Here is a 55,314-nt window from a genome sequence, read left to right on the forward strand (position 1 = left end):
ACATAGGTTGCGGACGGGTGTGTCCCGCCCAGCCAGAAGGGGTCCCCGCAGACCGGGGTCGGGCTCCGGGACCGTGATCAGTCCTGGACGACCTGGTAGATGCCATAGATGACACCGGGTACGTGGCCGCAGAGCTGGAGCAGGAAGGCCCACAGCACCTTCATGCTCGGGCCGTCCTTGATGAGCACCGCCAGCCACGGCAGGACCAGGCACAGCAACACGAGCAGTACCTTCACCATGATCGCTCCTCGATCCTCGGGATTTCCGGTCGCCGGGATCAGTTCGGGCTGGTCCGGGCCACCGCCAAGCGATGCCAGCCGCTCTGCGGTGCTCGACATCCCTGCCTCGGCTGCCCGCCCGCACGCTGGGCAAACCCCTCGCTCCAACAAGACCCGGTTGAGGCCGATGGAGCGCCGGCGGCGGAGCAGGACGAAAGCAGTTACCGAGTGCGTCGGGTCGCGGAACGCGGGTACACGCTCGGGCGCGGCGCCCCTCGCTCGATCGCCGGGCACGTCCTGGGGCGCGGACACTGTCGAAAAGGAGCCTCCCATGCTCGCCCTTGTCCTGGTCCTACTGCTCGCACTGATCCTCGGCGGTCTCGGATTCGCCATCCACGTGCTGTGGTGGGTGGCGCTGGTGGTCTTGGCGCTGTGGCTGCTCGGGTTCGTCTTCCGCGGCGCTGCAGAGGGTGGACGCAGCCGCTGGTACCGCTGGTAGTAGCGGCAGGCCTCACCCGGGCCCGCCGTCGGAGCCGAAGGAGCCAACGGTCCGAGACGACGGAAGGAAGTGCCCGAGGTGAGCGTGTTCCTGGCGCTAACGGTGATCACCATTGTCCTCATCGTCCTGGGGCACTGGTGGGCGTTGTCGTCCACGGAATGCTGTACCTGCTGTTCATCGGCATCGTGGTGTTCGTGGCCGGCGTGACCGATCTCGCGCTCGCCGCCTCCTGGCGGTGCCCTATCCATTGACCGCCCGCCCGGCCCAGGTGGAGCAGTCCGGCAGGGCCGTCCGCCGCATCCGAGAGGCCTGCGAACGCGTCGCGCCCTACGTTCGGGGTACACGATCCGGCACCCCACAGAGGAGGAATCATGCCTGCGGGTTCGAGCAAGCCCACAGCGGTTTGCGCGAGCTTCGCGGTCGGGCCCGCAGCGGTACGCAGCGCGGCGAAGAGCCCGGCGCTGATCGGTCCACGCGGGCCGGGCAGAGCCGGCGCCGTACTCTCGGAGGCCCGCCCTGCGGCAGTACGGCTCGACGCAGTCATGTCCGCTCCTGGTGAGCGGAGTGCAGCTCCAGGACGCAGCACTTCGGCCCGCCGCCCGCTTTCAGCAGCTCGGGCAGACGCACCCCGATGGGGACGAAGCCGTCCGCGTGCAGCTGCGCCGCGAGGTCAGGGGCGGCGGCGGTCAGCAGGACATGGCGGCCGTCGCTGATCGCGTTGAGGCCGAGCACGGAGGCGTCCTCGTCGGTGGCCAGGATCGCCCGAGGGAAGAGCGCGTGCAGGGTGCGGTTGCTTTCGGGGGTGAAGGCCGCCGGGTAGTACATGATCTGGTCGTCGCTCAGGACGGCTAGTGCCGTGTCCAGGTGGTAGAAGCGCGGGTCGGTCAGAGCGAGGCTGATGACCGGTCGACCGAAGGCCGTCTCCGCCTCGCGGTGAGCGGCCTCGCTGGTCCGCAGACCCGAGCCAGCCAGGACCCGGCCGCCGACCGGCAGGAAGTCTCCCTGCCCCTCGTTCGACAGCCGAGCGACCGTGGGCCGGTACCCCGCCTGGCGGAACCACGTCCGGTGAGCTACCGCCTCCGGCGCCCGCTGGGGATGACGGAACCGGGCGATCAGGACCCGCCCGTCCACCATCGAGGCCCCGTTGGCGGCGAACACCATGTCGGGCAGCCGTGGCCGGGGCTCGATGGCCTCCACCCGGTGGCCCAGCTCGCGCAGCGTGTCGCGCAACGCGCGCCACTGCCGCAGGGCGGCGCCTGCATCCACCGGCCGGGTCGGGTCCATCCACGGGTTGATCGCGTAGTCGACTGCAAAGTAGGTCGGAGGGCACACCAGGTAGCGTCGAAACGCTGCTCTGCGGCGGGAAACGGCGGTACTCATCGAACCCTCCTCCGGGGTCAGGGGCGAGGCTGCCAGGTCGGTGACGAGCTGGGGGGACAGAATCGTGATCACGGCGTTGATCCAGCTCACCCTGGCTCACCGGCCGAAGCAGAGGCGGGTGCCTGCTCTGGAAGTGCCGCTGCGCGGCGGGCCTGTCCCGCAGGGCGTGTGCCCTGAGGCGAAAGCGGGAAACAGAGCTGCCCAACTTGCGGAGCGCACCGCTGCTTCGCTCCCCAAGGTGGCCGACACTGGTGTGGTGGGCACTGATTGCCACGGCGGAGTCACCATCGTGGATCTCCCGCCCTCGGCGTTCCCAATGCAGCCGACACCACGTCGGCTGCGGAGCCCGGGACTGAACCGTGCTCGGCGAACCCATGCGGAGGGTTCTCTGCATGCGCAATCCAGGAGGTGAGACACCGTCGAGGTATGGGTGTACTCGTGCTGTTGGAGGTTCTTGAGGGATTCGATCCTGATGAAGCGGATCCCGTCTTCGTCCCGTCGGTCCACGCCGCCGCAAGCGATCCTGAGATACCGGAGGCCCCGCTGCCGACGACGCTCTGCGGCATCCACGTGGTATGTGGTGGAACTTCATCGGGCGCTCGACCGAGGACATCGCCGAGGCCCGCGAGGAGTGGCAGCGCGGATCCGACCGCTTCGGCGCCGTCACCGGCTACCCCGGCGACCGCCTGCCCGCCCCCGAACTCCCCGCGATCCCCCTGAAGCCACGCGGACGCGTGCGCTGACCTGCTGTTTCGCCGGGCGGGGAAGGTCGGCGAGACCCCCCTCCCCGGTTCCTCCACCTGTGGGTGGACAAATGGCGGCCCCGTTCGTCCACCTGCGGGTGGTGGCGGGTGACTTCGCCGCCGGAGCAACCTTGCCCCATGGATTCCCTACGCTCGGTAACCACCTGGCTCACCGACACGTGCGTCGCGGTCTTCTTCGTCGCCTGGATCGCGGGCGTCCTCTACTTCGCCGTGGCGAGCGGTTCCGGCATCCGCGGCTGGCTGCACGGACTGCGCCGCTCGATGCTCCGCCGCGTCCTCCTGGCCGCCGCCGTCTACGCGCTGTTCGCCCTGCTCGACCGGACGCGGGGCTTCTGGCACCACCTCCGGTACTGGCAACCGGAACTCGCCGTCGTGGGCTCCCTGCTGGCCGTCGCCTCCACCGCGCTCCTCCTGTGGGCCCGTTGGGTCCTGGGCACGATGTGGGCCAGTGTTCCCGCCGTCCAGGAGCACCACGAGCTGCGCACCGACGGCCCCTACCGCATGGTCCGCCACCCCATCTACACCGGCCTGCTCGGCCTGCTCGCCGGAGGCAACCTGGCCATCGGCTTCGGCGTCTGGATCGCCTACCTCCTCGCCGCCGTCCCCTGGCTGCTGCTGAGAGTCCGTGCCGAAGACGGCATGATGGCCGAACAGTTCGGCACGGACCACGCGGCCTACCGCAGCCGCGTCCCGGCGCTGATCCCGCGCCGACGGCCACGCTCGGGTCCACCCGGCACCCGACTGCCTTGACACCCGGAGGCACTCGGCTCGGCCCACCCGGAACACGTGCGAGACGGGTTCGCGGACGGTAGGGACGGATGCAAGCGGGCGACCGGGCAAAGCGTCGCACGGCATGGTGACCCGTTGGTGATTCCTCTTCGTGATTTCCTCCTCATCCTCGATGATGGGCATGCCAATCCGCCTCGATGGATGGAGATTGACGATGCGTCAGGTATTGATCGTCCGGCGCGCCACCGCGTTCGCGGCCGCCCTGGCACTGGGCGTCGGGCTCGCCGCTCAGGCCGCGTTCGCCGGAGCGCTGCCCGCCCGCGATCCGGCGGCGGCCGAGCTCGGGGCGTACTGGACCGCCGCCCGGATGGCTGCCGCGCTGCCCGCCGACGCCGAAGGGGAGACACAGCTTTCGGCGGACGGGCCGCAACCCGGCGAGTACATTCCGCCGAGCCGGAGCTTCGACGGCATCACACAGGTGGGCGCGTTCTTCTGGACCGACGCCAACGGCACCGGCCGCACGTGCAGCGGCTCGGTGGTCCGCAGCCCCGGCCGCGATCTCGTGCTCGGGGCCGGACACTGCCTCAAGGGCTACTCCGGCACCTCACCGGCGCGCCGACTGGGGTTCGTGCCGCAGTACCACGACGGGCTGAAGCCGTTCGGAATCTTCCCGGTCGCGGAGGACGGCGTGTACGTCGCGCGGGAGTACTACGACCTCGGTGTCCACGCGGGCGCCGCGTACGACTTCGGCTTCGCGGTCACCGCGCCGAACCAGGACGGCGAGCGCCTGGAGGAGGTCACGGGCGGCGTCCAACTGCTGACCGACACCGGGTACTTCCACGCACCGGTACGGATGATCGGGTATCCGGCCGGCGCGGAGAAGCCGCTGGGGTGTTGGAGCTGGACCACCGAATGGGCCAGTGACGACCCGGCGGACCCCGGGACCTTCCCGCGCATCGCGTGCGACGGCTTCACGGGCGGGACCAGCGGCGGGCCCATGCTGGTGCCGTGGCCGGGCGGCTGGGCGGTGGTCGGGGTCATCGGCGGCTACCACACCGGTGGCAACACACCCCAGGTGTCCTACAGCGCCTACTTCGGCAGCGCCACCCTCGCCCTGTACCGCGCCGCGGTCACCGGCGCACCGCCCGCGGGCCCTGCCGCCTGACGTTTCGGCGGGCCGGTTGTCTCCCCGAGCCAGTGCGGCGGCGCGACGTTGGCGGTCGCGGCCATCGCCCGACCGTCCGGGTCGGATCACACTTGTCGCACTCCGGACGGCGACGAAGGGGAACGAGCCATGACTGCAAGGCGGTTGAGAGCACGCGCCGCGGGCGCCGCGATGGTGTTGCCGGCGCTGGCCTGCCCCGCAGCGGCACACGCCGCCGGCGGCCAGGGCCGGACGGCCTGCGGGACGTCGTCCTGGTCGGCAACAGCCAGTCCGGCACCGTGTCGTTCCGTCCACGCCGACCGGGCGTCCGGACCAGGAGGACCCCCATGACCGCCGGCTCATTTCTGGCACGGCTGCACGGCCGGACAGCGACGGGAGTGCCCCGTTGGGCGGTGCGGGTCGCCTACGCGATCTCGCTGACCGTGCTGCCCTCCGGACTCTGGCGGGTTCTGAGCGTTGACCTCCGGATCCCGCTGATGGATGCCCCGACCGACGGCCGCCCGCCGCCGGACTGGTTCGGCGGCGAGTGGTGGTACGTCATCGGGCTGAGCGCGGTCAGTGAGACCCTCGCGTAGAACAGGAAATCAGAGCCAACCACACCTGCGGACTACGGCAGGGTCCACCGCTTGGTTGTCCCCGCCGTTTGCAGTCCCACAGTTCTACGGGCGTGCCGTTCGCGGTGCCCTGGCCGGTGACGCGCGGTTGATCGCCCGGGCCACGGCGGCCAGGTGCCACAACCTGGGCACCGGGCCGCTGCCGGGCCGCCAGGCCACCTTGTGCGAGTCCAGGTTTCCAAGCCCCGGAAGATGGCCCGGCGGCCGGTCCGCCGGACTCGTGCTCGTTCCCTTCACGTTCCCGTCGGCGACCGGGCTCAGCCCAGGGGCTGGTCCGGCACCAGCAGGCGGGAGAGCTCCTCCGCGATGGTGGTGGTCAGGTTCTGCACCTGCTGGTCGGTGGTCGGCGAATACGTGGCGGAGACCGCGATCGACAGGTCCTCGGACGGCAGGTACGCCATGATCGCGGCGTAGCCGGACAGGGAGGGGTTCTGCACGACCCAGCCGTGCACGATGAGGGCGGACATCCCGAAGTGGATGTCCTGGGTCTGCGGCATGCAGACGTCCTTCGGGCAGGTCGGCGTCGCCTGGCCCAGCCCGACGGTGCCCGGGTCGAGCAGGGTCTGGTAGCCGTCGCGCGAGAGCGTCTGCCCCGAACCGATCCCTACGCCCGCCCGGGCGAGGTCACAGATGTTCATGTTGATGACCGCGCCCGGCGCCGTGGTCCAGGAGGGGTTCCAGAACGTCGACTCCTCGTACGTGCCGCGTTCGTGCGTGAAGGCGTGCAGCACGGGGGTGGGGAGGTCGGGGGTGTAGCTGTTCGATGTCGCGTGCAGGCCCAAGGGGCGGTAGATGCGCTGCTCCAGGAGGTGGTCCAGCCGGGTGTGGGTGATCCGCTCCAGCGCGAGGCCGAGCAGCTGGAAGTTGGCGTGCGAGTAGCTGAAGTTGGTTCCCGGCTTGTAGAGCTGGACGTCGAGGTCCGCGTAGTGGAAGACGTCCTGGGGCGTCCACTGCTTGAACGGATGGGCCTCCAGGTCCGTGAGGAAGCCCTGGTCGGTCACGTAGTCCCGGAAGCCGCTGGTGGTGTCGCCGAGCTCGCGCAGGGTGATCTCGTCCGCGTGGGGGATCTCGGGAAGCCAGCGTGAGATGGGATCGTCGAGGCTGACCTGCTTCTCGTCGACGAGCTGCAACAGGATCGTGCCCATGAACGCGATGCCGACCGAGCCCGCACGGAAGCGCATGTCCGGGCGGGCCGGTACCTCGGTCATCGACGGACCGACCGCGCCGGTCCACAGGTCGCGCCCGTGCTGGGTCACCCGGGCGATGACCGCCCGCAGGTTCAGATCGCGCCGCGCATTCTCGACGACGTCGCGGATGGCGCGGCCCTGGCCGTCGACCGACTCCGGGGAGGCCACGCACTCGGACCCCCGGTGCCTGGCGGAGTCGGCGGCGTCGGCGGCGTCGGCGGGTCCGGCCGCGCCCGCGATGAGAGGGACGGAGGACACCAGCAAGGCGGCGGCGCACAGCAGTGCGGTTCTCTTACGAGTCATGCTTCACCATGGCCGCGCCACTCACTGCAAACCGCACAGGACACCACGACAACCACTCCGATGGCGCATGAGGCGCTGGCCTTCACCAAGCTGTGAAGGCCGGCGCCGGGCCGCGCGCGCGGCCGCCGGAGCGTGCGCTACCTCGGTGCGGTGAAGCCGCCGATCCTCTCTTCCAGGAGCTCGGCCAGCTTCAGCGGGGTCCGGTCCTCGAACATCGGGCCGATGATCTGCACACCCACCGGGAGGCCCTCGGGGGAACGGCCCGCGGGTATGGCGGTGGCGGGGAGGCCGGGCATCGTGGCCATGCCGGCCCAGACCAGCTGGTCCATGTACGGGTGTGCGACGCCGTCGATGTCGAGGCTGCGCGCCCTCAGGTCGGGGGTGTGGTCGTGCGGGAACGCCGGGGTCGGGGTGATCGGGCACACCACGGCGTCGTACTCGGCGAAGAACTGACGCCAGGCGTGGCGGTGGAGCTCGCGGTGGTTGTTCGCCACGATCCAGTCGCGGTGGGTGAACACCATGGCGCGTAGCCGCACCGCGTCGAGGCTCTGGTCGTCGGGGCTCAACGCGGCGGCGAGGGACTGCAGTTCCTCGTACGCCTCGACGGGGAAGTGTGCGGTGGCGCCCGAGATCAGGAGCTGGGTGTAGAGCCTGGCGGCCTCCGCCGGATCGGGCAGCAGCGGGCTGTGCCGGTCGACGCGGGCGCCGCCTTCGAGGAGCGCGGCGGCCACCCGGTCGATTCCCGCCCGCACGGCGGCACCGGTCGCGATGTACGGGTGCTCGTCGAGGACCAGGACCCGGAAGTCGGCGAGCCGCTCGTGGCGCGCGGGCGGCAGCGCCAGGTCGTACGCCACACCGAAGGTCAGCGGATCCGGCCCGGCCATCACGTCAAGCAGGAGCGTCAGGTCGCGGGCCGTGCGCGCCATCGGGCCGACGACGGCGAGGTCCAGCTCGGCCGGCAGGACCGGCGCCGACGGCAGGGCCATGCCGCGGGCCGCCGCCAGCCCGAGCGTCGGCTTGTGGGCGTAGATGCCGCAGAAGTGCGCGGGGGTGCGCAGCGAGCCGGCGATGTCGGAGCCGATGGACAGCGCGCCGAACCCGGAGGCCAGGGCCGCCGCCGACCCGCCGGAGGAGCCGCCCGACGTACGGGTGTGGTCCCAGGGGTTGCCGGTGGTGCCGTAGATGCCGTTGAAGCTCTGGATGTCCTGCAGCCCGACGGGCACGTTGGTCTTGCCGAGCACGACCGCGCCCGCCGCCCGGAGCCGCGCGACCTGCACCGCGTCCTCGGCCGGCAGGTGGTCGCGGTGCTGCGGGAGGCCCCAGGTCGTGGGGAGTCCGGCGACGTCGTAGGACTCCTTGACCGTCACCGGGATGCCGAGCAGCGGCCGGTCCTCGCCCCGGGCGAGCGCCTCGTCGGCGCTGCGGGCGGCCGCGCGCGCCCGGTCGAAGTCCGGTACGCAGATCGCGTTGACCGCGCCGTCCTCGCGCTCGATGCGGGCGATCGCCGCGTCCGTCAGTTCCAGCGAGGTCACGTCGCCGGAGCGCAGGGCGGCCGCGAGGTTCTCGGCCGATTCGAAGTTCCAGTCCATGGATCGGACCGTACAGAGGGCCCGGAGGAGCCACGAAATCCCTTTTCGCGCAACGGGTTCGGGCAGCCGCACCATCGTCACCGGTCGCCGTACCCGGACCGGGGTGGCCTGGGCCGCCCCGATGCCCGGGAACGTGATCACACGCGGCTGCGTCGGAGGGAGCGACCCGTCCTCCGGGTCGGTCCCGCCGACCAGGACGGACACGTACACTTACCGCTCGTGGCGGACACCCAGTACGAAGACCTGTTGAAGCACGTGCTCACCACCGGGACGGCCAAGGCCGACCGGACGGGCACCGGCACCCGGAGCGTCTTCGGACACCAACTGCGCTACGACCTCTCGCAGGGGTTCCCGCTGATCACCACCAAGAAGGTGCACCTGAAGTCCGTGGTGTACGAGCTCCTGTGGTTCCTGCGCGGCGACTCCAACGTCGGCTGGCTCCGCGAGAACGGCGTCACCATCTGGGACGAATGGGCCGGCCCCGACGGCGACCTCGGCCCCGTCTACGGCGTCCAGTGGCGCAGCTGGCCCGGCCCCGACGGCCGGCACATCGACCAGATCGGCCAGGTCCTCGACACCCTGCGCACCGATCCCGACTCCCGCCGGATGATCGTCTCCGCGTGGAACGTCGCCGAACTGGACGCGATGGCGCTCGCCCCGTGCCACGCCCTGTTCCAGTTCCACGTCGCCGACGGCAGGCTCTCCTGCCAGCTCTACCAGCGCAGCGCCGACCTCTTCCTCGGCGTCCCGTTCAACATCGCCAGCTACGCCCTGCTGACCCACATGGTCGCGCAGCAGGTCGGCCTCGCGCCGGGCGACTTCATCTGGACCGGCGGTGACTGCCACATCTACGACAACCACGTGGAGCAGGTGACGGAACAGCTCGCGCGCACGCCGTTCGACTTCCCCGAGCTGCGCCTGCGGCAGGCCGACTCGCTCTTCGACTACGCCTACGCGGACGTGGAGGTGGTCGGCTACCAGCACCACCCGGCCATCAAGGCACCAGTCGCGGTATGAGCGGCGACACGAGCAGCGGTACGAGCAGCGGTACGAGCAGCGGCCTGAGGATCGGACTGATCTGGGCCCAGACCCCGGACGGTGTGATCGGCGCGGACGGCACGATGCCGTGGCACCTGCCCGAGGACCTGGGGCACTTCAAGGCGACCACCCTCGGACACCCCGTGGTGATGGGCCGCCGCACCTGGGAGTCGCTCCCGGCACGCTTCCGCCCGCTTCCGGGCCGCCGCAACATCGTGGTCACCCGCAACCCGCAGTGGGCCGCGGACGGCGCGGACCGCGCCGGCTCCCTCGACGAGGCCCTCCACCTCGCGGCCGCGAGACCCCGGGCCGACGCCGTCGCCGAGACCTGGGTGATCGGCGGTGGGCAGCTCTACCGCGCGGCCATCGACCGCGCCGACGCCCTGTCCGTGACCGAGATCGACCTGTCGGTCGACGGCGACACCCATGCCCCGGCCATCGGCCCCGCCTGGACCGTCGCCGAGGACCACGGCCCGCAGGTCTCGGTGTCCGGCCTGCGCTACCGCATCCGCACGTACACGCGCTGCGACACCCCGGCCTGACCCGCGCCCCTGAGCCGCTTCCCCGGTCGTTGAGGGCGCGCCCGTTCCGCGCGGGCGCATGGCCCTCGAACGCCCGGCCCTCAAACACCCGGCCCTCGAACGCCCGAAAACGTGGACGACCGCGAAATGTGGCGGGGCCGGGCAACCCGGCGCGTCGGGAGTGCGGTCTGGAGGGCTGAGGGGGTGCTGATGCACACAGAAGAAGAGGCCGACTTCCAGGCCTTCACCCGGACCAGGTGGGCACACCTGGTCCGAACCGCCTACCTGCTCACCGGCGACTGGCACCACGCCGAGGACCTGACGCAGACCGCGCTGGCCAAGGCCTACCGGTCCTGGCGGCGGGTCAGCCGGGCCGACAGCCCGGACGCCTACGTGCGCCGGATGCTGGTGTCCTGCAACAGCGACCGGTTCCGCAAGCGGCGGGTCGCCGAGCGGCTCACCGAGGCGCTGCCGGAGGTCGCCGCGCCGGGCGACACCGCGGGCCAGGTCGACCAGCGGCGGACCTTGCTGGACGCCCTGGCCACGCTGCCGACGCGGCAGCGTGCCGTCGTGGTGCTGCGCTACTGGGACGACCGGACCGAGGCGGAGGTCGCCCAGGCGATGGGCTGCTCGCTCGGCACGGTCAAGAGCCAGGCCGCCAAGGGACTGGCCAAACTGCGGGCTCACCCGGGGCTGGCCGTCGTACCCGCCGACCCGGGCCCCGGGGTGCCTCGCGGCCGTTCCGCACCAGGCCGGACGCCGTCCGGACTCGACGCTCGCATCACCACCACGGCTGGAGGACGACGATGACCCAACCGGATTTCGAGGCGGCGCTCCGCGAGCAGCTCGTCGCCACGGTCGCGGACCGGACGCCGGGCGAGGCGCCCTACGAGGCCATCCGGCGCCAGGGCCGCGCGGCCCTCCGACGCCGGACCGCCGCACTCTCGGCCGGGGTGGTCGTCCTGGCCGTGCTGTCGGGCGCGACGCTCCTCACGGCCCGCGGCCACTCGGACACCCGCCCGGCCACGGGGCTCGCCGCGACGGCGGACGGCGCGGCCGCCCCCTCCCCCGGCTCGACGCCCAGCGCCACGCCCACGGCCAGCGCCACGCCCACGCCGGCCGGGCCGCAGCCTCCGGCGACGGCCGCGCAGCTGGCCGACGGCATCACCTTCGAGCAGGCCGCCACCGCGCTCGGTCAGTGCCTGGACTACGACAAGGAGATGCAGGCCCGGTGGCAGAGCCCGCCGCCGTCGGCCGCGCAGGGCACGCAGGGCACGCAGGGCACGCAGGGCGCACACCCGAACCGGCCCGTCCACGACGACGGGACCCTCGCCGACTACCGCATCCTGCTCGCCGTGAAGAGCACCGGGGACGACAACTCCCCGGGCGACGGCATCTCGGTCGTCGGCGTCAGCCAGGGCGCACACCCGACCCGGCTCATCTGCCACCAGACCGACGGCAAGACCTCCGGTCTCCAGTCCGGCAGCGCCGACCCGCGCGCGGGCGGCCCGGAGGACCTGGTGAACCCGGACATCAACGGGGGCAAGCTGTACCGGCAGGCCATGCTCGACGGCCACGCCTGGAAGCTGCCGTACCGCTGGGGCAGCATCGGCACGTTCGCCCCCTCGGTCGCCCGGGTGAGCGTCTCGTACGGAGACGGACCGGCCGTGGACGCGGCGCTCGACCACGGCTGGTTCGCCGCCACCGGTCTCCTCACCGGCCCCGTGACCCGGACCCCGCACATCAAGGGCTACGACGGCACCGGGAAGCTGGTCTACGACTCCGACGACGACAAGGGCTACCAGAAGGACCTCTGACGGGTCGCCGCACAGCTCGGCCGACCCCGACCCCGCCCCGCGCCGCACTGCGCGGTCCTGTCCGATCGTCCAACACGTGGACGGCCGCGTGGTGTTGCACTCCAGTGGTCCGCACAGTGGAGTTCCGGTTGAATCGGATGCAGAAGGGCCGGGACGTTCCCACCTGGGACGGGCCGGCCCCCGCTTCCCGGCGCCGTCGTGCACGGTCCTGGGGCGCGGGACGTGTGCGGGCGCCCGGACCTCCTCAAGCGGGCCGTTCACCCACTCCCGCGTCTCCGGACGGTGCACGACGGCGCCGTTCGGGTTGCCGACAGGCACAGGGATGAGGGCCGGGAGCAGTCCCGGCCCTCACCCTTCTCCGTGCGTCAGCGGACGCCGCCCGTCCGCCTCCGGTGCTCGTCCAGCGCCTGCCACACCTTGTCCCGCAGGAACGGCGCCTCCGTGAACCGGATCCCCGTCGCGTCGCGCAGCGCGTTGGCGAAGGCGGGCGGCACCGGGTTGAACGGGCTCTCGGACATCGACTTGGCGCCGAGCGGCCCGATGGAGTCCGACGTGTCGGAGAAGTGCACCTCCGTGCGCGGCACGTCCGCGTACGCGGGCAGCCGGTAGCGCCGGAAGGCGGCCGTGGTGACCTCGCCCCGGTCGTCGACCAGGACCTGCTCGAACAGCGTCGCGCCGAGCGCCTGCGCCACGCCGCCCTCGACCTGGCCGCGGCACTGCAGGGGATTCATGACCTTGCCGGCGTCGGCGCCGTGGACGCTGCGCAGGATCCGCATCTCGCCGGTGTCCGGGTCGACGGCGATGCGGAACCACTGGGAGTTGAAGGCGATCGAGCGCGGCGAGCCGCCGAAGTGGCCGTCGGCGCTGAGCTCCACGCCCCGGCCGCGCGCCGCCTCGAACACCTCCTTGAGCGCGACCGCCCGCCCGTCGCACTCCACCGCGTCCGCGGTGAGCCGCAGCAGGCTGCGCGGCGTGCGGGCGTACTCGGCGGTGAAGCCGAGGATCCGTTCGGCGAGCGCGTTGGCCGCCTTCATCACCGCCTTGCCCGCGACGACGGTGCCGGCCGAGCCGAAGGCGCCGGTGTCGTGCTTGACGACGTCCGTGTCGGACTGCCGGATCGCGATCCGGTCCACGGTCGTGCCGAGCGCCCCGGCGGTGATCTGCTTGTGCACGGTGGTGGTGCCGTTGCCGAACTCCGCCGTGCCCACGGCGATGTCGTACGTGCCGTCCTCCAGGAGCTTGACCGTGGCGTCGGCGATGTGACCGCCGGGCGGGCCGCAGGCGATGGCCGCCATGGCGAAGCCCTGGCCCACCAGCCAGCCCTCGGGGGCGAGTTCGGCGCTGCTGTCGTTCGCGAGGGCGGTGCGGACGACGCCGAGGCACTGGTCGAGGCCGTAGCTGGCGATGTGGAGGTCCTCCTCCTCGCCGAGCGGGCCCCCCATGTGCTCGCCCGGGCCGATGATGTTGCGCTCCCGCAGCACCAGCGGGTCGATCTCCAGCCGCCGCGCGAGCTCGTCCATCGCCGACTCGACGGCGAAGGTGACCTGCCCGAGGCCGTAGCCGCGGAAGGCCCCGGCGGGCACGCCGTTCGTGTAGACCGAGTACGCGTCGACCTTCTTGTGCGGCGCGCGGTAGACGCCCATGGACTCGCCGACGCTGTGGAACATCACCGCCGGACCGTGGTTGCCGTACGCGCCGGTGTTGGACACCACGCGGAACCGGATGGCCGTCAGGGTCCCGTCCGCCTTCGCGCCGAGCTTGACGGTGATCGTGAACGGGTGCCGGGTGGTGGCGCCGTAGAACTGCTCGCCGCGCGTGAACTCCAGCTTCACGGGCCGGTGCAGCCGCATCGCCGCGAGCACCGCGATGTCCTCGGTGAGCATCTCCTGCTTGCCGCCGAACCCGCCGCCGACCCGGCCCGCGACCACCCGGACCTTCTCTATCGGCAGGTCGTACAGGTCGCACAGCGCCCGGCGGGTGAGGAACGGCACCTGGGTGGAGGACCGGACCACGATCCGCTCCTCCCCCGTCTCCCTGGTCTCCCCCGTCTCCCCCGTCTCCCCGGCCTCCTCGAAGTAGACGACGCAGCCGTGCGTCTCCAGGCTGGCGTGCTGTACCCGCTGGGTGCGGAAGGTCTCCTCGTAGACCACGTCCGCCGCGGCGAAGCCCTGCTCGACGTCGCCCATCTCGCCGTGGGCCTCGCCGCAGACGTTGTTCTCCGCGCGGGCGATCCGCGACTCCGGCCCCTTGGGGTGGATCACCGGCGCACCGGGTGCCATCGCCTCCTCCGGATCGAGGACGTACGGGAGCTGCTCGTACCCGACGACGATCCGCCGGCAGCCCTCCTCGGCCGCGCCCTCGCTCTCGGCGACCACGGCGGCGACCCGCTGACCGACGAAGCGGACCACGTCGTCGAGCACCCGGGTGTCGTCCGGGTCCTCGGTGGGGTGCTCGTGCCGGGCGGAGGAGTAGAGCTTGTCGGGGGCGTCCTCGTGGGTGAACACCGCGACGACCCCGGGCACCCGCAGGGCCGCCGAGGTGTCGATGGAGACGATCCGCGCGTGCGGGTGCGGGGAGCGCAGCAGCTTCATGTGCAGCAGGCCCTCGACGTCGAGGTCGAAGGTGTAGCGGGCGGTGCCGGTGACCACCTGCGGCCCGGCGGGCGCGCCGAGGCTGCGGCCGACGGCCTGGCCGGCGCACGGCGCCTCGGTGTGCTTGACGCCCCGGATGGAGTCCTCGATCGCCCGGTAGCCGGTGCAGCGGCACAGGTTGCCCTTGAGGGCGCGCGGCAGGTCGGCGCGCTTGTCGTCGTCGAAGCCCTCGGCGGAGGTGGTCATCAGCATGCCGGCCGTGCAGAAGCCGCACTGGAAGCCCTGGGCGTCCAGGAAGCGCTGCTGCATCGGGTGGAGTTCGCCGTCCTTGGCGAGCCCCTCCACGGTGGTGACGGAACGGCCCTCGGCGCGCAGCGCCGGGTAGAGGCAGCTGTGCACCGGGTCGCCGTCGACCTGCACGGTGCAGGCGCCGCAGTCCCCGGCGTCGCAGCCCTTCTTCACCCCGAACCAGCCGCGCTCGCGCAGGTAGGTGCGCAGGCACTGGCCCGCCCGGGGCTCGGCGTCGAAGTCCTCGCCGTTGACGCGGATGGTGTAACTCATCGCCCGGCCTCCTCGACCAGTTCGCGGCGGATCTCCTCGGCGAAGCGGTGGGTCATGTGCCGCCGCCAGGCCGGGAGCCCGTGGATGTCGTCGAAGTACTCGTCGGGCCGGACGCCGTAGCCGACCGCCTCCCGGACGGCCTCGGCGTTCGGCGGGACGGCGAAGCGCAGCTGGATCGGACGGACGGTCGAGGCCGTGATCGTCAGTGCGAGTTCGCCGTCGACCGGGTCGACGGTGCCGATCAGCAGGGCGCCGGAGCGGCCGAGCCCGTACAGCGAGGCCTGGCGGAACACCGTCCGGCTCGCCAGCGCGCGGGCGGGGACGGTGATCGAGCGCAGCAGCTCGCCGGGCCGCAGGACCTTGACGCCGGCGCCGGTCACGAAGTCCTTCACCGGCACCCGGCGCACCTCGCCCGTCTGGGACAGCAGGGTGCACACGCCGTCCAGGGCGGCGGTCAGCGAGATCATCGGCCCGGCCGGGAGCCCGTTGCACAGGTTGCCGCCGACGGTGGCCATGTTCCAGATCTTCCAGGAGGCGAGGAACGCGCGGCAGCACTGCTCGACGAGCGGCGCGGCCCGCCAGCGCGCCGCCCGGGCGAAGCGGGAGAGCTGGGCGATCGTGCAGGTCGCGGCGATCTCCAGGTCCCCCGAGGCGGTCATCCGGAGCGGCTCCCAGCCCATCCGGCCGAGGTCGATGAGCCGGCGGATGTGCGGCTGCGGCTCGGAGAACAGGTACGTGCCCCCGCCGAGCCAGGCGTCCCCCGGGCGCCAGGTATCGCGACGCCGCGCGTCACGCAGCTCCACCACTGTGTTCAGGTCCACGTCCAACCACCGTCCTCGACCGTTCAGTAGGGCGATTGAAGCAACGGCGGGAGCCGGGAACGAGTGGGCTGGGATACCAGGGCCGTGAGGCCGGATTGGATGATCAACCAAGCCGTGCACCTCGCAGTTGCGAGGTTGCTACGAGCAGTAGCCTCGCGAATGCGAGGAGCAGCGGCCCGGGAGGGTGTCCCGGGCCGCCGCTGTCGTGTCTGTCCGCGAGGGGTCAGTACCGCGTGGTGACGGTCACCCCGCTGAACGCCGTCCGGGCGTAGAGGCTGATGTAGCGGTAGCCGGCCGTCGTGTTGGTGACGGTGAGGCTCTGGGTGGAGCCGTCGTTGAACGAAGCGCTCGTGTAGGCGTTGAGCGTGGCCCACGAGGTGGGGTTGTAGAGCAGGTAGGCCGTGCCGGTGCCGCCCTTGGTGGTGGCGGTCAGCGTGGAGGTGCCGGCCGGCAGCCAGATGTAGAGGTAGTCGAGGTTGCCCGCGGACGCGGACTGGTCGGTGCGGTAGCAGTTGCGGTCCATCACCCGTGTGTCGGCCGCGGTGCACGCCGTCGTGCCGTCGGTGACGGTGAGCGACTTGCTCGCGGTGGCGGTGTGGCCGCTGTCGTCGGTGACGGTCAGGGTGACGGTGTAGGTGCCGGGCGCGGTGTACGTCTTCGCCGGGCTGGCCGTGGTGGCGGTGGTGCCGTCGCCGAAGTCCCAGGCCCAGGAGGCGATCCGGCCGCCGCCGGTCTCGGTGGAGCGGTCGGTGAGCCGCACGGTCAGGCCGTCGGCGGTGCTGTCGAACGCGGCGGTCGGGGTGCCGCCCGTGGTGGCGCACGCACCGGCGGCGCAGGCGGTCAGCCAGGCGTCGAAGTCGGCGTCGTACGAGGTGCCGAGGGAGTTGTAGACGGCGTAGCCGCCGGGGTAGTCGCCGGTCCGGAAGTGGCCGAGCATCGCCTGGACGACGTCCGGGTGCTTCTCGACCATGTAGCGCACGGCGAGGTAGCCCCACGGGTAGGTGCGGGTGGTGTCACTGTTGTCGTAGGTGTTCTGGAAGAGCGTGCTGAGCTTGTAGGTGTGCTTGGCGGCCTCGGACACCGCCTGGGTGTCGGTGACGCCACGGTAGGTGTAGGAGACGTACTCGGCCACGCCCTCGATCCACCACACGTCGGGCACGGCGATCTGCTGCGAGAAGTTGCCCTTCATGTCGTAGCGGGCGTCGAGGGCGTGCGTGTACTCGTGGTTGAGGTTCCAGACGCGGGCGGTGAAGCCGTTGTCGGTCGGGTGGCGGTAGGTGATCGAGAGCGGCTGGTTGGCGGGGCTGGTCGGATCGCCCGTCAGCGTCATGCCGCCGTTGTTGGTGTCGATGCCGTAGATCGGCCCGGCGTAGGTCTGGTAGTCCGCCGGGCTGGCGAAGTTGACCAGTTGGAGCGTGGACTCGTACTGGCCGGGTATCGGGCCGTTGTCCTTGACGAGGTTGTGGACGAACGGGTCCTGGTTCTGCAGGCTCGCGCAGACGGCGTCGAGGTCGGCCGCGGTGAGGTCCTGCGCGCGGACGGTGTGCGTGGCGTCGCAGGTGCGGCTGACCGGCAGGGCGGCGGCGGTCAGCCGCTGGGGCAGGTCGCAGACGCCGTAGTACGAGCACTGGGCCTGGTCGTAGGCGGCGGCCAGCCCGGCGACGCCGACCCACAGCGGGGCGGTCGGGCCGGTGATGGACGAGGCGTCGAGCAGGCCCTTCATCAGCGGGCGCACCTTGGCCTGGAGGGCGGGGTGCTCGATGAAGCGGGCGGTCTCGATGCCGGCGTTGGAGTCGAGGAAGGAGTTGGTGCCGCCGAGCAGGCCGCGGTGGTCGAGCGCGAAGGCGTCGAGGGTGTCGATGAGGCTCGGGTCGGCGGTGACGGCGTCGACGTAGTCCTGGTTCTGGTGCCCGCGGAAGATCGGGGTGAAGACGTCGTTGACGAAGTTGACCATGTACCAGGAGGAGTCGTACGCGGCGGTGTAGCCGTTCAGCACCCGCTTGTACGTGCCGAGGTAGCGGGCCTGCAGGTTCGCGCTGTCGGTGAGGATGACGGCCTCGCCCGCGATCTGCCCGTTCGCGTCGCTGACGTCCGTGAAGTGCGGGCTCGCGGTGAACGCGTCGAGGCCGCCCGCCACCGCGGTGGTGAGGGCGGAGTCGTAGGAGCCGACGTCCGCGGGGTGGTTGAACTGCACGTAGTACCCGGCGCGCAGGTAGAGCACCAGTGGCAGGATCCCCGTCGAGTTGTCCCCGGGGTAGGCGGAGGCGACGCCCTGGAGGGCGTTGGCGATCGTCATCATCTGGCTCTCGCGGAACACCCCGGACGCGTCGGAGCCGGCGATCCCGAAGAGCGTGTTGACGCAGTCGGGCGTCGAGGCCTCGACGAAGGAGACCAGCGCGGACCCGGTGCGGCCGCCGAAGTCGGCCGGGGTGCAGGACGCCGCGGCGAGCCGCGTGGCCGCGGGGGCGTGCGGGGCGGTCGCGGGCGCGGTCAGGGGGCTGCGCGGCGGGAGTTGGGCGGCGGTGAGGGGGTGGTCCTGGACGGCCTCACGGCTCGCGGCGTCCCTGGCGGAGCTCCCGGTCGGCGGCAGGATGCGGGGGCCGTGCCCGGCGGACGCCGTGTGGCGTGCGGACGCGGGCGGGGCGCTGTCCGGGGCCGCGAAGCCCGGCACGGCACCCAGGCCGACGACGGCGGTACTCGCCACGGCGAGGACCGCCATAGCCCTTGGCAGCTTGAAGAACTGACTCATCAACACTCCTGTGTGGGGGTGGGTCGAGCTGCCTCCGTGCGCTGTCCGTTGGGGGGGTGCTCACCGAGGCATGTGAAATAACACATGTCACCGGTCACATGGGTCAAGACCCGGGCGTCAAGGTTCGCATCCGGACCGTTCCGAATCGCGACATTGAACGTTCAAATGCCCGTCACCGCGCCAACAGCAAGGCAGGCCAGGGCGGTTGGCGGCCCGTCACGCGACCGTCCGGGGCAACCGCGCCGACCGCCGGGGGCATTGACACCGGCACTGTCGGCCCCGGCCCCTACCCTCGGGGGCATGACGATTCAGCGCATGGACAACGTCGGCATCGTCGTCGACGACCTCGACGCCGCCATCGCGTTCTTCACCGCACTCGGCATGGAGCTGGAAGGCAGGATGCCGACGGACGGAGAGTGGGCGGGCAAGGTCGTCGGGCTCGACGACATGCGGTGCGAGATCGCGATGATGCGGATCCCGGGCGCCCCGGGCCGGCTCGAACTGGCGACTTACCACACCCCCGTGGCGATCACCCCCGCGCCGGAGGTCCCCCCGGCGAACACGCTCGGCCTGCACCGCGTCATGTTCGCCGTCGACGACATCGAGGACACCCTCGCCCGCCTCCGGCCCCACGGCGCCGTCCTCGTCGGCGAAGTGGCGCGCTACGAGGACAGCTACCTGCTCTGCTACCTCCGCGGGCCGGGCGGGATCATCCTCGGGCTGGCCCAGCAGCTGGGCTGAGCCGAACGGCACGCCCCGGGCCCGGCAGGCCGCGTCCGGGCCGAGGCGTCGTCCACGCGTTCACCTGCCCGGGTCAGGAGCCGGCCGCGGCCAGCGCGACGCTCTCCCAGGCGAACCCGTCCGGGTCCGTGAAGGACGCGGCGCCGGTGCTGCCGAGGACGATCCGGTGCGAACCGGTGCCCTCGACGGCCACGCCGACCTCCTTCGCCAGCGCGCGGCGCTTGTACAGCGCCAGCTTGACGGCGCCGGGCCCGCCAGCGGTGAACTCGGTGTACTTGCCGCCGAAGCTCCTGGCCACGGTCAGGCCCCGGCCGACGTAGAACTCCCTGGTGGCCTTGACGCCCTCGACGCCGAGCAGCAGGACGACGTCGTCGATCTCGCGGGTGGCCGGGCCGGTGTCCTTCTTCGCCGAGGTCGCGATCTTCCAGGCCGTCCCGTCCGGCGCCTGGACGACGCCGCCGTAGCCCCACAGCGACTTCGCCGCGGGCTTGAGCACCGTGGCCCCGGCGGCCACGGCGTCGGCGATGAAGCCGTCGACGGTGCCCGGCCCGGCCACCGTGAGCGCCATGGCGAAGCCCCGGAAACCGGTGGTCGGCGCCGCGGACTCCCGCAGGCGGACGTGCTGCTCCACGCCGAACGCGGCGTAGAAGCGGTGGGCTGCCCCGGCGTCGGCCACCTCAAGGGTGACGGAGGCGAGGGACACGGTGGACGCGGTGTTCTCGTTGTTTCCCATGCCCATGACGCTACGGGCGGCCCTGCGGCGGAGGCTTCTCGAATCCTGACCGGTCCCGTGGGTTTCCGGCACCTCCTACGAACCGGCCGCGGCCACCGATCGCGCGAGCTCCAGCATCGCGTCGTTGCCGGCCCTGACCGCGGTCAGCTCCGCTTGGTGCTGCCGGATGAGCTCGTCCTCGTAGGCCGTCTCGACGGTGAACCAGACCCCGACGACGTTCGCCCGGGCCTTGCAGTCGACGTCGGCGGTGGCCGTGGCGATCTCCTCCGCGGACGGCGTGGCGGCGGCCGCCCAGCGGGAGTCCTTGAGGGCGTCCCCGGGCGTGGCGTAGGAGTAGCCGCGGTCCCCCATGCAGCGCGACCAGTCCTGGAAGACGGTCCTGACCCTGGGGTCCGTCATCGAGCGTTCGAAGCCCTCGTAGTTGATCCCCACCGCGACGTCGGCGTCCCGCCCGGTGCCGCCGCGCGAGGTCAGCTCCTTCTGCGCGGCCCCGACGCACCCGCCCGGCGGCAGCCCCTTGCCCCGGAACTCGGTGGCCGATCCCGGGGCGGGCTTCCCGCCCGGTCCGAGGCCCGTACCGAGCACGGTGGTGAGCTCGGCGCCCATCGACGCTCCCCCGCTCGGCTTCCTCGCGCCGCCCGGGTCGGGCGCGTGGTAGCCGTGCACGGAGACGTCGGCGAGTTCGACCGGGTCGTACCGGTGGGCGGTCTGGCTCTGGGACGGCGCCGCCCCGGACCCGGGCGGCCGGGAGTACACCAGGCCGAACCCCCGTACGCAACGGGCGACCAGCACGGTCTGCGCCGCGTCGTACTGCCGGAACTGCTCCCCGCTGAGCAGGTAGGCCTCGATGGGCAGGGTCCGGTCGCCCGCCTCGGTCAACCGGGGGACGTCGCCGATCGGTGGCGGGTCCATCGGCGTCAGGGACGCGGACGGCCTGGCGGCGGGCGCGGCGGGGGCCGCGGGTCCGGAGGCGCAGCCGGCGGTGAGGACCAGGGGGACGAGCAGGAGGGCGGCCAGTGAACGGCCGCGGTGGGGGGACGTCATGGCGGGGCTCCTCGGGCGGCTCGGGCGGTACGGGCGGCTCGGGCGGTACGGGCGGTACGGGCGGTACGGGCGGCTCGGGCGGTGGAACGCCGACCGGGTGCCGGGTCCCCGACGAGCGGGGGCCCGGCACCCGGTCGGAGCCGGATCAGAGTTCCCAGGCCTGCGAGTGGTTGTTGTTGCGCATGTTGATGGAGCCGCCGTTCCACGGCACCGCGCCCAGGTTGGCCCACGAGTTGTGCGGGATGTACTGGTTCGGGCCGGTGTTGCGGATGCTGTACTCGCGGTAGTAGACGCGGACGTTCCAGTTCTGGTCCATGTTCCACACGGAGGCGGCGTTGTTCATGACGGCCTGGCCGTTGCCGGCCCCGCCGCCGCCGAAGTAGCCGTCGTAGTTGCCGTCCTCGCCCTTGCCGAAGAAGGCACCCTGCAGGTCGGGGCTGTAGTAGACGCACGCGTCGCCGCTGATGCAGCCGCCGGAGCTCGCGAGGGCCGGCGTGGCGGTGCCGAGGAGCACCGTACCGAGGGTGACCGCGGCCAGGGCGGCGGCCGCCATCTTCTTGTTCATCTCACTGCCTTCCGATCGGTGGAGTGGGATCCCCCGCACCCTCGTCCCGGGGCGGGTCGCATCCCTGATCGTGATCAGGCCGTGGTGCCCGGCCTGACAGGAACGACTCTGCGGCAGGAGCGGAGTCGACTTCGAGAGCGGACGGACTGTTTGGAACGTCCAACCCGTTCCCACAGCGCTGAGCTGGGGATTGGGAACGGCACGATCGGACTCCGGATCCCGTGGAACGGCCCTCCGGCAGCAGGCTTCGGTCAGACGCCGGGTGGGACGGGAATGGGAAGTCGGCCCGGCCGACTTCCCGTGCGCTCCGAGGTCCTGATCAACTTCCCTCACCGGGCAGGGCGGCTTGCCCTGTGTTCGGCCCTGCGGGCCGTTCCGGCGGGGCGTGCCCCGTGGGAGCCTGGGTGGTCAGGCTCTGCACGCGATCTCGGGCGAACGGATCTGTCATGCGGCACACCACCGAGTCCCAGCGGAAGGCCGCTCCGGACCGCGACCAGGTCAAGCCCCGCGACGCCGGACGGGCCGGCGGCTCGCCCGGTGCCCTCCAGCGGTCGATCGGGAACGCCGCCGTCGGGCGGATGATCGCGCGCGAGGCGGTACAGCGCGAGGCAGTACAGCGCGACGCGGACGGCGGCGCCGCGGTGCGGGACGCCGCCGCCGTCGCCGGGCGGGCGCACCGGCGGCTTCCGGGCGACGTGCAGCGGTCCATGGAGAGCGCCTTCGGCACCAGCCTGGACCACGTCCGGGTCTCGGTCGACGAGCGGGCCGCCGCGGGCATCGACGCCCGGGCGTACACCGTCGGCAGCAACATCGTCGTGCAGAACGCGGGCGTCCTGCGCGACGTCGAGACGATGGCCCACGAGATCCACCACACCACCCAGCACGACGCCCCGGCCGGCCTCAGCGACCCGGACGGCAGGTGGGAGCGCGAGGCCGCCGACGTCGGTGCCCGCGTCGCCCGCGGCGCGACCGTCCAGCGCCCGGTCCAGCGCCCGGTCCAGCGCCGAGCGGCCGACGGCCACGAAGGACACGTCCACGGCGCCGCGCTCCAGCGCCGGGTCGGCTTCGAGTTCGAGTCGCAGTGGCGGGTGCGCGACCACAACGACCTCACCGCGCAGGACGAGCAGGCCTACCAGGACGAGGTCACCCGGCGCGACGGCATCATCGGCCTGAAGATCCTCCGGAACATGGCCGCGAAGGTCGCCGTCGATCTCCTGGACGAGAACGAGCAGGCCAGGACGCCCAACGAGCTCACGACGGCGTGGATCGCCGAGCTGCCCCGGCAGGGCCCGGCCGACCCGCCGCGGTTCGAGGCGACCGACGCGGGCCGGGCCCGGCTGCAGCGGGCCCGGCAGGAGAGGCCCGACGAGTACGCACGGCACGCGGAGGGCGCCGCCTATCCGCTGATGGCAAACGGCGAGATCCGGGAGACCCCCATCCGCGGCCGGGACGTCCCGAAGATGGGCGTCGTCGGCCGGGGCACGGACTACAAGCTCACCTCGGACGTCAGCCCGACGGGCGGGTCGGCCCTGGAGTGGGTCACCGAGCCGCTCACCACGAAGGACGAACTCCTCGCCGTGATGGGCGAGATCACCCGGGTCTCGGCGGCCCTGGACGCCCGGAAGGACGAGGAGTCCTTCCCGCTCACGGACGTGCAGCTCGGGGGCTTCACGGCGGACGCCGGGATCATGGTCTTCCCGCTGGGCGGCGAGTTGGTCTACGCGCCGCAGATGACCGGCGGCTTCAAGCTGGACGAGCTGCCCCGGCTGGTGAAGTACCTCAACGTGCCGAACAAGAAGCCGTTCACCACCTCCGCTTCCGCCTTCGAGCAGCGGAAGGAGGCCAAGGACGACCTGCACACGGGCTCCCTCGGCGAGGTCGACCAGATCCGCAAGCAGGCGGAGGACCAGGCCAAGCGGCTCGGCAAGGACGTCACCGGCGGCGAGTCCACGGCCGCGCTGGTCGGCCTGGCCACCCTGGTCGGCAGCTACCTGGTGAACGGCGACAAGCTGCCGCCCAAGTCGAACTCGAAGTCGATCGCGGGCGGCCTGATGTCCCGCACGTCCTTCGCCCACAACTTCACCCTGCTGCCCCGCCCGTTCCGCGTCCACTTCCGCGAACACCCCGACCAGTTCGCCGCGTTCGTCCTCCGGGCGGCGGGCTTCGACCCGAGCGACACGCAGGCGCCGGTGTACTCCGACACCGTCGAACACGGCGACGCCGGCGACCGCCGGGAGCGGGCGATCCCCCTGACCCGTCACCAGTGGCTGATGGGCATGCCCACGGGCAAGGACCTCCTGCGGAAGTACACGAACCTGAACACGGCGGAGAAGGCGGACGTGACCCAGGACGACTGGGTGCACATCCACGGTTCCCTCGGCGCGCTCGGCAGCGTCGACGACCGGGTCGGCCCGCTCGGCAAGGAGGAGGTGGCCCTGGTCACCGAGCTGCGCCGGATGAAGGACGGCCTGCGGACCCCGAACCTCACGCCGCTCACGGTCGCCGCGTTCGACCTGGTCCAGCTGCTGAACGCGGGCATCTCACTCAAGTACAAGAAATAACAACACAGTTGAGCTGTGCGGGGACCCGCTCGATCGAGCGGGTCCCCGCACACGTGCCGCCGTCTACGGCACGGGCTGCTGCTGGGTGACGCAGTGGATGCCGCCGCCCTGGTTCCCGAGGTTGTCGATGTTGAGCTGGACGACGGTGCGGCCGGGGAAGAGGCCCTGGAGGACCCTCTTGGCGTTGGCGTCGGCGGTCGTGTCGCCGAACTGGGCCGAGATGACGGCACCGTTGCAGACGTAGTAGTTGGCGTAGGAGTCGACGAAGCTGCTGCTGACCGCGCGGATCAGGTTGTAGTCCGGCGACCGCAGCGCGGTGACCGCGATCGGCGTCCCCTGGGCGTCGGTGGACGAGGACAGGATCTGGTACTGCTGCTGCTCGTCGTTGGACCAGATGTCCGGCGGGTCGGCCGGGTTGGGGGTCTGGACGAGTCCGACGCCGGGGCCGAGGAAGCGCGAGGTGGCATCGACGTGGTCGTCGGTGATGTCCTGGCCGCTGATGCCGTCGAACCAGATGACCTTGCTCGCGCCGTAGGCGGCGCACATGGCCTGTTCGATCTGCGCCTGGGACAGGTTCGGGTTGCGGTCGGGGTTGATGATGCTGCTCCTCGTCGCCATCAGCGTCCCGGCGCCGTCGGTCTCGATGGCGCCGCCTTCACTGACCAGGCCGGCGGCAGTGAAGGGGAGGCCGAGGTAGGCGGCGACGCGCTGGGCGACGAGGGCGTCGTTGGCGTGCTGCTGGTGGTTGCCCCAGCCGTTGAAGTTGAGGCCGACGGCGTCCAGGCCGCCCGCGCCGTCGGTGCGGAAGACGGCGCCGGTGTCGCGCATCCAGCAGTCGTCGACCGGGATGGAGCCGATGACGGTGACGTTCGGGTTGGTGCAGGCGCGCCTGGCGGCGGCGACGCCGGCCGCGTTGGCGAGGAGGTGGACGGGCTCGTACTTCGCGACGGTGTTGGCGATGAGGGCGATGTTGGCCTGCACGCCGGAGAGCTTGCGCCCGTAGATGGTCGTGCTGTCGGGCCAGGCCATCCAGGTGCGGGTGTGCGGGACGCCGTCGGCCGGAACCGAGAACGCGCCCGCGAGAGCCGGGGCGGCCGGCGCACCGCCGCGCGGGGTCGTCGACCGTCCGGCGGCGCGGGCCCGGGGGCCGGTGGCCGCCGTGACGGCGGCGCCGGCGGCGGTCATGGCGGCCGCTGTCAGGAACCGCCGTCTGCTCGGGGTCCATTGGTCGGGGGTCTGATCGCTCATGGGGATCTCCCGTCAACTCGCCGTGGGGGTGGCGAGGTTGACCGGAAAGCTATAACTGGCCAAGCGCTCGGTCAATTCTTCGCGCAGAAGTCGGGACCGGTGGGGCGCCTGAGTCCGGACGGCCGGATCCGCCGATGTCCCGATGGCCGCTCCCCGGCGGTCGTTACAGTTGCGCCCATGGCGACGCGCGCGAACGACCAGACCCCCTCGGCCGCCGGGGACGCCGGGCGTCGACGTCCCTCGGCCAAGGGCGAGCAGACCAGGGCCCGCCTGATCGCGGCCGCCCGCACCCTCCTGGCCGGCGAGGCCGCCGGGCGCTTCACCACCCGCAACGTGGCCGCCCTGTGCGGGATTTCGCACGGGATGTGCCACTACCACTTCCAGGACAGGACCGACCTGATCGTGGCCGTGATCGAGGACATCCGGCCGGAGTGGATCACCCCGCTGGAGGAGGCGGTCGACCTCCCCGGGAGCTTCACCGAACGCGCCGAGCGCGTGATCGCCCTGCTGACCCGGCCCGAGAGCCCGGACCTCGCACACCTGCACTCGGCCCTGCACTGGCTCGCCCTCAACGACGACCGCATCAGGGAGCGCCTCGACGAGGACTACCGGCGCTGGCGCGCCTGCTTCGTGCGCCTGTTCCAGCTCCTGGCCGACGAACGACGGACCGGCCTCGACGCCAGGCTCCTGGGCGAGACCTTCGCGGCGGCCGTGGACGGCCTGGCCGCCGCCCAGTCGCTCGACGCCGGCACGGAGACGGGGACGGTGCTGCGCACCCTGATGACCGCGCTCACCGCCGCCTGACCCGGCTCGCCCGACCGGGCGCGGAGCCGTTCGGTTCCTTCCTCCGCCCTCCGGGTCAAAGACACCAGTCTCGGCGATCGGGCCTCCCCCGTCAGTCCGGATCGTTCCGGATTCCGCGCCGTGCGGCGGGTGACTACCGTCCCAACCGCTCGACCACCGGGCGGTCCGGACGGGCCGCCGTCACGCGCGTTCCCAGGAGGCCACGTTGACCGCCCAGCACCCCACCCGCAGGAGCATCCTCAGGACCGGCGGCGGGCTCGGCGCCGCGCTGGCGCTGGGCGCCGCCGGCTCGCTCGCCTCGGCGAGTCCCGCGGCAGCGGCCGGCGACGGCTTCGGCCTGAGCATCGTGGACCGCAACGAGAGCGACCCGCGGATGTGGTACTACCGCTTCCGCACCTCGGCGATCGGCTGGAACCCCGCCGTGAACGTGCTGCTGCCGGACGACTACCAGTGGAGCGGGCGCACCTACCCGGTGCTGTACCTGTTCCACGGCGGCGGCAACGACCAGGACTTCATCACCTTCGACCGGGCGGGCGTCCGCGACTGGACCGCCGGCAAGCCGATCATCGTGGTGATGCCGGACGGCGGGCACGCCGGCTGGTACTCCAACCCGGTCAGCTCCAACGCGGGCCCGCGCAACTGGGAGGAGTTCCACATCAACCAGCTGCTGCCCTGGGTCGAGGCCAACTTCCGCACCTACGCCGAGTACGACGGCCGCGCGGTGGCCGGCTTCTCGATGGGCGGCTTCGGCGCGCTGAAGTACGCCGCCAAGTACTACGGGCACTTCGCCTCGGTCAGCGCCCACTCCGGCCCGGCCAGCCTGCGCCGGGACGGCGGCCTGGTGGCGCACTGGGCGAACGCCTCCTCCGCCGCGCTGGACCTGAACGGCGGCACGGTCTACGGCGTGCCGCTCTGGGACCAGGCGCGGGTGAGCGCCGACAACCCGGTGGAGCGGATCGAGAGCTACCGCAACAAGCGGGTCTTCCTGGTGGCCGGCACCAGCCCCAACCCGGTCGACTGGTTCAGCACCGTCAACGAGACCCAGGTCCTGGCCGGGCAGCGCGAGTTCCGCTCCCTGCTCGACGGGGCGGGCATCCCGTACGACGCGCGTGAGGTGCCCGGCGGCCACGAGATCCGGCCGGACATGTTCCGGCAGGACCTGGACGGCATCATCGACCGCCTGCGCAAGGCGTGAGGGCCGCCCCGGTGTTCCCCTCCCTCCTCCGGCGCGCTTCGCGACCCGCACCGGCCCCGGCACCGGCCCCGGCACCGGCCCCGGCCACCCCGCTGCATCGGGTCCTGGTCTCCGCGCTCGCGCTGCTCGGTATGACGGCGGGCCTGACGGTCGGCGTCGGCGCCACGCCGGCGCCGGCCGCCACCGGCATCGACCTCTGCGCCGAGGTCGGCTACACCGCAGGCTTCCGGGGCGACGCCCTGGTGACCGCGATCGCCGTCGGCATGGCCGAGTCCAGCTGCAACCCGCTCGCGTCCAACGTCCAGAACAACACGCCGCCGTCCACCGACCGGGGCCTGTGGGAGATCAACAGCTACTGGCACCCCGAGGTCAGCGACGCCTGCGCCTACGACGCCCAGTGCAACGCCAACGCGGCCTACCGCATCTCCAACAAGGGCACCGACTGGGCGCAGTGGTCGACCTACAAGGAGGGCGCGCACCTGCGGTACCTGGACGCGGCCCGGGCCGCCGCCGACCGGCTCGGCCACCACGACCCCGGGCCGGCCCCGGTCGTCTACCCGACGCAACCCGGCCGGGTCGTCTCGGCGCGCTCGGCGGACGGCCGCCTGGAGGTGTTCGCAGCCGGGGCGAACGGCGTCTCGCACGCCTGGCAGAACAAGGTGAACGGCGACTGGTCCGAGTGGGAGTCCCTCGACGGCCCCGGCGGCGCCCGGCTGACGATCGGCGCGGACGCGGACGGCCGCCTGGAGCTGTTCGCCCTCAACGGCAGCACGCTCCAGCACCGCTACCAGCTCCAGCCCTCCGGCGCCTGGTCGGGCTGGGACACGTTCGGCACCGGCGGCCACAACCTCGCGGTCGGCGCCAACCAGGACGGCCGCCTGGAGGTCTTCGCCTCCGGCCCGGTCGGCGTCTTCCACCGCTACCAGACCGCGCCCAACAGCGGCTGGTCCGGCTGGGAGCCGGCCGGCGGCGGCCCCGCCGACAGCGAGATCGGACTCGGCAAGTCCCCCGACGGGCGCCTGGAGGTCTTCGCCCTCAACGGCTCCACCTTCCAGCACATGTGGCAGACCGCCGCCAGCGGCGCCTGGTCGGGCTGGGAGACCTTCGGTGACGGCGGCCACGACCTCACCGTCGACCACAACCAGGACGGCCGCCTCGAAGTCTTCGCGTCCGGCTCCGCCGGCGTCTACCACCGCTACCAGACCAACCCCACCACCTGGTCCGGCTGGGAACCCACGGGCGGGCCGGCCGACTCCCAGCTGACCAGCGAGCACGCGCCGGACGGCCGGGTGGAGGTCTTCGCCATCAACGGCACCACCGCCCAGCACCTGTGGCAGACCGGCGTGAACGCCCCGTACGACAAGTGGGTCGCCTTCGGCGGCCCCGGCACCGAGATCACCGCGGCGGCCAACGCCGACGGCCGCATCGAGGTCTTCGGCTCCAGCGGCGCCGGTGTCCACCACCGCTGGCAGACCGGCTTCTCCACCTGGTCCGAGTGGTCCTGGCTCAACACCACCTCCGGCCCCGCCGTCGGCTGAGGCCGACCTGCGTGTGGTCGCCCGGTCCCCGGCCGTTCCGGGGACCGGGCGTCTCGCGTCGCGGCGTCGGCCTCAGGCGTTAGACGTCAGGCGTCAGGCCTCAGGCCTCAGGCCTCAGGCCTCAGGCCTCAGGCCTCAGGCCTCAGGCGTGGCACCGCAGCATCGTCAGCGGCGGATTGGCGGCGAAATCGGCCCAGAAGTCCTCGCCGTACTCGCGCACGCCGGCCTCGGAGATCTCCAGGGGCACCCAGGTGATGTCCTTGAATCCGGCCGCGTGCAGCGACCGTTCGTAGGTCTCGCGGCTGGGCGGGTTCGCGACGAAGGAGATCGGCGGGTCGAGGAGCGCGGTGATCCTCACCCGCGGCCCGATCTCGGTCACCTCGCCGAGCGATTCGCACAGGAAGCCGTACTTGGCCAGGGACGGCCCGTCGAAACGGTAGTCCGGGTGCTGCACGAAGGCGAAGAACTCGGCCCCGCCCGCGAGGCTGCGGTGGATGTTGCGACACATCCGCTCGATGGTGGCGACGTCGTCGGCGTAGTTGAAGCACTGGACCGCGACCGCGAGGTCGAACCGCTCCTCGTAGACGGGCAGTTCGGCGACGTCGCCGACCTCGTACTCCACGCCCAGCGGCTCCTCGCCCTCCATGGCCCGGGCCGCGCCGACCATCTCGGAGGAGATGTCGACACCGAGGACGCGGGATGCGCCCCGGCGCTTGAACTCCCGGCTGTAGAAGCCGGTCCCGGAGGCCAGGTCCAGGACGGACCTGCCGGTCACGTCGCCCACCAGGGCGAGGAAGCCGGGCACCTCCCCGTAGCGCGTCAGCGGAAGGGTCTTGAAGCCCTCGAACGCCTCGCCGATCTCGTCGTACAGCTGACCGGTCATCATGCTCCCCGTTCGTCCACGGCATCGGCCCTCGTCCGGGCCGAAGCTCCTGCCGGGAAGTCTCGCTTCCGGCCACCGGAGCGCCGTACTGGCGGAAACCACAAATGTGCCGCAGCTACAGCCGCCGTTCTCGTCGCGTTCGCGCCGCGCGGCTGGTCGCCGCTACGGGCCCCGCTCCCGCCCGGCTCGCACTCCGGTCGACCGGCTCGGACTGCGGCGGAAGGTCGCGGCGGCGGCGGACCGGGGAGAGGTGGACCGGCAGGAAGGCCGTCGCGATCAGAGCGCCGCCCGCCCACAGCGCGAGGTGGACTCCGGCCAGTTGGCCGATCGCGCCGGCGACCGCGGCGCCGATGGCGAGGGCTCCCGTCAGCAGGAAGCGGAAGGTGGCGTTCATCCGGCCGAGGAGGGCGTCGGGGGTCATCCGCTGGCGCAGGCTCACGCCGAGCACGTTGTCCGTGCCGATCTTGAGCATGGCCAGGAACCAGCCGCACCCGGCGAGCCACAGCCAGGCTCCGTGGCCGACCAGGGGCACCAGGAGGCCGGTCGGCGACAGGCAGAGGCCGGCCACTGCGAGGGCGCGGCCGTGACCGAGCCGGGCGGCGAGCGGGCGGGCGCAGCGGGCGCCCAGCAGGAGGCCGGCCCCGCCCGTGGCCCAGAACAGGCCCAGGGTGCCCGCGGACAGGCCGAGTTCGCGGATGAAGAGGATCGGGAGCGTGGTGTTGACGATCTGCGAGCCCAGGTTTGCGAGGGTCGCGGTGAGCGCGAGCGCCCGGAGCTCCGGATTGCCGAAGACGTGGCGCAGGCCCTCCGTGATCTGCGCCCGCAGCCGGGCGGGCCGCCCGGGAGCCGGGGAGGCCGGGAACCGGCGCAGCGCGGTGAGTTGCACGGCGGAGGCGAGGTAGCAGACGGCCGTGGCCGCGACCGCCACCGGGGCCGTCAGCACCTGCACCAGTCCGCCGCCCGCGCCGCGCCCGGCGACGTTGCCGAGGGCGATGAGGCTCACCACGGCGGCGTTGGCCCGTACGAGTGCTTCCCGGCCGACGAGTTGGGGCAGCACGCTCTGCGCGCCGATGTCGAAGAAGACGGTGGCGGCGCCGTTCAGGAGCACGAGCGTGTACAACTGCCCGAGCGTGAGGGCGTGTTGCCACCATGCGAGCGGTACGGAGGCGAAGAGCAGGGCGCGGGCCAGATCTGCGGCGATCAGCACCCTGCGGTGCCGCAGGCGGTCGACCCAGGCTCCGGCGGGCAGTCCGATGAGGAGGAAGGCGGCGGTGCCCAGGGCCCCGAGCAGGCCGGCCTGGGCCGGGGTCGCGTCGAGGGCGGAGACGGCGATGAGCGGGACGGCGACGTAGCTCACGTTGGTAGCGAGCTGGCTGAGCGTGGTCGCGGCGAACAGGGTGCGGAAGTCCGGTACGGACCAGGGGGATCGGGATCGCGTGGTCACCTCGCCACCGCCGGTGCGGGTGTCCGGCGCAGCCGGGTCATCGCCACTCCGGCGAGGACGACGGCCATGCCCGTGAGGGTCCTCGGGCCGACGGGTTCGTCGAGGACGAGCGCGCCCAGCAGGATCGAGACGACGGGCAGCAGGTAGCCCACGGTGGCGGCGTCGGTGGCGCCTTCACTGGCGATGATGCGGTAGGTGAGGTGGAACGTCACCCCGGTGGAGAGGACCCCGAGCACGGCCGCCGCCATCAGCGACGTCGCGCCGAGGTGGGTCGGCAGCGCGCCGCCCGCGGGTAGCGTCAGCGCGGTCAGTCCGGTCGCCGCGAGCAGTTGGGCGGCGGAGAGCGAGAGGGTGGGCGTGCCCCGGCCGACCAGGTGGCGCCGCATGTAGGCGAAGGCGACGGCGTAGCTCAGCGAGGCACCGAGGATGGCGAGCGCGCCCCAGCCCACCGCATCGCCGTGCTGCCAGGGCGCGAAGATCAACAGTGTGCCGCCGAACCCGAGCAGGAGTCCGCCCAGCCGGAGCGCGCCCGGCCGGCGGTCGGTGCCGAGGGCGAGGCCGATCAGCAGCGACCACAGCGGAGTCGTCGCGTTCAGCACGCCCGCCAGGCCGGAGTCGACGGTCTGCTGACCGAAGCTGAACAGGGTGAACGGCAGGGCGTTGCAGAAGAACGCGGCCACCACGACGTGCCGCCACGTCGCGGCCGAGCGCGGCAGCCGCAGGCGCCGGGCGAGGCACATCACCACCAGGACGAGGGCCCCCAGGGCGCAGCGGACGACCGTCACCTGAGCCGGACGCAGGCCGTCCAGGGCCAGTCGGATCCACAGGAACGTGGATCCCCAGAGCAGCGCGAGGACTCCCACGCGTGACCAGTACAGACTTGCGGTTCTCATGGGAGGAACGCTGCCCGGACCGATTCGACAGCACAAGCGAAAAGATCTTCATCTCCTTTAAGCTGTGCTACATGCTCGATGTGAGGCGTATGCAGGTGCTCCGGGCCGTCGTGAGCAGCGGATCGGTCACCGCCGCCGCGGCCAACCTGGGGTACACCCCCTCGGCCGTGAGCCAGCAGATCGCGGCCCTGGAGCGGGAGGCCGGGACCGCCCTGCTGGAACGGGCCGGCCGGGGCGTGCGGCCGACGGAGGCCGGACGCCTGCTGACCGAACACGCCGCCACCATCAGCCGCAACGTCGCCGAGGCGGAGACGGCCCTGGCCGAACTGCGGGCCGGACGCACCGGACGGCTCGCCATCCGCTACTTCGCGACGGTCGGGGCCCGGCTGGTGGCGCCCGCCGTCGCCCGGGTGCGCCGGGAACACCCCGGCGTGCGGATCGACCTGCGGCTGAACGACCCCGAGGACCCGCTCGGCGAGGTGGCCGACGGCCGGGCCGACCTCGCCCTGGTGATCGGCGGCCCCGAGGCCTCCGTGCCGGGCGTCCGGCTGGTGCACCTGCTCGACGACGCCTACGTGGCGGTCCTTCCCGCGGACCACCCGCTGGCCGCCAAACGCGTCCTCGACCTCGCCGACCTCGCCGAGGAGCCGTGGATCGGCAGCGAGCCGCCCGGCCCCTGCCTGGAACCCGTGCTCCGGGCCTGCGCCGCCGCCGGCTTCAGCCCCGACGTCGTGGTGGACGGCCAGGACCACGCCACCGCCCGGGGTTTCGTCGCCGCCGGCCTCGGCGTGGCCGTGATGCCGAGGCTGGGGCTCACCGGCCGCCACCCCGACGTCGTGGTCCGCCGGGTGCGCCGCCCCGAACCGGTCCGCACCGTCCACGCCGCCGTCCGCGAGACCGCCCTGTCCCACCCGGCGGTGCAGGGCCTGCTCGACGCCCTCCGGGAGGCGGCCGCCCAGCGATGACGGCCCGGCACCCGACCGCCCCGCGTCCTCGCCGCCGCCCTCGCCACCACCACCGCCACCGCCACCGCCACCGCCCTTGACCAGCCGGAACACCCGCTGCGCCGACCGAAATCGGATGCCGTCGGCCGGCTGCTGCCCCTAGGATCCGCACCATGGCAACACGACTCGTGCAGATCAACATGAAGGCCCACGACGACGACGCGCTCGGCCGCTTCTGGGCGGAGGCGCTCGGCTGGGGTGTCCACCACGAGGCGCCCGGCGTGACCAACCTCGAACCCGTGGGCTTCGCCTACCCCGACCCCGCGGCCGTCTGCATCGACATCATCGCCCGCCCGGAGCCCAAGACGGCGAAGAACCGGGTCCACGTCGACCTGGCCACCACCTCGGCCGCCCACCAGGCCGAGCTGGTCGCGCGCCTGAAGGACCTCGGCGCGACGCTCGCCGACGTGGGCCAGGGCGAGGTCCCCTGGACCGTCATGGCCGACCCCGAGGGCAACGAGTTCTGCGTCCTGGAGCCCCGCGAGGTCTACCGGGACACCGGGCCGATCGCCGCGGTGGTGGTCGACTGCACCGACCCGCGCGAGATGGCGCGGTTCTGGGGCGGGGCGACGGACTGGACGCTGCACGAGGTCGCCGACGACCACGCGACCATGCGCTCCTCCCAGGGCATCGGCCCCTACCTGGAGTTCATCCGCACCCCCGACACCAAGAGCGGGTGGAACCGCGTCCACCTCGACGTCAGCCCCTACCGCGGTGACGACGTGGCGGCGGAGGAAGCCCGGCTGCGCGCCCTGGGCGCCACCGACCCCGGCATCGACCAGTCCGTCATCTCCTGGAGGATCCTGACCGACCCGGAAGGCAACGAATTCTGCCTCCTCAGCCCCCGCTGAGCTCGGCGAACTGCACTACGTCGCCAAGATCGTCCACGACGGTCAGGTCTACGGCACCCTGGAGGCGAACGGACACGACGCCGGGGTCGACGCCAACGACATGTTCGTCGTGCTCTCGATGGACGGCACGGTGCACGCCTGGATGGGCGGCTCCCACAAGGGCCCGGGCACCTTCAAGCTCGCGGGCGGCTGGACGGCCAAGGTCACCAAGCTCGGCGAGCTCCACTACCGCGCGGACATCCTCGGCCTGGACGGCGTGGTGAACGGCACGTTCGAGGCCGACCAGCACGACGCCGGGGTCGACGCCAACGGCGTGTACATCGTGCTCGGCATCGGCGGGGAGATCAGCGCCCACGAGTGAGCGGGGCAACCGCCGCCTCCACCGGCCCGCCCTCGCCGCTCCCGCCCTGAGACGGATGCGGACGGCAAGAGGCCGCCCCGTCTCACCGGCGGGGCGGCCTCTCCCTACATCGCCATCGGTCCCTCGGCGGGACGTGTCACCAGCTGAAGTAGCCGTGCGACATCCAGCCGGTGACGCCGCTGTCGACGTCGTAGACCAGGTCCCACTGGCCGTCACCGGACACGTCGCGGTGCGCCAGCCGCTGGCCGGTGTAGCAGAGGCCGAGGATCGCGCCCGAGGTGCTCGGGTCGGAGCGGAGGCGGACACCGTCCCCGGTGCAGTGGCCGTAGACGTCGTCGGCGTAGGCAGGCGTGGCCAGCGTGGCGCCGCCGATGGCGACCGCGACGGCGAGGCCGACCGCTGCCATGGTGCGCTTCCCCCGTGCTGCGAAAGACACAGTTTCTCCTCGATGAACCATGTGACGCCAAGTCAGATGATCTTGGCGCCAGAGAACATAACATGTTCATGATCTTCAAATGGCGCTGAGAAGGCTTTGATTGACGGATCATCACACTCCTTCACACCCCCTCCCCACCAAGGCGGTAGACGGTGATGCCGCCGCCGCGGACCGGGGCGCACCCGGCGGAGGCGAGCGCGCGAAGGGCGTCGGCCTCCTGCCGCGCGGGGAACGAAGTGCCCCAGTACGCGGGGTTGGTGGACCAGAACCGCCAGCCCAGCGTCGGCACCGCGAGCAGCAGGAGCGGGGACCGCAGCGCCAGGAAGGCCGTGGGAGCGAGCAGCACGGCCAGGGTGACCCACTTCTGGCCCGGCATCAGGAGTCTGGCGACCGGATCGCCGGACGGCCCGTCCACGCTGGACAGGTACGGGTACACGCCGTCGGGGTTGAGCCCGGGGACGACGACGAGCACCACCAGGGCGAGGGTGAGGGCCGCGAGTGCGGCGAGGAAGGCGCCGAGTGCGCGGCGGCCGTGGAGGAACAGGCAGCAGCCGACGGCCGCGAGCGTGGCCGCCACCCGCCTCGACGAGGCCCGCTCCGGCGGCGCCGGCCTCGGCCACACCCCGACCGCCCTGCGCCGTCTGCTGGCACTGGCGCAGGCGAGCCGGGTCGGGTGACGGCGCGGCAACCGGCCGGCCGCGCGGCCGGAGCGTGCGATCACCGCCCATACTCGGCCGAGGGGACGCCTCGGGAGAGCGGGAAGCCCATCCGGTTCACCACCGGCGTCATCGGCCCGCGCACCACCTGCGCGTAGCAGGTCGCCGACCGGGCCGGTTCGCCCCCGCTCCACGGCGCGTTGGGGGCCGGCGGCGGCGCGCGTTCGGTGCGGCGCGCCCCGGGCGGGCGGTGGCGGGGCGTCGGCGCGGCCCCGGCCGTCACCGCCCCGCCACGCGCGTGCGGCACCCCGCGCACGCGTGGACGCCGCGGGCGCCGTAGCGGTGGATCGGCGACCCGCACCCGGCACACGGACCGACCTGCCACGCCTCGCAGCCGTGCGCGACGGCGGCGGCTTCGCGCTGGGGCTCGGTCACGACGAGCCTGCGTTCCTGGCGGGGCACTCTGAATAGTCTCTCGGGGACCTCGTCGAGCGTGTGCAGGCCGGCGCCCGCGGAGTTCCCGCGCCGGGGGCGGGGGTCGTCGAACGTGAAGGTCTCCTCGCCGTAGCGGCAGGTCGGGTCGAGCTCCTGGCGGGTGTAGGTGATCCCGGCGTCGGGGGCCGGCTGATCGAGGGCGCCTTCCTCCTCGTCGTCCGGACCGAAGGCCGCGTGCCACCGGTCCCGGTCGGCCGCGGGCACCCACATCCGTGAGACGGAGCGCGGGTCGCTCTGGCTCGGCACCCGCATCGGCACGAACTCGCCGTCGGCGCTGGCCACGACAAGCTCGTCGACCTCGGTGGGCGGCTTGGCCGGCAGGCACAGCGCCGGCAGGTACCACCCGGTGTGGAAGCGGTTGCAGAAGCTCCCGTTGACCGGGCAGGGCCGCTCGCTGCTCGGCAGGCACTTCCACTGCTGCAGGTGCCGCACCCCCGCGCGGACCACCATCGCGAGCGAGGAGGCGATCTCCCGCCAGCCGAAATTGTCGACCCGGGCCCACGGCGCCCGCTCGACGGCGGCGGACCGATCGGTGTCGGTCACCCACAGCGGGACGATCCCGTGCTCCGTGGCCCTGCGGGAGCGCCGGCGCACCGTCTCGGCGCTGATGGGCGCGTACTGGGCCTCCCAGCCGATCCGCAGGCCCGACTCGCCGGTGACGAGGACGTCGGTGCGGATCCGGCCGTCGGCCGCCCGCGCCTCGACCTCCGCGCGCAGGCCGTGGCGCTCCGCCGCGCGCGCGATGCGTTCCTTCATCGCGTCCTGCTTCGCGCTCTCCTCGGCGGTGGGAATGTGACGCACCGGAAGGTGGGCGGCCACCCACACGGTGCGGCCGCCGACGGTTCTCCGGCGGATCGTCATCCAGGGAGCACGATCGTCCTCCTCGGCCTGGCAATAGCCGTCGCGGTGGTGCTCAAGGCACTCCAGCAACTCGCGCTCGCGCCGGTCGACCGGAGCGGTGATCTCCGCCAGCAGGCCGGGCCGGTCGGGATGTCCGAGGTCGGGCAGGGTCAGGTTGATCTCGATGCCGTACGCGGTGTGGAAAACGCCGTTCGCCATATCCGGAGAGTAGAAAGGGCGACCGGAAATTTGAATACCGCCGCGAATGTTTAAATCGGCGGAACAATCCCGCAAAATGCGCCGGGGCCGGCCGCGGTCACTCGTCGAGTGCTGCGGCCGGTGGCACGGCCGAGCTGGAGATCCGCGACCTTGTTCGGACGGTCCCCGGCGTCCACGCCGCGTACAGATCCCCCTCCTTCACCCACGCCGTACCGTCATTGAAGACCACCCCGATCCAGTTCCCCGACAAACGCAGCCGCTTCGCACCATTCGTCTCATCCATCCAACTCCCCGCCAGACCACCGTCCTTCACCACCGCATGCCCATCCGTGGACAGGACGCCGATCCAACTCGAAGTGATGACAACTCCGCAGACCTTCCGACGCGTGGTCCCGGACACTGCCAGGATCGGCGCACCGACCATGACAGCTCCTGCCCCGCACCACAGCCCACCGGCCCGAAGGAGTCCCGCCTTGACCCTGCCCGCCGACGCCGCCGACGCCCCCGGCACCGCCGACGCCCCCGTCCGCCTGCACGCCTGGTCGATCCCGGAGCGGGAGTACGCGCGCCAGGAGGAGCGCCGCGGCCGCCGGCACGCCTACACCCGGCTCGATCCGGCTCGCACCGCCCTGGTGGTGATCGACATGGTGCCGTTCTTCGACGGGCCGTACGCGCGCGGCGTCGTCCCGCAGATCCAGGCCCTGGCGGACGCCCTGCGGCACGCCGGCGGCCTCGTGGCCTGGGTGCTGCCGGGGGCAGGTGGGCCGACGGCGGCCCGCGAGGCGTTCTACGGGCCCCGCGTCGCCGAGCTCTACCGGGCCTCCGGGGGCAGCGGCCCGCTCGCCGGACGCCTGCGGCCCGAGTTCACGGTGGACGAGGAACGCGACCTGATCGTCGAGAAGGACGCGATCAGCGCTTTCTTCCCCGGCTTCTGCCCGCTGCCCGGCCTGCTGGCCGAGCGCGGCATCGACACCGTGCTGGTGTGCGGGGTCGTGACCGACGTGTGCGTGGCCGGGTCGGCGCGCGACGCCTTCACCCTCGGCCTGCGCGTGGTCGTGGTGGCCGACGGAACGGCGACCCGCAGCGATGAGGTCCACAACGCCACCTTGCTGACCCTGCACCGGTCCTTCGCCGACGTGCGCCCCACCGCGGAGGTCCTCGACCTGATCGGGGCGGGGCACCCTGGACCTTCCGTCGCCGCCGCACCGGAGGCCGGCATGACGCCGTGAAGCGGGTCGGGTTCGACGACCCGGGCGTACGCGCAGCGGCCCCGGGCCGGGCCGTGCTACACCTGCCGCATGCCGGCCGGGGACCCGGAGTTCCGGCACGGGGCCGTCCACCGCACCCACCGGCTGCGCACCGCCCCGGTCGTCACCCGCCCGGGTGACAACGGTGGTGCGCCCGGAGGTTGACCGCCGATCATCGGCTCGGTCGCGGCCCCGGCACCGGGCCGTCACACGGCGCCACGCGCTGCGGCGGCAGGAACGTCGGGCCGCTTGATGCCGCACCGGCCGCCAACACCCCCCGCGCCGCCACCAGGTTCGCCGCGGCACGACGCAGGTGCCAGGCGGACAGGGGGACGGACGCGGCGCACACCGGCCGGTCCCACCGCGCGGCCGCTTCCGCCGCGGCCGCCGCCACGCCGAGCAGCGCCCCGGCCTCGGTCATCGACCGGCTGACCTGCGAACTGCGGGCCTCCGCCGCAGTCCGGCGCAGCAGGATCGCGATGTCCTGCGCGTCGGGGATCCCCTCGGCCCAGTCGTATCCCCAAAGGGACAACTCGCGTGCGCAGCGGACGATGTGCCGTGCGTGGCGGTCGGGCCAGGTGGTGGGTGGGGGTGGCGTGGGCAGGGCGTCGTCGTTCGGCACTCCTGCATGATCGACCGCAGACGGCCGGTGGGGGAGGGGAACCGCGGATTCTGTTGACGACCCGTTGCACGACTGCCGGTGCGGAGCGCTACAGTGCGCCCTGTCGTGTGCCCCGTCCGGCCGTCGGGCGGGCGTCGGGCGGACGTCGATCCCCTGATCGGGCGGGCTGACCAGCGCAGTCGTACGTGAGCGCGAGGGCGGGGACGTAAGATCATCTCCGTTCGCGGGCCCCCGAGCGGTCGAGAACGAGCTTCCCGGGAAAGGGGACCCACCGATGGAAACCGGTACCAAGACCGAGGCCGAGGCCACGACCGAGACCCACGCCACCGAGACCGAGGCCACGACCGAGAACAGCACCGGCCCCGACAAGATGACCCGCGTCCTGCTGGTCATATGCGGCGTCGTCCTGCTGGCCACCGTCACCACGGCCGGTCTCTGGGCGACGGGCGTCCTCAAGCCGCACCGGACGCAGGCGGTCTGCAGCGGGCCCGGGCCCGCCGGCCCGCCCGAGTACGCGGCCCTGTGCGCCGCCCTCAACCGCCCCGACCTGCCGGCCCTGCTCGGCACCCCGAACGACCACGTGTCGAACGCCGCACCCGGACTCTCGGACGGACTCGCGATCGCGGAGGTGCGCCTGGAGCACTACGTCGTCGCCGTCAGCGACGCCCCGTGGGCCGTCTCGTCCCTGGGCGACAGTCCGAACACCGAGCGCGTCACCGTCCTCGGGCACCCCGCGGTGGCCTCCTCCGGCCACGCGCTCGCGCTCTTCGGCGGCAAGGACAAGCAAGGCCCCCTCACCCGGAACCTGACCGTCGCGACGAACCCCAAGGACTCCACCGGCAAGGCCTACCAGTTCTCCCTCTTCCGGCAGGACGGTGGGACCCCCGACGACGCCGACCTGCGCCGGGTCGCCGAGACGGTCCTGCCGGCCCTCCCGGGCTGGGTCCCCACGCAGTAGCGTCGCCCGGGGCACCGACGGAGAACGTCGTCACACAGGCACGGCACCGTCCGACGCGGGCTCGCACAAGCGCGTCAGCGCGGCGTGGTCCTCGCCCCCGGGTCGCCCGGCAGAACGCGGGTGTGGCGGCCGCCCCGCTGCCCCGCGCCGCCGACACCCGCCGCGGGGTGCGCACGGCTGTCGGCGGCGGACGGCCGGTCAGCCGTGCGAGGGCGGCCCGGGCCGTGAACTCACAGGTTCTTCTCCAGTGCCGCCAGGTAGTTGCGCATCAGGTGGTCGCGCACGCCCTCGCCCGTAGGCTCGAAGGCCGCGGCTGTCAGGCCCCTGGCACGGTTGGCGATGCCCGAAAGGAGGCTGCTGGCGCCCTCGTGAATGGTGCCGGTGGAATCGATGAAGCGCAGGGCGTCGGTGTGGGTGAAGGCCGGCTCGGGCGGAAGCTGGGGGACGATGTCGTTGTTGTTGACGAAGCGGTAACTGCGGCCCTTGAGCGCCTTGTTGTACGCCGCGGAGAGCATGCGGTCGCACGTGCGGGGCTGGCCGAAGGTGACCACGCCGTCGGCGGTCAGCCGCGGGTCCTCCAGGGTGAGGCGGGCGGCGGCGAGCATCGCCAGGGCGCCACCGAGGCTGTGACCGGTGAACCAGATGCTCTGGTCGTCGGTGCGCAGCTCGCCGATGGCCTTGCGGACGTCGGGGAAGACCGATTCGAGGGCCTCGGCGAAGCCGAAGTGGACGTAGCCGGTGCCGCCGGGCCCGGGCCAGGGTGGGGTGCTGGAGTCGGTGAGCCAGTCGCGGATCTCCTTGGGTTCGGTGCCGCGGAAGGCGATGACGATCATCCGGTCGCTCGCCATGGTGTACGCCTGGGTGTCCTGCAACGGGAACGGCGGGGTGAACCGGGTCTCGTGGTGGCGCACCGTGTCGAAGCCCCAGTCCCGGGCCTGCCGGTCGATGGCGGTGTCGTCCTGGTAGGCGAGGGCCGCGGCTCTGGCCAGGCAGTAGGCGTGGGCGAGGCTGTAACCGGTCGCGGTCCGGTCGAAGGTGGTGGGTACGGCCACGGTGGGAGCTTCCTCTCTCCGGTGGGACAGTGCCCCTCGTTCGTAGCGGAAGCGTCGGCCGCCGCCGGGACGGCAGCGCCCTGGAGTCACCCGGACAGGCTCGAAGCCCACAACGGACGGGCATGCCGCCTGCCGGAACACCCGCCCACAGCGGCATCACACCGGGACGGCCTCGACCACGGACAGCACCGTCGGCGTGGGGAGGATCCGGGACAGGCGCAGCCCGGCACGGTCGAAGAGCTCCGCGAAGTCCGCCTCGGTGCGCTCGCGGCCCGTGAGGGAGGTCATCATCATCAGGTCCAGGCTCTTCGCCTGGTGGGGCGCGTTGTCCCGGGGGACGACGGCGTCCAGGACGAGGAGCCGGCCGCCGGGGCGCAGGGCCCGGCGGCAGTGGCCGAGCAGGGTGACGCACTCGTCGTCGTCCCAGTCGTGGGTGATCCGCTTGAGGAGGAGGACGTCGCCGGTGGGCACTGCGCTGAAGAAGTCGCCCTCCGCCGTGGTCCAGCGGCCCGTGATCTCCTTGTCGCCGTCCAGCCGGTTTCCGGCCAGGACGTGCGCCCGGTCGTAGAGGACGCCCTCCAGGCCGGGGTTGCGGCGCAGCACCTCCAGCAGCAGGCCGCCGTGGCCGCCGCCGACGTCCACCACCGTTCCGCTGTCCGGGAGTTCGCAGGCGGCCGCGATGGCGGCGTTCTCCGGGTCGGACATCGCCGCCATGCCCACGTGGAAGACGGCGGCGGTCTCCGCGTCCCCGGCGAAGTGGTCGAAGAACGGCTTGCCGAAGACCGCGTCGAAGGCCGCGGTGCCCTCGGTGAGGCAGTGCACCATCCGCTCCGCGGGCAGCCAGAAGGTGCGGTCGGTGAGCATCCGCACCGCGCTGCGCGCGGAGTACGGGACGTCGCTGCGCAGCGCCTGCCCGGTTTCGGTCAGCGTGAAGCGGCCGTGCTCGTCCTCGGCGACGACGTCCCGGGTGGCGAGCAGGCGCAGCACCCGGTACAGGTTGCGGGCGTCGGTGCCGGTGGCGGCGGCGAGTTCGGCGGCGGTGGCCGGGCCGTCCGCGAGGGCGTCGGCCACCCCGGTCTCGGCGGCGGCGCGCAGGGCGGCGGGGAAGACGAAGCCGAGGGCCTCGTCGATCAGGAAGGCGGCCGAGCGGCGCAGGCTCTCCTCCGCCGCCGTCGGTGCCCCGTCCTCGGTCGTCCGGTCCTCGTCGTTCGGCATGCGTCCTCCGTCAGGTGGGCCTCCGGTGCGTGCGCCAGGATACTGCCCGGCGTCACGAGCGGTAAGCACACCGTGACGTCCCGTCAGTCGCGCATCAGGGCATTGAACTCGCCGTAGTCGACGGCGTCCGTCAGGCCCGTGTAGGTGCCGGTGGCGACCAGCTCCGCCGCCACGCGCCGGACGACCGCGTACGCCGCCTCGGCGACCGCGGAGCCGAGGCTGACCCGGGCGACGCCGAGCTTCGAGAGCTCCGCGACGGACGGCGCGCCGGGGCCGGCCAGGATGTTCAGCGGGGCCGGGATTCCGGCGGCGAGTGCGGCGACCACGTCGACGTCGGTGACGCCGGGTACGAAGATGCCGCTGGCCCCGGCGTCGAGGTAGGCGCGGGCGCGGTCGAGGGTCTCCTGGAGGCGGTTTTCCTCCGGGCCGGCGCCGAAGAGGTAGGTGTCGACCCGGGCGTTGACGTAGAGCCGGACGCCGGCCTCGTCGGCCGCGGCGCGCGTGGCGGCGAGCCGCTCGCACTGGTCGGCGACCGGCCGCAGCACCGAGCCGCCGACCGGGAATCCGTCCTCGATGTTGATCCCGACGGCCCCGGCGGCCACAACCCGGGCGACCGTGTCGGCGACCTCGGCGGGAGTGGCGCCGAACCCGCTCTCGATGTCGGCGGTGACCGGGACGGACACCGCGTCCACCACCCGGCCGATCAACGCGATGGCCTGGTCCCGGTCGAGCCGGTTGCCGTCCGCGGCCCCGAGCCCCCAGGCGACACCGGCACTCGTGGTGGCAACGGCCCGGGCCCCCGCCGCCTCGACCAGGCGCGCGCTGGCGGCGTCCCAGGCGTTGGCCAGGGCCAGCGGTGCGGCGGGGGCATGGAGGGCGTGGAACAGCTCTGCACTGTCGTGCTGTGAAGTCATGACCGGTATTCCACCAGCGGAAGTCGCCTGCCGGCTGGCGGATTTGCGACAGCATCGTCACGAGAGGCATCGAACACGGTCCCCATCGCCGCGAAGCACCCAGGCGAATTATCGTCAGATCGACGAGAATCGGCTATGCTCGGCGCGCCCGGCCGATATCGCGATCGGCGAGTCGGGAACGCGCCGGAGACGGCCCAGACTTCGCTCCGCCCCGGGCACGGGCGGCAGCGACACGGTGAGGACGATGACCACGGACAGGGCAGCACGGATGCGGCGGCACCTGGAGGCCGAGATCGCGCGACTCGGCGCCGCCATCGGGCTGAAGGACGGGCCGACGTTCGAGAACCATGACGGCGCCCGCCCGTTCATCCTCGTCTGCGGCGACGGCACGCTGCAGTACCTCGCCCTCGAACGAGGAGTGATCTGCTTCTCGCGGACCACCCGCGATCCCGACGAGCTGCTGTACTGGGCGTACGCCGATGCGACCGCGACCCTCGCCCTCCACTGGACGAATAAACGGGGCCTGACCGGGGAGAAGCATCTGGCGGCCAAGTGGAAGCGCCGGGCCACGCTGCTGCACTCTCTCAACCCCGAGTGGGCGAAGCGGTGGCGGGCGGAGCTGATCGAGACCCTCGGGCCCGAGGGTGAGCACCACCTCGTCCCCACGCTGCCCCCGCCGCCGGCCACAACCACATCCTGGCGCTGCGTCAGGCAGTCAACGGCACAAGGCTCGTGCGGTCGAAGGGGCCGCCGTGAGCGGCGGCGTACGCGATGGCGTCGTTGACCGCGTCGAGGGTGAACGACCGGACGCGCTCCGGGGCGAGGTCCAGGGTGCCCGAGGCGAGAAGCCGGATGATGCCGACGTTGGCCGTGCGCGGGTACATCCACTGCCCGCGTACGGTGATCGAGTTGCGCATGATCCACGGGTACGGGAGCGCGAGGTCCTCGCCGCCGAGCATGCCGACGCCGCCCATGAGAACGACGCGGCCGTACTCGCGCACGGTCATGGCCGCCGCTCGGGACGCCGAACTGGGGGCGCTCGGCGGGAGCAGGTCGAGCACCAGGTCGATCGGGCCGTCGGCCGCCGCCGACATCGCCGCGCGGTCGGCGGTCTCGTCCCCGGTCAGCGGGACCGGGCGCAGCCGCGGACCGAAGCGGTCGGCCAGCAGGGCGAGCACGGCCCGGTTGCGCCCCGGGGCGATCACGCGGCCCGCTCCCATCGCGAGCGCGACCGCGACCGCGCTGCTGCCGAGGTTGCCGGTGGCTCCGCTGACGAGCAGCGTCTCGCCGGCCGCGAGGCCGCCGGCGAGCAGCCCGCCGTACGGGATGACGTGCACGCCGAGCGCGGCCCAGCGGGCCGGGTCCTCCCCCGCCGCGGCGGGCAGCGGGTAGACGTTCTCCGTCGGCACCCGCATGAGCTCGGCGAACGAGCCGTCGTGCAGGTGGCGGGCGAGGCGCGCGCCGCCCTCGCCGCGTGAACTCCAGCCCTGGAGCGTGATGTCGGGCGTCAGGGCGTCGTCCCGCGAGCGCACCGTCGAGTCGCACCACACCAGGTCGCCGACGCGCAGCCGGGTGGCGTCCGGGCCGACGTGGACGATCCGCCCGATGCCGCCGATCCCGGGCACGACGGGCGGGACGAGGGGGTACTTCCGCCTTCCGTCGAAGACCTCGGCCGCGTAGGGCGCCACGGCGGCGGCGAGGACCTCGACCACCACCTCGCCGCCGCCGGCCTCGGGGTCGGGCACCTCCCGCACCTCCAGCGGCGCGCCGAAATTCGTCAGAACCGCTGCTCGCACGTCATGACCTCCGTGTTCGTCCCTGCTCTCGGGATCGACCCTAGGAGCCGGGCGGGCATGCCGGAAGCGAAGAATCGGCATCCGTGGTATGCGTAGGCCGCATGGACATCTCCAGCACGGGACTGCGGGTCCTGCGGCAGATCGCCGAGTCCGGCAGCTTCACCGCGGCGGCCACGCGGCTCGGCTACACGCAGTCGGCCGTCTCCCGCCAGGCCGCCGCCCTCGAACGCAGCGCGGGCACCACCCTGTTCGAACGCCGCCCGGACGGGGTGCGGCTCACCCCCGCCGGCCTGACCCTGCTGCGGCACGCCCACACGGTCCTGGCCTCGCTCGCGGCGGCCGAGCGCGAGCTCACCGACGCCGCCCCGCAGGCCGAGCTCGTACGGCTCGGGGTGTTCCTGAGCGCGGGCGCCGCGATCCTCCCCGCCGCCCTCGCCCGCCTCGCGGCGGCCGACCCGCGGATCACGGTCACCACGAGCGAGGGCACCACGCCCGCCCTGGTCCGGGCGTTGCGCGCCGGCTCGCTGGACCTCGCCGTGCTCACGTCCCGCCCACCCCACCGCCCCTTCGACGGGGAGTCGCCGCGCCTGCACGTCGAGACCGTCGCGGACACCGAACTCGTGGTGGCGGTGCCGTCGACCGGGGAGTTCGCCGGGCGCGGCACGGTCCACGTCGACGAACTGGTCCACGTCGGGTGGATCGCCACCCCGTCGTCGAGTTCCGAGCCGCTGCTCGGCGTCTGGCCCGGCCTGCCGGGACGGCCGCGTGTCGTCCACGCCGCCCGCGACTGGCTGACGAAGCTCCGCCTGGTCGCCGGCGGCTTCGGCGTGACGACGGTGCCGTCCGGGCTCGCGCCGCTGCTGCCGCCCGGGGTGAGCCTGCTGCGCGTCGACGGCGCGCCCGCCGAGGTCCGCCGGGTGCTCGTGGCCCGCCTGCCCGGGCGCCCCACCCCGGCGATCACGGCCGTCACCCGGGCGATCGCGTCGGCCGTCTGAATCAGGACCGAAGCGCGAGTAGCGTGGCCCGCGCTCCCTTACCCGTATCCGTACCCGTATCCGTACCGGAGGTTGACGATGCACTCGACGGTCCGCACGTTCCGCACGCCCGACGGCGTGACGCTCGGGGTCGAGCACTTCGGCGACGCGGCGGCGCCGCTCGTGCTGCTCGTGGGCGGCACGACCATGCTCTCCTGGCCCGACGCGCTCTGCCACGCGCTCGCCCGCGGCGGACGTCACGTCGTGCGCTACGACCTGCGCGACTCCGGCGCGTCCACGACCGTCGACCCCGAGGCGCCGGCGTACACGCTGCGCGACCTCGCCGCCGACGCCGCCGCGCTCGCCCGCGGCCTCGACGACCGGCCGGCGCACCTGGCGGGCATCGGCGTCGGCGGGATGGTCGCCCAGGTCGCCGCGCTCGACCACCCGAAGGCGTTCTCGGCGCTCACCCTCGTCGGGACCAGGCCCGTCGCCCCTGGCCCGGTCGACGACGACCTGCCCGACCACGACCCGGCGACGAGGGAGCGGCGGTTCGCGCTCGCCCTGCCCGACTGGTCCGACCGCGCCGCCGTGGCGCAGTACGCCGCCGCCGGCGCCGAGATCCGCGGCGACGACCCCGCCGCGGCACGCACGAGGGCCGAGCGCATCTTCGACCGCACCCCGGGCACGGCGCCCGCGGTCCAGATGGCCAACCAGCTGGGCATGGTGTTCGCCAGGCTCGACTGCACGCCGCGCTGGCGCGAGCGCCTCGGCGAGATCGCCGTCCCGGCGCTGGTGGTGCACGGCCGCCGCGACCCGTTCTTCCCGGTCGGCAACGGCGAGGCGCTCGCACGCGAGATCCCCGGCGCACGGCTGCTCGTGCTGGAGGAGGCCGCGACCGCGCTCCCCGACACGACCGCCGAGGAGGTCGCGGCGGCGATGCTCACGCTGTGAGGCTCATCGGCGAGCCGGACGGCGACACGCTGCTTTCCCTTGTGCAGGAAGTCGGGCCGGTCGATTTCCTGCGCGTGAGGACGAAACGCCGTGCCGACGTCGACGAGCTGTCGAGCCAGGGGTAAGAATCAACGGTAGAGCTTCAGTTGCGGGAGCTCGGGCACGCCGATGCCGATGCCGACACTGACACAAGGGGGAGCCATGGGGTGTGTCCGCGCGGCGGCCGTGATCGTCGGCACCTGGGTGGCGCTGCTCGTGCTGCTGATGACAATGGCATCGAACCTGCCGGACTCCCTGACCCACGGCTCGGTCTGGTCCACGATCATCGTGCTGTGGGTGCTCGCGCTGCTCCTCTGGCCGCCGGTCGCCTGCTTCGCGCTGCGCCGGTGGATCGCCACCGGCCGAACCGGGCGGCCGGGTGCAATGCCGCCCTTCGACCCGAGGATCTCCGCGCCCCCGCCCGAGTCGCCGGAGGCCGCGGCCCGTCGACGGGCCGCGGAAGAGGCCGAGCGTGCGCGCCAGGAGGTGCTTCGACGACGAGGGGGCCACGTCCATTGGCGCCAAAGGCGTCCGCCGCACTGACAAGACGCAGGCCGGTCGAAGGCGTAGGCGGCACAGGAACGGTGAAGCGCAGGACACCCCAGGAATAGAAGCGGCTGAGCCACCTCAAGGACCACCGGAACGACTACGGCGAGAACGACAAGACCTCACGCAGGAACGTCCGGCGGAACAAGCGGATCCCCAACAGCGCCAACCGGCGTCTCGCACAGACCGCGCTGACGGTGCTCCTGGGCTCACCCGACGATGTCCGCGCCGACGCGGTCGAGGAGCGCATGAACGGCCGACGCCCGAAGCGCCGGCGGAAGTCCCCCGACGCGCCGCTGGGTCCCCGGTCGTGCCCGAGGCGGTGGTTGTCAGCGGGTGCGTCTACGGTGCCGGTCATGAATGGTGATGCGTGTGAGGGTGGTTCGGGTGCCGGTCCGGTGGTGGCGGGTGCGTGGTGGACGGACCTGGGGTTGTTGGTGAACGGCGATCCGGCGCGGGTGTGGGGCCTGCTGGACTCGGGAGCGGGTCGGGAGGCTCGTTTGGTGGCGGCGGTGTACCGGGCGTCGGCGCATGTTCACCGGTATGAGACGGCGGGAGTGCGTCGGCAGTTGCTGGCGCTGGACGCGGCTCGGTACGGGGACATGGAGCTGGCTGCGCGGATCGGTGCCGTTCCGGTGGTGGGCGAGCCTGCGCCGCGGTGGCAGGTGGAGTGGTCGACCGGCAGCCAGGTTGATGCCCGGGCCCGGCAGGTCATGACCGCCAACGACCCCGGGTTCGGGGGAGGTGTGTGCGCGGTGGCGACGGCGGTGGCGGACGGCCGGCCGGTCGCCCTCGAGATCTGTGAGGGCGATGAGGTACACGTGTGGGACCTGATCACCGGTGACCAGATCGGCGACCCCCTGATAGACCACGACGGCGTGGTGTACGCGGTGGCAACGACGGTGGTGGACGGCCGGTCGGTCGCCGTCACCGGCGGGAACGCGGTACAGGTGTGGGATCTGGCCACCGGGGAGCAGGTCGGCGAGCCGCTGCACGGCCACGACGGCGTGGTGCGGGCGGTGGCCACCGGGGAGGTGGAAGGCCGGCCGGTCGCCGTCACCGTCGGCGACGACAAGACGGTGCGGGTATGGGATCTGGCCACCGGCGAGCAGACCCGCGCCCTCCTGCACGGCCACGACGGCGTGGTGCGGGCGGTGGCGACGGCGGTGGTGGAGGGCCGGCCGGTCGCCGTCACCGGCGGCCACGACGAGACAGTGCGGGTATGGGATCTGGCCACCGGCGAGCAGATCGGCGCCCTCCTGCACGGCCACGACCGCACAGTGTCCGCCGTAGCGACGAGCGTGGTGGACGGCCGGCCGGTCGCCGTCACCGGCAGCTACGACGAGACAGTGCGGGTATGGGATCTGGCCACCGGCGAGCAGATCGGCACCCTCCTGCACGGCCACGACCGCACAGTGTCCGCCGTAGCGACGAGCGTGGTGGACGGCCGGCCGGTCGCCGTCACCGGCGGCCACGACGGGACGGTGCGGATATGGGACCTGGCCACCTGTCAGGAGATCGGCGAGCCCTTGGAAGGTCCTCCCCTGGAGGTGTGGGCGGTGGCAACCGGGGTGGTGGAGGGCCGGCCGTTCACCGTCACCGGCAGCGAGGACGGGACGGTGCAGGTGTGGGACCTGGCCACCGGCGAGCAGATCGGCAACCCCCGGCGAGGCCACAGCGAAGACATCTCGGCGGTGGAAACCGGCGACGTGGAGGGCCGGCCGGTCGTCGTCACCGACGGCGAGGACGGGACCGTGCGGGTGTGGGACCTGGCCACCGGCGAGCAGATCGGCAACCCCCGGCGAGGCCACAGCGAAGACATCTCGGCGGTGGAAACCGGCGAGGTGGAGGGCCGGGCGGTCACCGTCACCGTCGGCGAGGACGGGACGGTAGAGGTATGGGACTCGGCCACCGGCGAGCAAGTGGGGACGGAACTGCGGTTCCCCGCACCAGTGTTTGCGGTGGCGGTGGCTCCAGGCGGGCGGCTCGCGGTCGGTTTCGGCCACGAGGTCGCGGTCCTGTCCCTCCGCTGACCGGGCAGACCATCCTCCCCATCAGGCCCCGCTAGCCGACGACTTCCACCCCCAGCCCTGGGTCACCCGCCACCTCGCGGTGGTCTGGCGCCCGTAGCGGCACTCCCCCTCCGGTACGACTGGCCGGGTCGTACCGGAGGGGGAGGTTTCGGCCGGAATTCCGGTCGACCTCCCGCCCGGCCGTTGACCACAAGTCGGCCGCAGCGCTTGGCTCTTGCCGAGCCGGGCCGCGGGGGTGTCGGAGCCCGGCACCGTCATCAGGGGAGGACGTTCCATGACCACCGCCCGCACCCGCCGCCGGTCGGCGCGCGCCGCCGCCGTCCTGGCGGTCGCCCTCGCGGTCGGCGCCGCGACGCCGTCCGCCGAGGCCCGCCCACCCAAGGGCGACACCGCCCGCGTCAGCGAAGGCGCCAAGGGCGAGCAGCTCGACGGCTACTCGACCGCGCTCGGGCTGAGCGACGACGGCCGCTCCGCGCTCTTCTCGTCCACGGCCACCAACCTGCTGCCCCAGGGCGGCACTCCGAACAACACCGAGATCTACGTGAAGGACCTGCGCAACGGCCACGTCGAGCGGGTCAGCGTCGCCGCCGACGGCGCCAAGCTCGACGCCATGACCTTCCAGGCCTCGATCAGCGGTGACGGCCGGTACGTCGCGTTCAGCACCACGGCCACCAACGTGCTGCCCGGCGGGTCGAAGCACCGCAGCGACGTCTACGTGCGCGACCGCTGGACCGGCCGCACGGAACTCGTCACCGCGGGCGGCCTGCCCACCACCGACGACCAGACCCCGTACGACGCCCAGAGCCCCTCGATCAGCCGCGACGGCCGCTACGTCGCCTACGTCTCCGATCGCGGCGACCTCGCCCCCGGCCCCGCCACCCGCGGCCGGAACAACGTCTACGTCACCGACCGCTGGACCCATACCAGCCGCCTCGTCACCCTCGGCGCGAACGGCGCGGCCGCCGACAGCAACTCCTTCAACCCCACGATCAGCGCGGACGGCTCCACCATCGGCTTCGGCTCCCGGGCGGGCAACCTGCTCCCGGCCGCCCCTGCCCTCGCCGCGTCCCCAGGGCTTGCACGCGGGCCCCACTACTACCCCTACTACGTCTGGAAGGCCGACACCGGCAGGACCGCCGCCGGCAGCGTGGACGAGGCCGGGCACCTGGGCGGCGCCGCCTACGACGCCCGGGTCAGCCGGGACGGCCGCTACGCCGTCTACAGCCTCGCGACCTTCGGCCAGGGGCAACCCGGTCACGGCGGCACCCGGCTCGACGTGTACGTCCACGAGCTCGCCACCGGCAGGACCACCAAGGTCGACACCGGCCTGCCCGGCACCACCAGCCCCGACGCCGACTCCTCCGGCGGTGCCATGACCGTCGACGACCGCTGGGTCTACTTCGACTCCAGCGCCGACAACCTCGTCCCCGGCGACACCAACAACGCCACCGACGTCTTCCGCCGCGACCTGTGGACCGGGACGATCGAGCGGATCAGCCTGACCCGCGACGGCCGGCAGAGCGACACGGCCGCCTACAGCCCCTCCGTGGACGCCACCGGCGACACGGTGATCTTCGACGCCGACGACGGCAACCTGGTACCGGGAGACACCAACGCGCTCCAGGACGTCTTCCTGCGCCGCCCGTGAGGCACTGACTCCGCCGTCGGAGCCGGGGAGTGCCTCTCCGGCCGCCGGGAGCGTCGGCCACGTGGCCGGCGCCCAGGGAGAGGCACTCCTCACACCCCCCGCCATTCCAGGCGTCACCGCCGGACCTCGACCACCCCTCGCGGTCGCCGTGCCTGCGCGGCGGCCCGAAGGGGCAGGGCCGGTAACGGAGGTTGCGCCGGGGCGCCCTGGGGCGGCTGGGCCGGCCCACCGGACGGTTGGTCCTGCATGGGGCAGTTCGCCCACCGGATCGACCCTCAGTCGGCCCACACCCGCGCGAGGCAGCGCCCGGCCCGCGGCGGGGGCGGGTCGACGAAGGCGGTCCTGCCGTGCAGCACGGTCGTGTTGTCCACCAGCAACAGGTCACCGCGCCCCAGCTGCACGCGCAGGACCATCCTCGGGTCGGCGACGACCTCGTCGAAGGCATCCAGGGCCTCCACTTGACGATCGGTCAACGGCGAGCCGCACTCCTGCTGACCGCGAGTGATCCAGTACCGGTTGTACTGCACCTCCAGCCGGCCGGCACTGCGCCGGAACACGGGGTAGACACGCTCGTAGCCCGGCCCGTCGCCGAAGTCGAAGTCCCCGTAGAGGGCCGGCAGCACCTCCGGGCGGGAGCCGAGCAGGACGTCGTGCACGGCATGCCCGCTGACCAGCAGCGAGTCGCCGCCGGAGCCCGCCGGGCGTACACACAGCAGGGCCATCAGCCGCGCAGGCCGCGGGGACATCCCCCGGTCGGTGTGCGGCCCGAGCTCCGCCTCGTCCAGCTGCGCGCCCGCCGTCAGCAGGTTGTGCCCGGGCAGGGCCAGGTCCACCGGGCGCACCTCGCCCACCTGTGCCAGGATCCGGCGGCACACCTCGACGCAGTCCTCGTCGGCCGGCGCCTCCAGGTCGAGCCCGCGCACGACCGCGAATCCGGGCCCGTGACGCAGGTGCTCCGCGACCCGGTCCACCGGGACCACCCAGTCGCGCTCCTCCAGCTCCGCCCCCTGCCACGCCGAGGGCCCTCCGACCGCGACCGGTGCGTCCATCAACGGCCTCCTCCCGCCTCGACCCGGACACACCGCGAGCGTAAGGCCCTGCGCCGTGCAGGTCACCGTCCTGACGGAGCACCGGCCGGGCGCGCCGGAGCGCCACCGCGCCCCGCTGACGCGCACCCGGCGGTCAGAGGCGCACGATCGCCCAGTACAGCATTCCCACCGCTGCCGCCAGGGCCACGAAGGCGAACACGACCGCGCCGCCGATGCCCTGGTACGGGTCGTACGGCGCGTAGGGCGTCTTGGGCGAGACCACGACGGTCGTGAACGAACCCAGCGGCAGCGGATTGCTGCCGGACGCGTTTCCCACCGTGGCCTGGTAGGTGCGGTCGTTGAGGTAGTACCGCACGATGGGCCGCAGGTAGAACTCGTCGGCCCGGTCCCCCACCCGCTTGTCGTAGTCCACCACCTCGGCCTGCAGGCGGACACCCTCGCCGCGCACCCGCCGGAAGTCGGCGTTCAGGTCGAGTACGTACTTCACCATCCGCACCGTCATCACGAGAACGAACAGCGCGACCCCCAGAAACAGCATGGTGATTGTCTAGCACCCGCCACTCCCCGGCGGCCAGAGGTGCGCGCCACCCGCAGCGACGACTCCATCCCGACCGACCTCGGGAACCGCGTCAAGCGGTAGGGGAAGGGGAGTCCCCGCGGCGTGACCGCTCGCCGCGAGGACCCGGCCCTGCGCGTCACCGGCTCCCGGCGCGCAGGGCCTCCGTGAGCCACGCGAACACGGGGGCCAGGCTCGGCGGGACCGGCCAGCCGTTGATGACGGCCAGCAGGTGCCAGTAGCGCTCCGTCCGCGGGTCGCCCGCGACCTCCAGGCGGGTCAGCAGCCACCGGCGCAGGTCGGCGTCGTCGGGTCGGTCGAAGGTCTCCGCGTAGCGGGCACTCAGGGTGTCGAGGATGCGCCCGCCCTCGGGCGAGGCCGGGTCGGTGCCGGCGTCGAGCGCGCGGCCGACTTCGTCGCGCACGGTCTCCGTGAGCTGTTGATGGAGTCCGGTGATGTCGCCCTGGGCGCGTTCGGCCGCCTGGTACTGCGCCATGCGGCGGACGGCGGCACGGAAGTCCGGGTCCTGGGCGAGTTCGGCGAGTTCCACCCAGGCGTCCACCTGGTCGGGTTCGGGGTCGTCCGGCAGGTCGGGCATGGCCGAGCGCATCATGTCGACGAACTCGGCGTTGGCGTCCAGGCCGCCGAACGTGTCGTCGATGAAGTCGCCGATGAGACGCCGGCGTTCGGCGTCGGAGAGCTTTGCGAGCTTGTGCATGAGATCCATTTCCTCGGTGGTGGAGCCCCGCTTGGCCACCGCGCGCAGCACCGCCCGCCGCAGCCGGAGGGTGCGGATCTGCACCTCCAGGGCGTCGGCGTGCGCGGCCGCGATCTCGGGCACCGAGACCTCGTCGTCCAGCACCCGCCGGATGACGGCGAGGTCGAGTCCCAGGTCGCGAAGCGTGCGTACGAGGTCCAGGCGCGCGAGTGCGCCGACGTCGTACAGCCGGTAGCCGGCCGGGCTGCGGTCCGTCGGCGGCACGATCCCGGAGTCGGAGTAGAACCGGATGGTCTTGACCGTCAGCCCGGTGCGCCGGGCCAGGTCACCGATCGAGAAGAGCGTGTCGCCGTCCATGCCCCCACCTTCGCGTCTCCCCCTGCTGGAGACTCAAGCTCCTTCGCCCGCCGAACGGTAGTGGACCGGCTCCCGGCCGTTGACGTTCCATCACGGGATTCCGAACGGCGCCTTGGACGGACCCTGGACGGACTCTGGACGGAGGACACCTTGTGTCCTACTGTGAACGATGTGTTCTCAACCACGGCACCACCGAGGATCGAAGGAGAGCCGGGCCCCATGGCCGACACGTTCCAGGCGGGCAAGTCCGAACTGGTGGACCTCGCCCAGCGCCGCATGGCGACCGCGATACCCGACAACGGCTGGACGGTGCGCCAGAAGCTCGCGCTGACCTGCCGCATCCTGTTCGACGCCGGGCACGACTCCGGCCTCGCCGGGCAGATCACCGCCCGCGCCGAGCGCCCCGGCACCTACTACACGCAGCGCCTCGGGCTCGGCTTCGACGAGATCACCGAGGACAACCTCCTCCTCGTCGACGAGGACCTCGATGTCCTCGAAGGCGACGGGATGGCCAACCCGGCCAACCGGTTCCACAGTTGGGTCTACCGCGCCCGCCCGGACGTCAACTGCGTCATCCACACCCACCCGCTGCACATCTCCGCGCTGTCCATGCTGGAGACCCCGCTGATCGTCTCCCACATGGACGCGTGCCCGCTCTACGACGACTGCGCGTTCCTGGAGAAGTGGCCCGGCATCCCCGTCGGCAACGAGGAGGGCGAGATCATCTCCGCCGCCCTCGGCGACAAGCGCGCCCTGCTGCTCGCCCACCACGGCCAGCTCGTCGCCACCGGGACGGTCGAGGAGGCGTGCACGCTCGCCCTGCTCTTCGAACGGACCGCGAAACTCCAGCTGTTGGCGAGCGCCGCCGGGAAGATCCAGGAGATCCCCGAACTCCTCGCGCAGGAGGCCCACGACTGGACGTCCACCCCCAAGCGCGGCCAGGCGAACTTCGCCTACTACGCCCGCCGCGCCCTGCGCGCCGGCCACGGCGACGCGCTCACCGCCCGGGAGGGCTCCTGACATGGCGACCACCCTGGAAGGGATCATCGCCTACCCGGTGACCCCGTTCTCGCGCACCGACGACAGCCTCGACCTCGTCCGACTCGCAGCCCTCATCGAGCGGTTGATCGCCGGTGGCTGCCACGCCATCGCCCCGCTCGGCTCCACCGGCGAGAGCGCCTACCTCGACGACGCCGAGTGGTACGCCGCCGCCGAGGCGTCCGTCTCCGCCGTCGCCGGACGCGTCCCGACCGTCGTCGGCATCGCCGACCTCACCACCCGCAGCGCCGTCCGCCGCGCCCGGTTCGCCGAGAAGGCCGGCGCCGACGTGGTGATGGTGCTGCCGCTCTCGTACTGGCGCCTGGACGAGCGCGAGATCACCCGCCACTACACCACCATCGCCGACGCGGTCGGCATCCCGCTGATGGTCTACAACAACCCGGCGACGGCCGGCGTCGACCTCCCGCCGGAGCTCCTGCACCGGCTCGTCACCGAGGTCGACAACATCACCATGGTCAAGGAGAGCAGCGGCGACATCCAGCGGATGCACCGCCTCACCCAACTCTCCGACGGCGCCCTG

General features: G+C 72.5%; 53 protein-coding genes and 1 pseudogene (1 of these 54 running past the window's edge). 28 read left to right on the forward strand and 26 right to left on the reverse strand.

The window, feature by feature from the left end:
- Positions 1–77: 77 nt before the first annotated feature.
- Complete coding sequence (locus tag ACFVSN_RS01090; RefSeq protein WP_243436374.1) at positions 78–239, reverse strand: YqaE/Pmp3 family membrane protein; 162 nt, start codon at positions 237–239, stop codon at positions 78–80.
- Between the two features lie 310 nt (positions 240–549).
- On the opposite strand from ACFVSN_RS01090, the gene ACFVSN_RS01095 reads away from it, so the two are divergent.
- Positions 550–717: a hydrophobic protein gene (locus ACFVSN_RS01095; RefSeq protein WP_387600783.1), complete on the forward strand. Its 168-nt coding sequence runs from the start codon at positions 550–552 to the stop codon at positions 715–717.
- A 540-nt stretch (positions 718–1,257) separates the two neighbouring features.
- Here ACFVSN_RS01095 and ddaH read toward each other — a convergent pair.
- The gene (gene ddaH / locus ACFVSN_RS01100; protein WP_387600780.1) at positions 1,258–2,097 is read right to left on the reverse strand and encodes a dimethylargininase; all 840 of its coding nucleotides are present in this window, start codon (positions 2,095–2,097) and stop codon (positions 1,258–1,260) included.
- 575 nt (positions 2,098–2,672) lie between these two features.
- Between ddaH and ACFVSN_RS01105 the strand changes: the two are divergent.
- The 4 genes and pseudogenes from ACFVSN_RS01105 to ACFVSN_RS01120 form a co-directional block, all read left to right on the forward strand.
- Positions 2,673–2,840, forward strand: a pseudogene (locus ACFVSN_RS01105) (pirin family protein); the annotation flags it as partial.
- A 138-nt stretch (positions 2,841–2,978) separates the two neighbouring features.
- Positions 2,979–3,611 (forward strand): methyltransferase family protein, encoded by a 633-nt coding sequence (locus ACFVSN_RS01110; RefSeq protein WP_387600777.1) that lies wholly within the window; start codon positions 2,979–2,981, stop codon positions 3,609–3,611.
- Positions 3,612–3,804: 193 nt separating this feature from the next.
- Positions 3,805–4,755 (forward strand): trypsin-like serine peptidase, encoded by a 951-nt coding sequence (locus ACFVSN_RS01115; protein ID WP_387600775.1) that lies wholly within the window; start codon positions 3,805–3,807, stop codon positions 4,753–4,755.
- A gap of 326 nt (positions 4,756–5,081) precedes the next feature.
- Complete coding sequence (locus ACFVSN_RS01120) at positions 5,082–5,330, forward strand: hypothetical protein (protein ID WP_387600772.1); 249 nt, start codon at positions 5,082–5,084, stop codon at positions 5,328–5,330.
- A 296-nt stretch (positions 5,331–5,626) separates the two neighbouring features.
- On the opposite strand, the gene ACFVSN_RS01125 is transcribed toward ACFVSN_RS01120, so the two are convergent.
- Both ACFVSN_RS01125 and ACFVSN_RS01130 read right to left on the reverse strand, forming a co-directional pair.
- Positions 5,627–6,859, reverse strand: a complete 1,233-nt coding sequence (locus ACFVSN_RS01125; RefSeq protein WP_387600769.1) for a serine hydrolase domain-containing protein — start codon at positions 6,857–6,859, stop codon at positions 5,627–5,629.
- Between the two features lie 137 nt (positions 6,860–6,996).
- Positions 6,997–8,448, reverse strand: coding sequence for an amidase (locus tag ACFVSN_RS01130; RefSeq protein WP_387600766.1), 1,452 nt, complete (start codon positions 8,446–8,448; stop codon positions 6,997–6,999).
- Between the two features lie 219 nt (positions 8,449–8,667).
- Between ACFVSN_RS01130 and ACFVSN_RS01135 the strand changes: the two genes are divergently transcribed.
- From ACFVSN_RS01135 to ACFVSN_RS01150, 4 genes are all read left to right on the forward strand, one after another.
- Positions 8,668–9,465 carry a thymidylate synthase gene (locus tag ACFVSN_RS01135; RefSeq protein WP_380490836.1) on the forward strand — a complete coding sequence of 266 codons (798 nt, stop codon included), beginning with the start codon at positions 8,668–8,670 and terminating at the stop codon, positions 9,463–9,465.
- Between the two features lie 44 nt (positions 9,466–9,509).
- On the forward strand, positions 9,510–10,028 hold the full coding sequence (locus ACFVSN_RS01140) for a dihydrofolate reductase (protein WP_387600821.1): 519 nt from the start codon (positions 9,510–9,512) through the stop codon (positions 10,026–10,028).
- A 189-nt stretch (positions 10,029–10,217) separates the two neighbouring features.
- Entirely contained in the window at positions 10,218–10,817 is a 600-nt protein-coding gene (locus ACFVSN_RS01145) for a SigE family RNA polymerase sigma factor (RefSeq protein WP_387600763.1), read from the forward strand.
- Complete coding sequence (locus ACFVSN_RS01150; protein WP_387600760.1) at positions 10,814–11,824, forward strand: hypothetical protein; 1,011 nt, start codon at positions 10,814–10,816, stop codon at positions 11,822–11,824. Before ACFVSN_RS01145 ends, ACFVSN_RS01150 begins: the two co-directional genes overlap by 4 nt.
- Positions 11,825–12,189: 365 nt before the next feature.
- Here the strand turns inward: ACFVSN_RS01150 and ACFVSN_RS01155 are convergent, their stop codons facing one another.
- From ACFVSN_RS01155 to ACFVSN_RS01165, 3 genes are all read right to left on the reverse strand, one after another.
- Positions 12,190–14,976 carry a molybdopterin-dependent oxidoreductase gene (locus ACFVSN_RS01155; protein ID WP_387600757.1) on the reverse strand — a complete coding sequence of 929 codons (2,787 nt, stop codon included), beginning with the start codon at positions 14,974–14,976 and terminating at the stop codon, positions 12,190–12,192.
- The gene (locus ACFVSN_RS01160; protein ID WP_387600754.1) at positions 14,973–15,797 is read right to left on the reverse strand and encodes an FAD binding domain-containing protein; all 825 of its coding nucleotides are present in this window, start codon (positions 15,795–15,797) and stop codon (positions 14,973–14,975) included. The genes ACFVSN_RS01155 and ACFVSN_RS01160 overlap by 4 nt, the downstream gene beginning before the upstream one ends.
- A 223-nt stretch (positions 15,798–16,020) precedes the next feature.
- The gene (locus ACFVSN_RS01165; protein WP_387600751.1) at positions 16,021–18,546 is read right to left on the reverse strand and encodes a collagenase; all 2,526 of its coding nucleotides are present in this window, start codon (positions 18,544–18,546) and stop codon (positions 16,021–16,023) included.
- A 300-nt stretch (positions 18,547–18,846) separates the two neighbouring features.
- Here ACFVSN_RS01165 and ACFVSN_RS01170 point away from each other — a divergent pair, with 300 nt between their 5' ends.
- On the forward strand, positions 18,847–19,287 hold the full coding sequence (locus ACFVSN_RS01170) for a VOC family protein (RefSeq protein WP_380447528.1): 441 nt from the start codon (positions 18,847–18,849) through the stop codon (positions 19,285–19,287).
- A gap of 73 nt (positions 19,288–19,360) precedes the next feature.
- Here the strand turns inward: ACFVSN_RS01170 and ACFVSN_RS01175 are convergent, their stop codons facing one another.
- From ACFVSN_RS01175 to ACFVSN_RS01185, 3 genes are all read right to left on the reverse strand, one after another.
- Complete coding sequence (locus tag ACFVSN_RS01175; protein ID WP_387600748.1) at positions 19,361–20,020, reverse strand: glyoxalase; 660 nt, start codon at positions 20,018–20,020, stop codon at positions 19,361–19,363.
- A 75-nt stretch (positions 20,021–20,095) separates the two neighbouring features.
- Positions 20,096–21,064 (reverse strand): hypothetical protein, encoded by a 969-nt coding sequence (locus ACFVSN_RS01180; protein WP_387600745.1) that lies wholly within the window; start codon positions 21,062–21,064, stop codon positions 20,096–20,098.
- 145 nt (positions 21,065–21,209) lie between these two features.
- The gene (locus ACFVSN_RS01185; RefSeq protein WP_380447531.1) at positions 21,210–21,629 is read right to left on the reverse strand and encodes a peptidase inhibitor family I36 protein; all 420 of its coding nucleotides are present in this window, start codon (positions 21,627–21,629) and stop codon (positions 21,210–21,212) included.
- 446 nt (positions 21,630–22,075) lie between these two features.
- Here ACFVSN_RS01185 and ACFVSN_RS01190 point away from each other — a divergent pair, with 446 nt between their 5' ends.
- Positions 22,076–24,190, forward strand: coding sequence for a DUF4157 domain-containing protein (locus ACFVSN_RS01190; protein ID WP_387600742.1), 2,115 nt, complete (start codon positions 22,076–22,078; stop codon positions 24,188–24,190).
- Positions 24,191–24,253: 63 nt separating this feature from the next.
- Here the strand turns inward: ACFVSN_RS01190 and ACFVSN_RS01195 are convergent, their stop codons facing one another.
- Positions 24,254–25,438 (reverse strand): agmatine/peptidylarginine deiminase, encoded by a 1,185-nt coding sequence (locus tag ACFVSN_RS01195; protein ID WP_387600739.1) that lies wholly within the window; start codon positions 25,436–25,438, stop codon positions 24,254–24,256.
- Positions 25,439–25,615: 177 nt separating this feature from the next.
- Here ACFVSN_RS01195 and ACFVSN_RS01200 point away from each other — a divergent pair, with 177 nt between their 5' ends.
- From ACFVSN_RS01200 to ACFVSN_RS01210, 3 genes are all read left to right on the forward strand, one after another.
- A complete protein-coding gene (locus ACFVSN_RS01200; protein WP_387600737.1) occupies positions 25,616–26,242 on the forward strand; it encodes a TetR/AcrR family transcriptional regulator in 627 nt (208 codons plus the stop codon).
- A gap of 205 nt (positions 26,243–26,447) precedes the next feature.
- Positions 26,448–27,437, forward strand: a complete 990-nt coding sequence (locus ACFVSN_RS01205) for an alpha/beta hydrolase (protein ID WP_380447538.1) — start codon at positions 26,448–26,450, stop codon at positions 27,435–27,437.
- A 131-nt stretch (positions 27,438–27,568) separates the two neighbouring features.
- Positions 27,569–28,975, forward strand: coding sequence for a hypothetical protein (locus tag ACFVSN_RS01210; protein ID WP_387600734.1), 1,407 nt, complete (start codon positions 27,569–27,571; stop codon positions 28,973–28,975).
- Positions 28,976–29,117: 142 nt separating this feature from the next.
- Here ACFVSN_RS01210 and ACFVSN_RS01215 read toward each other — a convergent pair whose 3' ends face one another.
- From ACFVSN_RS01215 to ACFVSN_RS01225, 3 genes are all read right to left on the reverse strand, one after another.
- Positions 29,118–29,858, reverse strand: coding sequence for a class I SAM-dependent methyltransferase (locus tag ACFVSN_RS01215; protein ID WP_387600818.1), 741 nt, complete (start codon positions 29,856–29,858; stop codon positions 29,118–29,120).
- Positions 29,859–29,973: 115 nt separating this feature from the next.
- Positions 29,974–31,302: an MFS transporter gene (locus ACFVSN_RS01220; RefSeq protein ID WP_387600731.1), complete on the reverse strand. Its 1,329-nt coding sequence runs from the start codon at positions 31,300–31,302 to the stop codon at positions 29,974–29,976.
- Complete coding sequence (locus ACFVSN_RS01225; protein ID WP_387600729.1) at positions 31,299–32,195, reverse strand: DMT family transporter; 897 nt, start codon at positions 32,193–32,195, stop codon at positions 31,299–31,301. The genes ACFVSN_RS01220 and ACFVSN_RS01225 overlap by 4 nt, the downstream gene beginning before the upstream one ends.
- Positions 32,196–32,266: 71 nt before the next feature.
- Here ACFVSN_RS01225 and ACFVSN_RS01230 point away from each other — a divergent pair, with 71 nt between their 5' ends.
- The 3 genes from ACFVSN_RS01230 to ACFVSN_RS01240 all read left to right on the forward strand — a co-directional run bounded on the left by ACFVSN_RS01230 (position 32,267) and on the right by ACFVSN_RS01240 (position 34,411).
- Positions 32,267–33,160, forward strand: a complete 894-nt coding sequence (locus ACFVSN_RS01230) for a LysR family transcriptional regulator (RefSeq protein ID WP_380490806.1) — start codon at positions 32,267–32,269, stop codon at positions 33,158–33,160.
- Positions 33,161–33,312: 152 nt separating this feature from the next.
- Positions 33,313–34,050, forward strand: a complete 738-nt coding sequence (locus ACFVSN_RS01235; protein ID WP_387600725.1) for a VOC family protein — start codon at positions 33,313–33,315, stop codon at positions 34,048–34,050.
- A gap of 100 nt (positions 34,051–34,150) precedes the next feature.
- The gene (locus ACFVSN_RS01240) at positions 34,151–34,411 is read left to right on the forward strand and encodes a hypothetical protein (protein WP_387600722.1); all 261 of its coding nucleotides are present in this window, start codon (positions 34,151–34,153) and stop codon (positions 34,409–34,411) included.
- A gap of 136 nt (positions 34,412–34,547) precedes the next feature.
- Here ACFVSN_RS01240 and ACFVSN_RS01245 read toward each other — a convergent pair whose 3' ends face one another.
- The 4 genes from ACFVSN_RS01245 to ACFVSN_RS01260 all read right to left on the reverse strand — a co-directional run bounded on the left by ACFVSN_RS01245 (position 34,548) and on the right by ACFVSN_RS01260 (position 37,481).
- On the reverse strand, positions 34,548–34,817 hold the full coding sequence (locus tag ACFVSN_RS01245; RefSeq protein WP_329925605.1) for an SH3 domain-containing protein: 270 nt from the start codon (positions 34,815–34,817) through the stop codon (positions 34,548–34,550).
- A gap of 151 nt (positions 34,818–34,968) precedes the next feature.
- Positions 34,969–35,424 carry a hypothetical protein gene (locus ACFVSN_RS01250; protein WP_387600719.1) on the reverse strand — a complete coding sequence of 152 codons (456 nt, stop codon included), beginning with the start codon at positions 35,422–35,424 and terminating at the stop codon, positions 34,969–34,971.
- Positions 35,425–35,782: 358 nt separating this feature from the next.
- Entirely contained in the window at positions 35,783–37,057 is a 1,275-nt protein-coding gene (locus tag ACFVSN_RS01255) for a hypothetical protein (protein ID WP_387953574.1), read from the reverse strand.
- A gap of 97 nt (positions 37,058–37,154) precedes the next feature.
- Complete coding sequence (locus ACFVSN_RS01260; RefSeq protein ID WP_387596325.1) at positions 37,155–37,481, reverse strand: hypothetical protein; 327 nt, start codon at positions 37,479–37,481, stop codon at positions 37,155–37,157.
- 49 nt (positions 37,482–37,530) lie between these two features.
- On the opposite strand from ACFVSN_RS01260, the gene ACFVSN_RS01265 reads away from it, so the two are divergent.
- Positions 37,531–38,286, forward strand: coding sequence for an isochorismatase family protein (locus ACFVSN_RS01265; RefSeq protein WP_387596322.1), 756 nt, complete (start codon positions 37,531–37,533; stop codon positions 38,284–38,286).
- A 190-nt stretch (positions 38,287–38,476) separates the two neighbouring features.
- On the opposite strand, the gene ACFVSN_RS01270 is transcribed toward ACFVSN_RS01265, so the two are convergent.
- Entirely contained in the window at positions 38,477–38,926 is a 450-nt protein-coding gene (locus ACFVSN_RS01270; protein WP_387596319.1) for a hypothetical protein, read from the reverse strand.
- Positions 38,927–39,200: 274 nt separating this feature from the next.
- Here ACFVSN_RS01270 and ACFVSN_RS01275 point away from each other — a divergent pair, with 274 nt between their 5' ends.
- Positions 39,201–39,884 (forward strand): DUF6215 domain-containing protein, encoded by a 684-nt coding sequence (locus ACFVSN_RS01275; RefSeq protein WP_387596316.1) that lies wholly within the window; start codon positions 39,201–39,203, stop codon positions 39,882–39,884.
- A 230-nt stretch (positions 39,885–40,114) separates the two neighbouring features.
- Here the strand turns inward: ACFVSN_RS01275 and ACFVSN_RS01280 are convergent, their stop codons facing one another.
- From ACFVSN_RS01280 to ACFVSN_RS01290, 3 genes are all read right to left on the reverse strand, one after another.
- A complete protein-coding gene (locus ACFVSN_RS01280) occupies positions 40,115–40,936 on the reverse strand; it encodes a lipase family protein (RefSeq protein ID WP_387596313.1) in 822 nt (273 codons plus the stop codon).
- 156 nt (positions 40,937–41,092) lie between these two features.
- Positions 41,093–42,151 carry a methyltransferase gene (locus ACFVSN_RS01285; protein WP_387596310.1) on the reverse strand — a complete coding sequence of 353 codons (1,059 nt, stop codon included), beginning with the start codon at positions 42,149–42,151 and terminating at the stop codon, positions 41,093–41,095.
- 83 nt (positions 42,152–42,234) lie between these two features.
- Positions 42,235–43,065 (reverse strand): isocitrate lyase/phosphoenolpyruvate mutase family protein, encoded by an 831-nt coding sequence (locus ACFVSN_RS01290; protein WP_387596307.1) that lies wholly within the window; start codon positions 43,063–43,065, stop codon positions 42,235–42,237.
- Positions 43,066–43,309: 244 nt separating this feature from the next.
- On the opposite strand from ACFVSN_RS01290, the gene ACFVSN_RS01295 reads away from it, so the two are divergent.
- Positions 43,310–43,849 carry an Imm63 family immunity protein gene (locus tag ACFVSN_RS01295; RefSeq protein ID WP_387953575.1) on the forward strand — a complete coding sequence of 180 codons (540 nt, stop codon included), beginning with the start codon at positions 43,310–43,312 and terminating at the stop codon, positions 43,847–43,849.
- Here the strand turns inward: ACFVSN_RS01295 and ACFVSN_RS01300 are convergent.
- Positions 43,773–44,861 carry an alcohol dehydrogenase catalytic domain-containing protein gene (locus ACFVSN_RS01300; protein ID WP_387596301.1) on the reverse strand — a complete coding sequence of 363 codons (1,089 nt, stop codon included), beginning with the start codon at positions 44,859–44,861 and terminating at the stop codon, positions 43,773–43,775. The genes ACFVSN_RS01295 and ACFVSN_RS01300 overlap by 77 nt on opposite strands.
- 101 nt (positions 44,862–44,962) lie before the next feature.
- Here ACFVSN_RS01300 and ACFVSN_RS01305 point away from each other — a divergent pair, with 101 nt between their 5' ends.
- The 6 genes from ACFVSN_RS01305 (at position 44,963) to ACFVSN_RS01330 (ending at position 51,055) form a co-directional block, all read left to right on the forward strand.
- The gene (locus tag ACFVSN_RS01305) at positions 44,963–45,856 is read left to right on the forward strand and encodes a LysR family transcriptional regulator (protein WP_387596299.1); all 894 of its coding nucleotides are present in this window, start codon (positions 44,963–44,965) and stop codon (positions 45,854–45,856) included.
- Between the two features lie 78 nt (positions 45,857–45,934).
- Positions 45,935–46,789 carry an alpha/beta fold hydrolase gene (locus tag ACFVSN_RS01310; protein ID WP_387596296.1) on the forward strand — a complete coding sequence of 285 codons (855 nt, stop codon included), beginning with the start codon at positions 45,935–45,937 and terminating at the stop codon, positions 46,787–46,789.
- Entirely contained in the window at positions 46,786–46,914 is a 129-nt protein-coding gene (locus ACFVSN_RS01315; protein ID WP_387596293.1) for a hypothetical protein, read from the forward strand. The genes ACFVSN_RS01310 and ACFVSN_RS01315 overlap by 4 nt, the downstream gene beginning before the upstream one ends.
- Before the next feature lie 76 nt (positions 46,915–46,990).
- On the forward strand, positions 46,991–47,371 hold the full coding sequence (locus ACFVSN_RS01320; protein WP_387596290.1) for a hypothetical protein: 381 nt from the start codon (positions 46,991–46,993) through the stop codon (positions 47,369–47,371).
- Positions 47,372–47,931: 560 nt separating this feature from the next.
- Positions 47,932–49,407: a WD40 repeat domain-containing protein gene (locus tag ACFVSN_RS01325; RefSeq protein WP_387953576.1), complete on the forward strand. Its 1,476-nt coding sequence runs from the start codon at positions 47,932–47,934 to the stop codon at positions 49,405–49,407.
- A gap of 274 nt (positions 49,408–49,681) precedes the next feature.
- Positions 49,682–51,055 (forward strand): hypothetical protein, encoded by a 1,374-nt coding sequence (locus ACFVSN_RS01330; RefSeq protein ID WP_387596284.1) that lies wholly within the window; start codon positions 49,682–49,684, stop codon positions 51,053–51,055.
- Between the two features lie 275 nt (positions 51,056–51,330).
- Here the strand turns inward: ACFVSN_RS01330 and ACFVSN_RS01335 are convergent, their stop codons facing one another.
- The 3 genes from ACFVSN_RS01335 to ACFVSN_RS01345 all read right to left on the reverse strand — a co-directional run bounded on the left by ACFVSN_RS01335 (position 51,331) and on the right by ACFVSN_RS01345 (position 53,735).
- Positions 51,331–52,104: a TauD/TfdA family dioxygenase gene (locus tag ACFVSN_RS01335; RefSeq protein ID WP_380490756.1), complete on the reverse strand. Its 774-nt coding sequence runs from the start codon at positions 52,102–52,104 to the stop codon at positions 51,331–51,333.
- A gap of 133 nt (positions 52,105–52,237) precedes the next feature.
- Entirely contained in the window at positions 52,238–52,642 is a 405-nt protein-coding gene (locus tag ACFVSN_RS01340; RefSeq protein ID WP_387596281.1) for a hypothetical protein, read from the reverse strand.
- Between the two features lie 157 nt (positions 52,643–52,799).
- On the reverse strand, positions 52,800–53,735 hold the full coding sequence (locus tag ACFVSN_RS01345; protein ID WP_387596278.1) for a MerR family transcriptional regulator: 936 nt from the start codon (positions 53,733–53,735) through the stop codon (positions 52,800–52,802).
- Positions 53,736–53,954: 219 nt separating this feature from the next.
- Between ACFVSN_RS01345 and ACFVSN_RS01350 the strand changes: the two genes are divergently transcribed.
- On the forward strand, positions 53,955–54,755 hold the full coding sequence (locus ACFVSN_RS01350) for an aldolase (RefSeq protein WP_380509671.1): 801 nt from the start codon (positions 53,955–53,957) through the stop codon (positions 54,753–54,755).
- Position 54,756: 1 nt separating this feature from the next.
- Positions 54,757–55,314, forward strand: partial view of a dihydrodipicolinate synthase family protein gene (locus ACFVSN_RS01355; protein WP_387596274.1) — the 5' portion only. 327 nt of this gene lie beyond the right edge of the window; 558 of the gene's 885 nt are visible here — the first part of the coding sequence; its start codon is at positions 54,757–54,759; the stop codon falls past the right edge of the window.

Source organism: Kitasatospora sp. NPDC057904 (assembly GCF_042887925.1).
Lineage (GTDB): Bacteria > Actinomycetota > Actinomycetes > Streptomycetales > Streptomycetaceae > Kitasatospora.

Coding starts and splice junctions, on each gene's coding strand:
- ACFVSN_RS01090 (WP_243436374.1), bottom strand. CDS start 239: ATGGTGAAGGTACTGCTCGTGTTGCTGTGCCTGGTCCTGCCGTGGCTG.
- ACFVSN_RS01095 (WP_387600783.1), top strand. CDS start 550: ATGCTCGCCCTTGTCCTGGTCCTACTGCTCGCACTGATCCTCGGCGGT.
- ddaH (WP_387600780.1), bottom strand. CDS start 2,097: ATGAGTACCGCCGTTTCCCGCCGCAGAGCAGCGTTTCGACGCTACCTG.
- ACFVSN_RS01110 (WP_387600777.1), top strand. CDS start 2,979: ATGGATTCCCTACGCTCGGTAACCACCTGGCTCACCGACACGTGCGTC.
- ACFVSN_RS01115 (WP_387600775.1), top strand. CDS start 3,805: ATGCGTCAGGTATTGATCGTCCGGCGCGCCACCGCGTTCGCGGCCGCC.
- ACFVSN_RS01120 (WP_387600772.1), top strand. CDS start 5,082: ATGACCGCCGGCTCATTTCTGGCACGGCTGCACGGCCGGACAGCGACG.
- ACFVSN_RS01125 (WP_387600769.1), bottom strand. CDS start 6,859: ATGACTCGTAAGAGAACCGCACTGCTGTGCGCCGCCGCCTTGCTGGTG.
- ACFVSN_RS01130 (WP_387600766.1), bottom strand. CDS start 8,448: ATGGACTGGAACTTCGAATCGGCCGAGAACCTCGCGGCCGCCCTGCGC.
- ACFVSN_RS01145 (WP_387600763.1), top strand. CDS start 10,218: ATGCACACAGAAGAAGAGGCCGACTTCCAGGCCTTCACCCGGACCAGG.
- ACFVSN_RS01150 (WP_387600760.1), top strand. CDS start 10,814: ATGACCCAACCGGATTTCGAGGCGGCGCTCCGCGAGCAGCTCGTCGCC.
- ACFVSN_RS01155 (WP_387600757.1), bottom strand. CDS start 14,976: ATGAGTTACACCATCCGCGTCAACGGCGAGGACTTCGACGCCGAGCCC.
- ACFVSN_RS01165 (WP_387600751.1), bottom strand. CDS start 18,546: ATGAGTCAGTTCTTCAAGCTGCCAAGGGCTATGGCGGTCCTCGCCGTG.
- ACFVSN_RS01170 (WP_380447528.1), top strand. CDS start 18,847: ATGACGATTCAGCGCATGGACAACGTCGGCATCGTCGTCGACGACCTC.
- ACFVSN_RS01175 (WP_387600748.1), bottom strand. CDS start 20,020: ATGGGAAACAACGAGAACACCGCGTCCACCGTGTCCCTCGCCTCCGTC.
- ACFVSN_RS01180 (WP_387600745.1), bottom strand. CDS start 21,064: ATGACGTCCCCCCACCGCGGCCGTTCACTGGCCGCCCTCCTGCTCGTC.
- ACFVSN_RS01185 (WP_380447531.1), bottom strand. CDS start 21,629: ATGAACAAGAAGATGGCGGCCGCCGCCCTGGCCGCGGTCACCCTCGGT.
- ACFVSN_RS01190 (WP_387600742.1), top strand. CDS start 22,076: ATGCGGCACACCACCGAGTCCCAGCGGAAGGCCGCTCCGGACCGCGAC.
- ACFVSN_RS01195 (WP_387600739.1), bottom strand. CDS start 25,438: ATGAGCGATCAGACCCCCGACCAATGGACCCCGAGCAGACGGCGGTTC.
- ACFVSN_RS01200 (WP_387600737.1), top strand. CDS start 25,616: ATGGCGACGCGCGCGAACGACCAGACCCCCTCGGCCGCCGGGGACGCC.
- ACFVSN_RS01210 (WP_387600734.1), top strand. CDS start 27,569: ATGACGGCGGGCCTGACGGTCGGCGTCGGCGCCACGCCGGCGCCGGCC.
- ACFVSN_RS01215 (WP_387600818.1), bottom strand. CDS start 29,858: ATGACCGGTCAGCTGTACGACGAGATCGGCGAGGCGTTCGAGGGCTTC.
- ACFVSN_RS01225 (WP_387600729.1), bottom strand. CDS start 32,195: ATGAGAACCGCAAGTCTGTACTGGTCACGCGTGGGAGTCCTCGCGCTG.
- ACFVSN_RS01230 (WP_380490806.1), top strand. CDS start 32,267: ATGCTCGATGTGAGGCGTATGCAGGTGCTCCGGGCCGTCGTGAGCAGC.
- ACFVSN_RS01235 (WP_387600725.1), top strand. CDS start 33,313: ATGGCAACACGACTCGTGCAGATCAACATGAAGGCCCACGACGACGAC.
- ACFVSN_RS01240 (WP_387600722.1), top strand. CDS start 34,151: ATGTTCGTCGTGCTCTCGATGGACGGCACGGTGCACGCCTGGATGGGC.
- ACFVSN_RS01245 (WP_329925605.1), bottom strand. CDS start 34,817: ATGGCAGCGGTCGGCCTCGCCGTCGCGGTCGCCATCGGCGGCGCCACG.
- ACFVSN_RS01255 (WP_387953574.1), bottom strand. CDS start 37,057: ATGGCGAACGGCGTTTTCCACACCGCGTACGGCATCGAGATCAACCTG.
- ACFVSN_RS01260 (WP_387596325.1), bottom strand. CDS start 37,481: ATGGTCGGTGCGCCGATCCTGGCAGTGTCCGGGACCACGCGTCGGAAG.
- ACFVSN_RS01275 (WP_387596316.1), top strand. CDS start 39,201: ATGGAAACCGGTACCAAGACCGAGGCCGAGGCCACGACCGAGACCCAC.
- ACFVSN_RS01285 (WP_387596310.1), bottom strand. CDS start 42,151: ATGCCGAACGACGAGGACCGGACGACCGAGGACGGGGCACCGACGGCG.
- ACFVSN_RS01290 (WP_387596307.1), bottom strand. CDS start 43,065: ATGACTTCACAGCACGACAGTGCAGAGCTGTTCCACGCCCTCCATGCC.
- ACFVSN_RS01295 (WP_387953575.1), top strand. CDS start 43,310: ATGACCACGGACAGGGCAGCACGGATGCGGCGGCACCTGGAGGCCGAG.
- ACFVSN_RS01305 (WP_387596299.1), top strand. CDS start 44,963: ATGGACATCTCCAGCACGGGACTGCGGGTCCTGCGGCAGATCGCCGAG.
- ACFVSN_RS01310 (WP_387596296.1), top strand. CDS start 45,935: ATGCACTCGACGGTCCGCACGTTCCGCACGCCCGACGGCGTGACGCTC.
- ACFVSN_RS01320 (WP_387596290.1), top strand. CDS start 46,991: ATGGGGTGTGTCCGCGCGGCGGCCGTGATCGTCGGCACCTGGGTGGCG.
- ACFVSN_RS01330 (WP_387596284.1), top strand. CDS start 49,682: ATGACCACCGCCCGCACCCGCCGCCGGTCGGCGCGCGCCGCCGCCGTC.
- ACFVSN_RS01335 (WP_380490756.1), bottom strand. CDS start 52,104: ATGGACGCACCGGTCGCGGTCGGAGGGCCCTCGGCGTGGCAGGGGGCG.
- ACFVSN_RS01340 (WP_387596281.1), bottom strand. CDS start 52,642: ATGCTGTTTCTGGGGGTCGCGCTGTTCGTTCTCGTGATGACGGTGCGG.
- ACFVSN_RS01345 (WP_387596278.1), bottom strand. CDS start 53,735: ATGGACGGCGACACGCTCTTCTCGATCGGTGACCTGGCCCGGCGCACC.
- ACFVSN_RS01350 (WP_380509671.1), top strand. CDS start 53,955: ATGGCCGACACGTTCCAGGCGGGCAAGTCCGAACTGGTGGACCTCGCC.